This window comes from Nocardia sp. NPDC051832, from assembly GCF_040681285.1.
Classification (GTDB): Bacteria; Actinomycetota; Actinomycetes; order Mycobacteriales; family Mycobacteriaceae; genus Nocardia.
Genome location: NZ_JBFAYL010000004.1, coordinates 798,615 through 855,404, shown reverse-complemented (window position 1 = coordinate 855,404; position 56,790 = coordinate 798,615). Strand labels below are relative to the sequence as shown.

The following is a 56,790-nucleotide window of genomic DNA, read 5'->3' as shown; positions in this document are numbered from 1 at the left end:
CCGCCGCGCGGTCTCGACGCGCTGCATCGGCTGGCGCGCCTCGTCGACCACAACACCCACGTCCCGGGCCTGGTCCAGCTCTTCACCGTGGTCACCGGCGAATCCGTCACCGACGACCACCCCGCCCACGCCTGGGCCACCGCCCGCTATCGGAAGCTGGAAACCGATCTGGCCCAAGCGCTTTCGGACGGAATCACCGACGGGACCATCCGCCCCGATGTCGACACCCGCGCGCTCGCGCGCCAGGTTTTCGCGATGATGGACGGCCTGCAACTGCAATGGCTGCTCGACCCCGAATCCGTCGACATGTCCGGCCTTTTCCGCTCCTACATCGAGAGCCTGATCGCCTCGATCGCCACCGGCGGCCGATGAGTCAGAAGGTGGCGGCGGTGATCGTCACCGGCTGAGCCGGAAGTCCGTCCAGCGGTCCGCGTTCGCTCGGCGTGATACCCGCCGCGACCATGCGATCCAGCGCGTCCATACCGCGCACCACCTGCCCGAGAACGGAATAATTCGCTGGAATATTGGCGAAGGAGTGCACGATGAAGAACTCGCTCCCGTTCGTGCCCGGCCCCTGATTGCCCATCGCGACGGTGCCCCGCCCGTAGGTCTCGCCGCCGTTCACCTCATCCGGGAACTTGTAGCCCGGACCGCCCTTCTCGACCTCGTAGATATCACCGCACTGGAGCACCCCGAGCCGCCCGCTGTCGGTCAGCCGCCAGCATTGGCTGTTGTCGTAGAACCGTTGCAGCACAAGACTTGCCATGTTCTGCACCGCACACGGCGCGGCCCCGCCCCGGTCCAGTCGAACAGTCACCGGTCCGTAGTTGAAATGAAAGGTGACATCCACGGTCCCGAAGGCCGGCGCCACCGGCACCGGCGGCATCACCGGCCGCGCCGCGGGATTATCCGGCGTCGGCGTGAATTCGCACCACACCACCGGCGGCGCGGCCGCCGCCGGCGTCGACCCGCTGATCAACCCGGCCAGCGCGGCAATGGAAACGGCGAGCGCGAAACCCCAACGTGATCCCATATCAAGCAAGCTATCGGAATCCACTCGAATACGGTCCACAAAACCATAATTCATGTGATGACTGAGTCAGCCGCGGCGGGCGATCCAGGTGATGAGGTCGGATTCGACTTCGTAAGCGCTGCCGCTGCTCACTCCGGCCGCCTAGGCGACGCAGAATTCGTTGCCCTCGGGATCGCGCATGACCCACCAGTGCCCGGCGGGCCCCTGATCGAACTCCTCGACGCGGGTCGCGCCCAGTTCTTCGAGCTTGGCGACGAGCTTGTCGCGTCCGTCCGGGCCGCTGTGGATATCGATGTGCAGGCGATTCTTGCCGGACTTGGGTTCGGGTACGTCCTGGAACAGCAGCCGTCGGCCGTGGCCGGTGCCGCTGGTCTCGTCGAACGGGTCCTCGGGGTGCCGGACCGCGGCGAGGCCGCGGAAGTTCTTGCGGCCGTTGTGCTCGATGACGGCCGCTTCGGGCAGTTGACCTGCGGCGAGTAGCTGTTCGATCAGCGCGGTGGGGTCTTCGACCTGGTATTCGAGCGCGGCGGCCCAGAAATCGGCGAGGACGGGTGCGTTCACGCTGTCGATGACGAGCTTCCAACCTAATGCCATGGTCGTAGACGTTAAACAATCGGTCTGACAAGCGGAGCGGATTACCGGCGCGGCGGGCCGGAACATTTTTCCAATACGCGGGTAGGGGCCCTCGGCGACGATGAGTGTATGACTACACGTTCTTCCGCGCTCGAATCCATTGTTCCGCCCTCGCCACGCCGCAGACGTCGCCGCATTGCCGCCCTTCTGATCGTTGTGCTGATCGCCGGGTTGCTGCTGGTGAACGCGGTGGCGGTGAATCGGCAGGAGGCCGCCGCCACCGGCGACTCGATCCTGTCGCTGGACGGGGGCGACATCGCCGTGTATCAGGACGGACCCCGAGATGCCCCGGCGCTGGTCCTGATTCACGGGCTGGCCGCGTCGGCGAACTGGTGGGAATCGGTGGTTCCGGAGCTGTCGCGGTCCTATCGCGTCATTCGGATCGACATGCTCGGGCACGGCCGCTCGGCGAAACCGGCCGACGGTGACTACTCGATTCCGGCGCAGGCGCGCCGGGTCGGCGCGGTGCTGGACGGGTTGGGTGTCGCGCGCGCGGTCGTGGTCGGCCACTCCACCGGTGGATCGGTCGCGACCGCCCTCGCCGAGCAGCGTAGCGAGCTGGTGACCGCGCTGGGGCTGGTCAATACCGGCCCGCGCCTGAGCGCCTTCGTCTCCGAGGGGCCGACTGCCAGGCTGCTGACAATTCCCGTTGTGGGACAACTACTTTGGCGCTTCCGCACCGATGGACTGATTCGAAAGTCCATGGGCCCCGCGTTCACTCGCGACGTCGAGATCCCGCAGCAGCTCGTGGCCGACGTGCGCGGCCTGACCTACCATTCGTTCACCGCGACCGCGGCGGGGTCCAGCGACTACGTGGCGCGGACCGCGGTCCCGGCTCGGCTGACCGCCGTGGGCAAGCCGCTGCTGGTGATCTTCGGCGCGGAGGACCGCAGATGGAACTCCGCGTCAGCCGCCGACTACCGTGTCGTCCCTGGCGCACGCGTGGAGCTGCTGCCCGGTGTCGGGCACTCGCCGATGGTCGAGGATCCGGCGCGGACCGCGGCGATCCTGTTGGAGTTCACCGCGATTCACGCCCGCTGAGCTATGTCCGATCAAGTTCGGGGTTTTCCGGCGGCGAAGTACAGGATCGGCCCCGAACAATCGAACCGCTCGATCGTCAGGCCCGCCTCGGCAATCCAGCGCCGCAGGTCGTCGCGGCTACCGCTGTGCCCGAACATTCCCACCCCTCGCGCCAGCACCTGAAACGCCTCGGAGCGCACCCCCGCGCCGCGCAGCACACAACTCCCGACCAGCCGCCCGCCCGGTCGCAGGCAGCGCGCGATCTCCCGCAGCGCCGCCGCGGGATCCGGCAGGCAATGCAGCCCGTTGTAGCTCACGCACACATCGAACTCGTTGTCCGCGAACGGCATCGCCTCGATATCGGCTGCCACGCATTCCAGTCCTTCGACGCCCTGGCGCTGCGCGCGCACCCGAGTCCGCTCCAGCATCGCGGCCGAGATATCGGCCGCCACATAGCGCAGCCGCTGCCCGCTCCGCAGTCCCCGCAACGCCACCCCGCCCCCGCACGGCACGTCCAGCACGGCGGTCCCGTCTGCCAATTCCCCGAGAAACCCCATGCTCTCGTACAGCAGCCCGACATCGGTGCCCCACAGCGCCCACCCCGCCGGTCGCGCCAGCACCTCCCGCTCGACCACGGCATCATAGGCCCCCGCCCACACCTGCCCGAACGCCTTGGTACTCCACATCTCTCGAACGTCCACCACTACTGGCTCCTCGCGTTCCGGAAGCGACCATCGCAGGGTAACGCGGGCCCGCACGGGTGGTGCAACATTGCGGGGATGATCACCACCGCGTTCCTGCAATACGCCGGATCAGGGCCGATGCGGCACGAGGAGAAACTGCTCGACGAAGGACTGTGGCGGCGCGGTATCCCCGTCCGGTACTACAGCCTCAAGCGGGTCCACCGCAGGCAGCTGCCGCTGGGGCCGGACACCTTCATCGCCGGCGATATGGACGCGATGCACGGTGCGATGCGCCAACTGGGAATTCCCGTCCCGGAACCCGACGACTATCCCGAAAGCCTGCGTGCGTTTCTCCGGCGCAGGGTGTGGACGTCGACACTGGGCGAGGTCGAGCGTGTGCTGGAGACCGGTTCGGCGCCAGCGGTTTTCGTCAAACCGGCCGAGCGGCGTAAGGGTTTCACCGGCGCGGTCTGCTATTCGGAACGCGATATCGCCGCGTTGGGGCGGGTGAGCCGACGGCAGCGCGTGTGGTGCTCGGAGGTGGTGCGGTGGGATGCGGAGTACCGCGTTTACGTCATCGACGGCGGGGTCGTCACCGTCGACTGTTACGCCGGATCGGCGCCATTGGACCTGACCGTGGTGGAATCCGCGGTCGCGGCCTATGGCCGGTCCGGCACGGCGCCGAGCGCGTACGGCATCGACTTCGGGGTGCTGGCCTCCGGAGCGACGGCACTGGTGGAGGCCAACGACGGCTACGCGCTCGGCGCCTACGCCATCGCCGCCGATCAGTACACCGAGTTGGTGCTGCGGCGATGGCGCGAATTGCTCGGAAAGGCCGAGGTCAGCGGCGGGTCGGGTCGGTGACCAGGGCGCTGCTGCCCGCACCGGCGAGGACGGAGTCGACCGCGTCCAGCAGCGGGCTGGCCGCGGCGACGGTGACCGAGCCGACGCAGCCGGGTGCGCGGCCGCCGCTGCCGAGGGCGTTCTCGAAGGCTTCGACACCGTAGGTGCCGGCGCTGTGGCCGGTGAACACCGCGGAGCCCGAGCCGTTCGCTCCGACGGTGATATTGCCCAGGTGGAAGTGCACGCCGGCGGCGTTCGTGCCCTGGATGTAGTAGCCACCGGGCTTGCCGTTGACGGTCACCTTGATACGTTCCCGGCCGCCGACGGACTGGCAGGTGGCAGTGGAGTCGCCCGGGTAGGGGTCGTGCCAGGCGCTGGCGACGCCGACTCCGGAGAGAACGAGAACTGGAGTGACCGTCATCGCGGTGGCGACGGCGCGGAATCTTGTGCTGGCCATGATCTTTCCCTGCTCCCTGTGCGCGCCCGAGGGCGCCACGGTTTCGAGTGTGTTCTGTCAGTCCATCGCGCCGGCGTCGTCGCCGTTAGACATCGCTGGTCGAGCGGGGTCGGCGTGATGCGGAACGGTGTCATTTCGCTACCGCGTGTCGACGCTCGCCGGCCGGCGTGGGTAGGCAAGCTGGTCCGGTACGGATGACCGCCGATCCGGAGGTGACCGAATGAGCAGTCCGGTGCGACTGGCCGTGCTAACCGCGGCCCTCGCGTGTCTGGTCGGCGCGCCCGCCGCCGGGGCGGACCCGCTGGATCCGGACGCGGTGCCACCGCGCACGGCGATTTCGGTGCGCACCAACGTGCCGAACCTGCAATGGGGTACCACCAACGAGCATCAGGAGCGCGGGGCGCTGTCGCTGGCGAAGCTGTACATCGTCGATTACGCCCTTCGTCACGGTGACCGCTCGGCCGAGGACCGGGTCCTTGCCGAACGCATGATCCGTTACTCCGACGACAACGCGGCCAATGTGCTCGAGGCCAAGTACCCCAAGGCGATCGAACTGATCGCGGCCGAATACCACTTGCGCTCAACACATTCCACCGACCACTGGATGACGAGTACAACCAGTACCGCCGACGTCGCGGACTTCCTGAACAAGAAGCGCCACCAGGACCCGGATTCCCCGATCCTCGACTGGATGTCCGCACCAGGCACGGTCGCCGCCGACGGCACCGTCCAGAACTGGGGCACCACCTGGCTCCCGGGCGCGCTCGGCACCAAGTGGGGCTGGTCGGATTTCGAACCCGAAGAGGTCGCCTCGGCGTCCTACGGCATCGGATTCACTGTTGCCGCACACACTTACGGCTCCGGGGCCGAGCAGACCACCGATGTCCTCACCGCCGTCCCGGACGTGCTCAGCCACCTCGTCGCCCGGCGTCTCGCGGATGGCGTGCGGGAGTGGGAAGCGCTGTGGACCGCCGGCCTGCCCGGACCGCGCTAGCTATTTATCACACCTGTGATACATTGGCTTCATGCCAGCTCGGATCGACGCGGAACAACGACGCAGAGATGTCGTCGAAGCGGCCTTCCGGCTGCTGGTAGCCGAAGGGTTCGGCGGTCTGTCCTTGCGCAAGGTCGCTGCCGAGTCCGGTTTGAACATCGGGTCGGTGCGCCACTACTTCGACGACCATCGCGACCTCCTGGTCGCGGCCGCCACCGAGGTCGGCGATCGGATGGGGCAGCGGCTCGTCCGCCATCCCACCGAAGCGTTGCGCGGGCTCACCGGCGCACCGGCGGTCGACGCGCTGCAGGCGCTGGTCGAAGAGTTACTGCCGGTGGACGACGAACGCCGGGTCGAATCGATCGTGCTGCTGGAGTTCATCCTCGCGGCACGGGTGAACCCGATTTTCCGTCCGGTGACCGAGCAAATGGCCGCCGACATGCGGTCGGTGCTCACCGAGGCGTTGCGCGTGCTCGCGGCGCCCGGCCCGGCCGAGCAAGCCGAACGGCTCGTCGCGCTGATCGGTGGCCTGGCCATCGACGCGGTGACGCCACACGGCTCGCTCGGTATCGACCGTCTGCGTAAAACCCTTCGGGCGCACCTCAATTCGGTGCTGATCGCTTAACAACACCACTTTATCCACCTGATGCGTTGCCGCATCGGGGATTTCGTCCTGCGCGAAGGAGATCCGCCGTGCCCGCATGGCTTTTCGCATTGCTCGCTGCCGCATTCGTGTTCTACACCGACGATTACGTGATCGCCGGTGTGCTCCCCGAGATCGCCGGCGATCTCGGCGTCAGCGAAGCTCGAGCCGGTCAGCTGGTGACCGTCTTTTCGCTGACCGTCGCACTCGCGGCGCCGGTCGCCGGTGTCGCCTTGGCGCGGGTATCCCGCCGGCGGCTCTTCACCGTCTCGCTGGTGGTCTTCATCGCCGCGAACCTGCTCGCGTCCCTGACGAATACCTATGGAGTCCTGGTGGCGCTGCGCGTCCTGGCGGCACTCGCCGCCGCGGCCTCGACTCCCGCGCTCTTCGCCTTCGCCGCCGAACGCGCACCCGAAGGCCGCATCGGCAGATACGTCGCCGTCGTCGCACTCGGCGTCACCGGCTCGATCGCCGCCGGCGTGCCGATCGGCACCTGGATCGGCGGCCATTACGGCTGGCAGGCGACCTTTCTCGCGATGGCGCTGGCAGGCGCCGCCGCTCTGGTGTTCCTCCGCGCCGCCCTGCCGCGCGACCGTGACCAGCCCGCCGACGTCCCGGCGCTCGGCGACCAGCTCCGCGCCCTGGCCAGCCCGCCGGTCTCGCTCGGCCTGCTCGCCAACTGCGTCCTGATGACGGGCTCGATGATGATGCTCACCTACCAGGCGCCCTACCTCGCCGCCGTCAGTCATGTCACCGTCGACCAGCGCGCCCTCGCCTTCAGCCTCTCCGGTTTCGCCGGGATCGCCTGCATCTGGCTCGGCGGCATGGCCTCCGACCGCTGGGGCCCGGACCGCACCTTGCGCGCCGGAATCAGCCTCTTCATCGCCACCATGGCAACCCTCTGGGCGCTCGGCCTCGCCCGTCCCATCGCCTTCGCCGTCATTCTCCTGGTGGGAACCATCCAGGGCGGCATCGCATTCTGGAACTCCCCGGCGATCCAAGCTCGTCTCTACACCCTCGCCGGACCGGTAGCCGCGCAAGCTCTGGCGCTGAACACCTCTGGCACCTACCTCGGCGTCGCCTTGGGCGGTGCGCTCGGTGGATTGACCCTGACGACTCTCGGCCCCGAACTTCTTCCAGCCGTCGCCGCCGCCCTCGGCCTCATCGCCTTGACCCTGTTGACCCTTGCCGTCAACGCCGCGAAATCCCCAACCACTGCTCTCACGTAGCTGTTCGGGTTACGGCCCGGCCGGTTAGGCGGTTGTCGTTGCGCGCCAGGGTGTTCGGGTGATGATGTCGAGGATCAGGGCGGCGATGTTCCAGGCGTCGTCCGCGCCGCTGTGGTGACGGCCCTCCAAAGGGAGGCCCGCAATACCCAGTGCGCCGGACATGCCTTGCCTGCGGCGCAGGTTGTAGGCCTCGGAGAAGAGCAGTTTGGCGTTGGTGTGCTGAGAGTTGAAGGGGTACGGGGTGCTGGTGGACTGGCATTGAGTAGTGAACTGCTTGCGGTCGTAATCGCCCCAGCTGGCCCAGGGTCGAAGGGCCGCTTGATGTTCGGTGGCGAGTAGACGGCAGGCTTCCGGGAAAGAGATTCCGGTGTCGACCTCGGCCTGGGTGAGCCCGGTCAGTTCGGTGCAGAACTCGCTGACGGTGGACCGATCGGGCCGGACGAGGATGCGGTGCTTGGCGATTCGGGCACCGGCGTCGAGATCGACGACGGTCAGCCCGATCTCGATGATCTCGCTCACCGCGCCGGGCGGAACCGCGCCTTCCCAGCAGGTCGCCTCCACATCGACGACATTGAGCAGTCCGGTAGTCATCGGCCGAGCGTAGGACGGTAACGGTCCACGTCTCCATCGAATTTCGGTGTGCGCCAGGCGGTTGCGAACTCAGCCGATTCTGGCGGTCGCGGGCACGTCGTCGTAGGACAGGGTGAATACCGCGAGATAGGACTCGGCCGCCACGCAGGTGACCTTCTCGCCGCCGGTCAGCACGGGGCGCAGCCGTTGTTTCGAGATCACGAGGTAGGCACTGTCATTCCGGCAGCCGTCGAGAACGAAACCGAAGGCGCGGGTGCCCTTGGGGCGGTCCAGCACCGCGGCGCGCACTTCGGACGCGGTGCCGAGGGGCAAGCCTGGGAGGAACGTTTCGAGCTGGTCCAGCTGGCTGATCTCCGCGCCGCGCGGCTCGGTCCGAGCGACCTGCTCGAAGGTGAGCAGTTTCGCGGGTCCCGGCGGGTTGGGCGGCATGCCCTGGAGGCGGGCGGTCGATGGCACGTCGGCTTTGGGTACCGCGAAGACAGCGAAGTACGCGTACGGCCGGTAGCACGTCTGGGGCGGATTCTCGATGCCGGTGACACGGACCGAGTAGTTCGCGCCGCCCGAACTGGTCAGCTCGGCCCCATCCCCGGTGGCACAGCCGCTGCCCGCGGAGAAGGTGATCAACGCTTCGGTGTCGAAGTTACGGGCGGACAACAGCTTTTCCAGCTGACCCGGCCCCGTCCCTTCGGTGTCGGAGTCCGCGAACCGGCCCGCGAACTGGGTCACGTCCGCGGTCGACCGCAGGATCGTGGTGATATTCCGCGGCAGCTGCCACCGAGCTTCGTATAACACCAGCTCGGCGTGGTCGACGTCGTGATAATTGCCTTTCCCCTCGGGTTTTTCGTCCTCGGCCCACAGCGTCCGGCCCAGCAGGCCGCCGGCCACCAGCCCGACGACCAGTGCCCCGACGAGCCCCGCCCAATATGCTCCTCGTCTTCGCATATCCCCACCGTTGCACGGATACCCGGCACGGTCACCCGAGTTTCGAGCTCAGCCGCGGGGGACCCAGGTACGGTCACCGGCGTTCGTCGGAGCCTAGGATTGCCGTCGATGAACGCGGATATCGAGATGGCAGCCTTGTCCGGAGGCGAAGCGACGTTGACCGATCGGCGGACCCAGCGCAGCTGGTCGGTCGAGGTAAAGCCTTTCGCGCTGGCCGCGTTCCTGACCACCCAGCAGCAGTACGCCGAGCTGACCAGCGAGCACCCGAGTGCCGCGGTGGGTGAGCGGTTGCCCGTCGAGAGCGTGTCATGGGCCGATGCTGTGCGATTCTGTAATGCGCTGTCCGACCGCGCGGGCTTAAAGCCCGTCTACCTGTTGCTCGATGACGATGTCCAGTGGGATTCCACCGCCGATGGTTACCGCTTGCCGACCGAGGCCGAGTGGGAGTACGCGTGCCGCGCGGGTAGTACCGGCCCACGCTACGGCGAACTCGACGAAATCGGTTGGTACCGAGGAAATTCCAGCGGACATCCGCACGAGGTCGGCGGCAAGCTACCGAACTCCTGGGGCCTGTACGACATGCTCGGCAACGTCTGGGAATGGTGCTGGGACTACTACGACACCGAGGTCTACGGCTCCTATCGCGTGTTGCGTGGCGGCGGCTGGTTCGACGAGCACTGGAGCTGCCGCGCCTCGGTGCGCCGCCGCAGCCACCCGAGCCTGCGCATCGAGGACACGGGTTTCCGGGTCGCCCGATCGCTGTGAGAGTTCGCTGAACGGACCGCGGGTAACGCGGGGAGGTGGGCGGGCGACGGTGTGAACGAGAGTCGTTGGTGCCGCCGATGGGGTCGTGGTCGGCGGCGGTCGGGGAGACGGGTGGCCGGGCACCCAGCCTGCTGGACATGAATGGAGATGCAGAGGGGAATTTCCCATGGGTGAAAGCCTTTTGGCCGAAGTGTCGTATTTTCAGGCCGCGACCGAGGGGGAGGATGCCGGGCACGGCGAGGTGACGCTACCGGTGCGGCGGGCCGAGCCGGTGGTGTGTGATCGTCCGGCGCGGGTCTGTCCGCGCCGGACGACCGTGCTGGTCGCGGACGAAAACGCCTTGGTGCGAGAGGGTTTGCGGTCGGTGCTCGCGACCGCGGGAATCGCGGTCGTCGCGGAGGCCGCTACCGGCGGTGGCGTCGTGCGTGACGCGCTGGAGCATCGTCCCGATGTCCTGGTGCTCGGCGCGGTACCGGAGCAATCCCGGCTGGTGCGCGAATTATCCCGTGCCGCACCGGATATCGGGGTACTGATGGTGAACGCCGCCGAGGACGAGCACGCCGTCCTGGCGGCCCTGCAAGCCGGGGTTCGCGGCTATCTGGAACTGGCCGCGGGCCGCGACGATATCGTGCGTGCGGTGCGCGCGGTCGCGGCCGGATGGGTGATTTTCAGCCCGGAGATCCTCGGTCTGCTGACGAATACCGTCGGATTTGAGACACAACGTCCCTTTCCGGAGCTGACATCGCGCGAGTACCAGGTGCTGGATCTGATTGCCGCGGGCCAATTGAATTCCGCCATCGCACGCCAATTGCGGTTGGCGCCCAAAACAATCAGTAATCATATTTCGAGGATATTCGTGAAACTCGGTGTGCCGGATCGGGCCAAGGCGATCGTCTTGGCTCGCGAAGCGGGCCTCGGCCGGGATAGCCGCTGACAGAGCGCGTCCCCCTGGTGGAATACCTGCTCCACCAGGGGGACGCTGCGTTCGACTAGTTGTGGTTACAGGTGCAGCGCCCGCAAGCGCCGCACCCGGAGCACGCGGTCGAGCAATCGGTGCAGCCGCAGGGGCTGCAGTTGCACGGCGGAATCATGCCGGTCACCGGACGGACGCTGTCCATCTCGAGTTGTTCGGCTGCCAAGTTCAGCAGGTCGGTCGCCAGATCGGTGGAAGTACGCATGTCAGCTCACTTTCGCGACGTCACAGGGACGCTCGCAGTAGGTACACGGGACACAGCAGCCGCTACAGTCGGTGCAGCCACAGGGGCTGCACGAACACGGCGGCCGTTTCTCGGTTCTAGGGTTCGGATCTCCTTCCATGGTCAGAATTTCCGGCGGGAGGCCGAGCAATTCGGTGGCGAGTTCTGCCGGGATGACGGGCATGTCCGCCTCCATTTCTCCTGCTTCGACGCAGGGTCTCAACAATGCGTCCGCGCAGGGCCTGTCGAAACGGTGCGGGCACCGCGATGAAGCGGGAGGGTTTCCCGGTCACCCGGGAATACGCACCCTGTCGAGACGGTCCGGCCGGCGGGGATCGTTGCCGGTACGGAAAGGAGATCGGCATGCGACCACGTATGAATCCGGCGGTACGGTATGTGCCCTGCCCCGACGGCGTTTATCTCTACGGTGACCGGGCCGCCCGCACGCTGCGCGGCGCACGGGCCTATGAATGGCTCAGCCGGCTCGCGCCCTACCTGGACGGTGCGACGGATATGGAGGATTTGACCGCCGGGCTGCCGGAATCACAGCGCGGCACGGTCGAGAATCTGGTGGCGCTGCTGCATCAGCACGGGTTCGTGACCGACGCGCGCACGGATCGGCCGCACCGTCTGTCGACGGCCGAATCCGAGGTCTATGCCCGGGAAATCGCGTTCATCGCCTGTGCGATGGATTCCCCGGAGTATCGGTTCCAGCGGCATCGCGAGGGGCCGGTGACGATCCTGAGTTCGGCCGGTACGACCGCGGTGACGGCCGCGGTCATCGAGGCCGGAATGCGGTCCGGGTGGGTGGATGTGCGGGTTGTCGCCGCGGAGCCGGACGCTTTGGCGGGCACGGGCGGGTGGCGTGACGAGCGCCAGCGGGTGGTCGTCGAACCTGGCCGTGTCACCGAGGTCGACTCCGGGGTGATCTTGCAGATCTCCTGCGTACCTGAGGAATTGATCGCCGGAGTGCGGGAGTACCGGGGCCGTGAGGTCGCGCTCGGGCAGATCCTGGTCGGTCCGGACGAAGCGTGGACGACCGAGGTCGGTCATCCCGACGATACGGCCGCGGCGGGCGCTTGGCGCCGTCTCGCGGGGACCCGCCACGACGCCGTCGAATCGCGGCCGAACCGCTGGCTGACCGGCCCGGTTCCGGCCATGCTCGCCGCGCACCTGGTCCTCGCCTGCTTCCGGCACCGTACCGGGATGGACACGCTGCCGACGCCGGGGCCGCGGGTACCGCGGTTGACGCGGCTGGATCTGCGGACCGTGGAGATGACCCAGCATCCGGTGGACTTCCGCGGTGAACCCGCGGTGACCTCGACGGACCTGGTCGGTGCGGCGACCGAGCTGGTCGATGAATTCACCGGGGCGCTGGTCGAATTCGGCGAGCAGCACCTGCCCCAGTTCCCGCTGGCGTTGAGCCGGGCAGTCGTCTCCGACCCGCACCGCGTGCTGCCGGAGGAGGTTCCGCTGCCCGAGGTGTTCGGCTGGGGACCTGATCCGGACAGCGCGCACACCCGGACGATGCTGCGCGCGCTGGCGCTCTACGGGTGGTTGTCTGCGGTCGGGCAGCAGGCGGGAGAGGACTTGATCACCGGCGAAACCATCGAGCGTGCACCAGTTCCCACTTCCGCGGTGCCCGTCGGACTCGCGGCCGGGCTGACCCGGGCCGGTGCGCTCGAATGGGGCCTACGGCAGCACTGCGAAGCGCTGCTGACCGCACGCCGCCCCGAATGGTCGAACGAGCCGGCGGTGCCGCCGGATTCGGGTAATGAGCCGATAGCCGGGCTCCGGCAACAGCTCGAGGTGCTGGGGCATCCGGTGACCGTCGTGGATCTCACCGAGCTGCTCGGGATCTCGGCTTACGCTGTGCGCGCGGGCGCACTCCCGGAAGTGGTGAGCTGCGCGGCCAGCCGCGAGACCGCCTTGCGGGACGGTTTGGAACGGGCGCTGTTGGCTTGGCAAGGCCACACCTCCGCCCACTGCGCGGCCGACCCGGCCGCCTCGGCGAACGACGCCGAACTCCTGGTGAAGGCCGTGCACGCCGCCGGATTCCGCCCGCTGGCACTGGAACTCGCGGCTCCGGCGATACCCCACCTCGTGCAGGTGGTGCTCGATGCCGAATGACATCGCGGTGCTCGGCACCGGATTGCTCGCGGACGCGGTCCGGATGGCACTGGGGGAGCAGCTGGTTCGGGATTTCGGACGGTGCACGGTACTCGTGGTTGCCGACGACGGCTCCGGCGCAATGGAATCGGCTGCCGGTCGGCACGCCGGATTGCCCTGGTTCCCCGTCCGCGTCGACCACGACCGAGTGCTCATCGGACCGGGCGGTCTGCCGGGCCGACCCGGCTGCCCGACCTGTGCGGACCGTCGCCGCGAACACAATCGCCCGGACGCCGCCCAGCGCGCCGCGGTCCTGGACGAATTCGGTGACGCACTCGCACAACGGCATTCGCCGCTGCTGATCGAGACCACCGCTGCCGCCGCCGCGTCGATCGCGGCGGCGGAGATACCGCGGCTGCTCGACGGCAACCCGAGTACCCGGCAGTGGAGCATCCTGCTGGAGACCGGGCACATCAGCAGTCATCCGGTCATGGCGGACCCGTTCTGCCCGGACTGCGCCGAACTGCCCGACGACACGCCTCAGGCCGCGCGCCTGGTCCTGCGGTCCACGCCGAAACCACACCCGGAGACCTTCCGCAGTCGTGACCTGGCTGCGGATCTCCCTGAGCTGGAACGACTTTACGTAGACGCGGACACCGGCATGGTTCGTGCGCTCCACAGCTGGACCACCACCGGCGGCCCCGCCGCCCGGGCTGCGATCGCGCCCGAGGAAGCCCCGGCCAGCAGCCACGGCTACGGCCGCGGTCCCACCGCGGCGGCGACCCGAGCCGCCGCCGTGGCCGAGGCGCTGGAACGGCTCGGCGGTCAGCGGCCACGCGGTCGCCGCACCGTCGTGCACGCCGGTTTCGCCGAGATCGCCGACAGTGCGGTGGATCCGGTGTCGTTCGGGTTGTACTCCGAGGACCGGTACGCGACGCCCGGCTTCCGGTTCCGGCGCTATCACCCCGACCTGAAACTAGACTGGGTGTGGGCGTATTCGTTCCGGAGCGCGAAGCCGGTGCTGGTACCGGAATGCCTTGCCTACTACGCGAACTGCGGCGCGACGCCGGGGATCGTGTACGACACCTCCAATGGCTGTGCTGTCGGGAGTTCGCTGGTGGAGGCCGCGCTCTACGGTCTGCTGGAAATCGCCGAACGCGATGCCTTTCTGCTCACCTGGTATGCCCGGCTGCCGGTGCCGCGGGTGGACCTGGACTCGGCGGTCGATCGGCGCATCCCGCTGCTGGCCCAGCGCATCCGGACCGAATTCGGTTACCAGCTGGTGGCTTTCGACTGCACGACCGAAGTGGGTATCCCGTCGTACTGGCTCATGGCCATCGACGCGAATCCAACGCCGAGCCGACCGCGCGTCCTCTGCGGCGCGGCCGCGCACCTGCTCCCGGAACGGGCATTGCTGGGCGGCATTCAGGAACTGCTGACCATGTTCACTGGCTTCCTGGCCGGCTACGACCAGGACGCCGCCGCGGAATTGGTGGTCGACGGCGGCAAAGTCCGGGACATGGAGGACCACGGCGCGCTCTACGCCCACCCTGCTGCCTTCGAGCGTTTCGGATTTCTTCCGATCGACAGCGCGCCACGCCCCATTCGAGCCTCGAATTGGCCGCTGTCCGAAGATCTCTCCGACGACCTGAGCACCCTGGTGAAACGCTTCCTGGCCTGCGGGCTGGACGTCCTCGTCGTCGACCAGACCGGCGCGGAACACCGTGCGGGCGGTTTCGCCTGTGCGAAGGTCCTGGTGCCCGGCGCCCTGCCGATGACCTTCGGCCACCTGTATCGGCGAGATTACGGCCTCCCTCGAATCCTGCGCGCGCCCAGGCTGCTCGGCTACGCCGACCGCAATCTCGCCCCCGCCGAGATCAACCCCCACCCGCACCCGTTCCCGTGAGGGAGGAAACCATGAGCACCGCCGCCCTGCGCACCTACTTGACCGCGAGCCGCCTCTCCGCCCGCGGGCCGATCGATTGGGATGCCGCGCCGCCGCGCTTCAAGCTCTATCCGGACGCACCCCGAATTCTGCTGCCGCCGAACACACTCGGCGCTCTACTGCGTGACTTGTGCGGAGTCACCCGCATGATCTGGATGCCGACCATCGACCACCAGGGCCACCGAAACTTCGGGCAACCAAAGGTGCAGTACGGCCGGTCGGCCCCCTCCGGTGGCGCGTTGTACCCCCTGGACACCTACGTAGCGCTCGGCCGCGGCGAACTGGAACCGGCCCTCTACCACTACGACTCGGCCCACCACTGCCTGGAACTACTGCGCCCCGGCGACCATCGCACGGCCCTCCTCGCCCAGATCGAAAACTCACCCCCCGCCCCCGCCGCAGTGCTGGTTTTCGCAACCCGCTTCTGGCGCAACGGATTCAAGTACGGCGAATTCGCCTACCGCCTGCAAACCCAGGAAATCGGCGTACTCGCCGCCCAGGCCGCCACGCTCGCCACCGCACTCGGCACCACCGCCACCTTGCACCTCGACTTCCCCGACAACCGCATCAACGCCCTACTCGGCTTCGCCCCCAACGCCGAAGCCGCCCTGGCGATCTGCACAGTAGGCACAGCGGAAGCCACCGAAGCCGGCCCGACATACAAAGACCTGACAACCCGGCCACTCCCAGCCCCAAATGACCCACCCCCACCGATAACCGACCGACTGCCAGCGACCGCCGCCCTGCACACAGCCACCACCGCCTCGCACCCAGTCACCGCCTCGGCTGCTGATTTGGGCGGGGATGGCGGTGCGTTGGACGCGGGTGCCGTTGATTTGGGCGGGGATACAGCCGCCTCGTACGCAGGTGCCGCTGACTTGGTCGCAGCTGCCGCGGCTTCGGCTGCGGCCTCCGCAGCACCTGGCGGCGCACCGACGCCGATCAGCGATGGGGAGTCGCTGCTGGTTCCCGTGCGGTCGATCTCGTTGCCGCGGAACGTCGTTGCGCTCTCGGCGGGGATTGCCGGGCGGTCCTCACCTGCGGATGGTTTCTATCCCACTCCCGTTGCGGCGAACGCGCTTTCGGCGCTGCTGCAGGCTGCGGCCGACCATGCATCGACCCTGTATTGCCTGATCAACCGTGTCGATGGCATTCCGTCCGGCGGTTACCGCTATCACCGGCCCGCCCACAGCCTCTTTGCACTCGACGGCCCGTTCACTCCGGCTATTTCTTGTCATCCCACCGTTGGCGAGGCCGCCGCTGTTCTCGTTCCGGTCGGCGACCTGTATGGGGGTACCGCGGCCCACGGCCCCCGCTGGTATCGAATCCAGCAGGCCGCCGTGGGCGCGATCCTGCAGCGCGCTGCGCTGGCCGCCACGGTGCTGGGTCTCGCCACTCGCATCCACTCCGGTGAGGATCCGGACTTCGGCGTTCACCTCGGGTGTCGTGGCGATCGAATGCCCTTGTCCGCCTTGTTGATCGGTGTGCCGCGCCGGGTGTCCACGCTGGAACAGCGGATTGGCGCGCCGCTATAGGTTGTGTCGGTTCAGGAAGTCGGTGATGAGCTTCTGCCACTCCTGTGGGCGTTCCGCCATCGGCACGTGCCCCGAGTCGATCTCGGCGTACTCGGCGCCGGGGATGTGCGCGGCCAGGTAGCGGGAGTTGGCGGGGGAGATGAGGGTGTCGCGGGTGGTGGCGATGACCAGAGTGGGCACCGCGATACCGGCCAGGTCGGCGGTGGTGTCGCCGCTGCGCACCGCGCCGGCCTGTTCGAAGGTGCCGGCGGGGACGCCGGCGGCGATGGTGTCGAGCAGTCCGCTGACCTGGTCGCGGGGTACCGAGTTGAAGAAGTCCTCGCCGAAGCCGGTCAGCGCGACGAATCGAGCGAAGGCATGCAGGTCGCCGGCTGCCAGGTGGTGCTGCCAGAGGTCCACCGCGGCCACGGTGCGATTGTCGGCCCGGGCCAGACCGGCGGTCAGGACCAGCCCGCGTACGCGTTCGGGCCAGCGGGCCGCGACCCGCACCGACACCAGGCTGCCGAGCGAATAGCCGAGCAGCGTGAAGGTTTCCAGACCGGCGCGGTCAGCGGCGGCGACGATGCCCTCGGCGAGCAGGTCGGCGGTGAGTTCGGCTGCCCGCGGGGTCTCGCCCGAGCCCGGGTAGTCGGGAGCGACGACGGTGTGCCCGGTAGCGAGAGCCGGAATGATCGGCGCGAAATTTCCTTCGATGCTGCCGCCCGCGCCGTGCGCGAGCAGGATGCCGGGGCCGGAGCCGTGTGTGCTGGTGGCGAGTGCGGGAATTCGTGTCATGGCCGCGAGGTTGCCGTATGACATCAGTGTCAAGGTCAAGTCGTCGAAGGGAACGCCCGACCCATGCGCATCGGAGAACTGTCGCACCGCACCGGAGTCAGCCCCCGGCTGTTGCGGTACTACGAGCAGCAGGGCCTGCTGACCTCCGAGCGTGATTCGAACAGCTACCGCTGGTACCAGCCGGACGCCGTGACCCGCGTCGCCCGCATCCGCGAACTGCTCGACACCGGTCTGCCCACCGAAGCGATCCGCTCCCTGCTCCCGTGCACCGAGCCGGGCCCCGGACTACAGTCCTGCCCGCACTCGGTCGCGGTCCTCGACAATCAGCTCTCCCGAGTCGACGCGCAACTCGACGAACTGAACCGCCGCCGCGCCGCGCTGATCGACGTCAGCGGAAGCCTGCACTAGTCACGCGGGTCCGCCGCCCCGCACCGACCGCCGCCCAGATCGCGTCGACCTTCGTTTCGAAGTCCTCGGCGTCGATGCGGAACAGTCAGTGTTCGGCGCCGGGCAGCAGGATGGCCTGGAAGACCAATTCCCTAGACCGGCAGCGGCACGCAGGTCTTGCCCATGAAGACGGAATTGCGGACGTCCACGGTGCGGGTCAGCCGGGTGCCGTGGTCGTCCTCGGCGACGAGTTCGAACCGACCGGTGACGCGGGGCGTCCACTTCAGGACCCAGCGCGCCGCACCGGGGGCATGATCGGTCTGCGAGAGGGGCGCGCCCTGCGGGCCGTGCACGGTCAGCGTGACGACGCTCGGTCCGTCCACCTGCACGACCACGTCGTAGGTGCAGCCGATGCCGTAGCCCTCGGAAGAACCGGAGGTCGGGACGGTCGACACGGTCAGGTTCGTGACGGCGGCTTGTGCCGGGGTCGCGAAAACCGCGGCCGCGGCGAGCGGCGCCAGGGCAGCAGCGGTGAAACGGACCGGGACAGTGCTGGTGAACATGCGTTGCTAACCCTTTGCTCAAACGTGGGCGGCAAACGTAACATAGCGCCCAAATCGGGCCAAAGACCTCATCTTTCAGGTCGGTTGAGAATGAGGGCGGACGCGCGGGCGCGGACTTCTTCGCGGGTGCGGCCCTGGTGTCCGGCGGCGAGGAACTGGTTGCCGATGGCAAGGCAGAAGGCGAGGAGGCTGCGGGCCTCGACCTCGTCGGGGTCGGAACAGAAGGTGCCGATCATGTCGCGCAGCAGGTCCATGCGCACGTCGTCCACGCGGCGCAGGCGCTCGATGACCGCCGGATCGCGCCGGGCCCAATCGCGAATTGCCAGGTCGATGCCGAGCAGTCGATCGCCGGACAGGGTCAGCCGCCCGGCCAGCACTACCCGTTCACGGGGGTCCTCGATATCCGCGACCCGTTCCAGCACATCGTCGGTGCACTCGCGTTCCCACTGCTCGAGCATCGCCTCCAGCAGAGCGTTGCGGTCGGCGAAGTAGCCGTAGAAGCCACCCTTGGTCACGCCGAGCGCCTTGGCCACCACCTCGACACGCACCGCGTCCACGCCGTTGGTGGCCAATATCCGCAAACCCTGTTCGATCCACGCCTGGCGTGGTGTGCGTGCGACGCCCAAAGGTGGCTCCTCTCCGGGGCTGGCCTCGTTGTCGTCGGTAACCGTATCGTGGCCGGGTGATCGTCATCGGACCGCTGGAGCCGGCCGACCGCCCCGGATGGGAGCGGCTGTTCGAGGGCTACAACGCCTTCTACGGTCGCGAGACCATGCCGGACGGGTTCTATGACCGTGCCTGGGCGGAGTTCCGATCCGGTGCTCGAATGCACGCGCTGGGCGCGAAACTCGGCGGCGAACTTGTCGGCATCGTGCATTTCTTCGCCCACCCGAGCACCACCTCTTCCGATCTCTGCTACCTGCAAGACCTGTTCACCGCCACGGAGGTCCGCGGCAAAGGCGTTGCCCGGCAACTGATCTCCGCTGTCAAGGCATGGGCCGGCGAGCACGGGTGCGGCCGGGTGTATTGGCACACGAAGGACGACAATCACGCTGCCCGCCTGCTCTACGACAAGGTCGCCGAGAACCGTGGTTTCATCGTGTACACGATGCCGATCTGAGCATTCAGGACGTGGGGCAGACCGCGGCGGCCAGCGCGCGTTCGCCGGCGGATGCCCGTTCCTCATCGGTGAAGTCCTGGTTCACGTTGATGGCTACCGCGCGGCCGGTGGCCGGGGCCAGGCCGGCGTAGGTCACCGACCCGGTGATCCCGCCGTTGTGGCCCCAGAACTCTTGTCCGCAAGGCATTGTCATGCGCATCAGGCCGAGGCCGTAGGCCAAGGTGCCGCCTTCGCCGACGATCCGGACGGTGCGCATTTCCGCGAGCTGCGCGGGCGGGATGAGTTCGCCGCCCAGCAGCGCGGTGAAGAAGCGGTTGAGATCGCCGCCGCTGGCGACCATCGCACCAGCGGCTCCGGCCGACGACACGTTTTGATCGGTGTAGTCGACGCGCTGACCACGCACTTCGCTGTAGCCGGTGGGATGCGGGCCGCGCATCGCCGTCTCGTCCCGTTCCGGGAAATAGGTGCCGCGCAGGCCCAGCGGCTCGATGATGCGCCGCGAGATCTCCGCCCCGACCGGAGCGCCGGTGACCTTCTCGATCACCATCCCGGCGAAGGCGTAGTTGGTGTTGCGGTACTGCCATTTCGCGCCCGGCTCGAATTCGGCGGGAGCGGTCAGCGCGGTGCGCAGGACCGCGGCCAGGTCTGTGGTCTGCCACCGCACTTGCTCGGACAGGAAATCGATCTGCCAGGGCTCGGGCGTGGCCCCGAACTCCGCCACATACTCGGGCAGTCCACTGGTGTGCTGCAGCAGATTTCGGATGGTGATCCGATTGCCGTCGATGCCGGGCCCCTGCACCACTCCGGGCAGATACCGCTGCACCGGCGCATCCAGCTCGACCTTGCCCTCAGCGACCAGCTGCAGCATGACCGTCGCCACGAATGTCTTTGTCACACTGCCGATCCGGAACTGGCCATCCTCCGGGAACGGCGTACCGGAGGCGATGTCGCCGACACCGGCGGTGACCGACCAGCTGTGGCCCTTGTCGTCGATCACCGCCAGCGCACCCGGGTGCCCCAGTCGCACCGCCTCGTTCAGGGCCGCGGTCACCTGCGCGCGTCCCGCCTCTTGCACCTCGCCCGCATCGTCCACGCCGCAGGACATCACTGTCAGAATCGCCGCCGCCAGCACCGCAAGTTTCACCTTCACAGAACTCAACCTACGGAAGCCGGCGCCCAGCGATCAGCCTGCTGACGCCCGAATATCCGGTGGTGCTGGCACTACTGCTCGGCGGTCACCAGGTTGAACACCGTGCGGGTCGGCAGTCCGCCGAAGAGCTGGGCGATGATGATCGCGGCGCTCGCCTCCAGGTAATGCGCGTGCCGCAGGTCGCCGGTGCGGAGCGGAATACCGCCGGTCTCGGCGATGAGTTGTTCGGCAACGCGCAAGGCGTCCGGATCATCACCGCAATACGGAACAGTGAGGGTTCGGCCGTCGAATGTCAGCGCCGGCATCCGCCAGACGTCGCTGTGGCAGAGGTTGAACGCCTTGACGACGTGCCCGCCGGTAGCCTTCGCGATCTGCTGTGCCATTGCTTCGCCGGGCGGAGTGACGAGGGTGAATCCCTCGATTTCGACCGGATTGTTGCAGTCGATGATGGGTTTGCCCTGCAAGCCGTCCCCGATCTGTTCGAGCGTGTACGCCATCCCTTGGTACCGCACGCCGATCAGCGCGACCTCGGCGTGCTCCGCCGCCTCGGCGAAGGACCCGGCACGCGCGCCCAAACGATCGGCCAAAGCGGCGGCCTTGGCCGGCGTCCGCCCGGCGACCATCAGGTCATGGCCGTGCGCAGCCCATTTGGCGCCCAGCGCGCTGGACATATGGCCGGCTCCGAAAAGTGCGATTCTCATGCACCGAAAGCTAAGCGGCCGTGGGGAACCCGGAGGTTCCCCACGACGCTCAAAGCTCTTGCCCGGCCACCAGTTCCTCGGCGTGCTCCTCGGCCCAGCGCGCCAGCAGTGACACCGGTTCCAGCAGGCTCTGCCCGAGCGGTGTGAGCGAGTACTCGGCACCGGGTGGCGCGGCGGCGAGCGCGCGCCGCTCGACCAGCCGCGACGCCTCCAGCTTTCGCAGGGTCTGGGTCAGCATCTTCTTGCTGATCCCGCCGATCCGATCGCGCAGTTCGCTGTAGCGCAGCGGCCCGGTGCCCAGCCCGTAGATCACCACCACGGACCAGGTGTCGGCGACCAGGGCCAGGGTGGTGCGCGCCGGGCAGTCGGCGAGGAAGACATCGGAATCGCTCATCAGTCGGCGACCAATCTGGTTCGGAAACCTTCGAATTCGCGCTGGCGGCGCACCAGATACGCGCCGGGGGAGCAGCCGGAGGCGCCGTGCTCGGGATGCATGAGGTAGGCGACCGCCGTGGTCTGGAAGATACCGATCGCCAAGCGGTCGGAGTCGTGGAACTGGGTGGTCCAGCGGCAGGTTCCCGGTTCGGCGACGAGCACGTGCGGGTTGCCGCCGGCCGCGCCGCGCAGGAGTTCGATCTCGGTGATGAAGGTCCATTCGCGATCGGGTCGCCAGGTGATCGCCGCGGCGACGAAATCCAGCGGAACGACGATCAGGTCGCCTTGGGCCTGCACGCCGTCGATCACCGGAATGTGCAGGGCGCGGGTGGTGGATTCGTAAGTGACAGTCATGATTTCACCTCAGGTACGTCGTTGGAGCAGGGCATATTGCGCGCCGGTCAGGCCGTAGGTCCAGCCGGCCGCGGCGACGGGATCGGTGAATCCGCCCGGCACGGTGAGTCCGTAACGGCGGCGGGTGCCGTCGCGTTCGAGCGAGCCGTTCACGGCGACGAGCACGTTGAACGACCGCCGCATGTCGTAGAGGCGTAGCTCGAAGCCGGGGTTTCCGGGATCCGGCGCGGTCGCGATCAGCCGCATGCCCGCCTCCTCGATGTACGCGGGCCACCCGAATCGTTCTATGGCACAACGTCTTACCTCGACATTGACCTCGGCGTCGATACGCGCCACGGTGGGATCGGCGAGTACCCACTCCGGCACCCGCGTACCGTGCCAGGCGTGCACGGTCCAGCCGTCGCGGTAGCGCAGGGCTGGTCCGTCCGGGCAGTGCAACCGCAGTTCGCCCCGCTCGTCGGAGACCTCGGTTCTCGCGAGGACCGGACGCTCCGAGATGACACACACCTCCGGCTGCGGCCACCACCACCCACATGATCGAGCGACCTGCTCCCACAAGGTAATTCGCTCATCGACGGCGAAATTCCCGATCCGGCGCACCGCCTCCGCGTGTGCGAGCCAGACCACGGACAGGGTTCGCTGCCAGTTGAAATCGCGGCTGAAGACCTCCGCGTTCGCCTCGGCGGTGATCAGCGAACTCATCCGGGTGACGGTTTGGCTCAGCGACTGGAGCAAGTGCTCGCTGATCGCCTGGTTGGCCGCGGCCCCGAGTCGGCCGTGCTGCCCGTCGATGTCGACTTGCAACCCGGCGCGAAGAGCCGAGAGTTGTTGGGTGACAGTGAATTCGGGCTTGCGTCCGGGTTGACCCGGCGGGCCCGTATGCAATGCGGCGAAGGGCGAGGAAACCCACCGGAACCGCGGTGGCCGCAGCCCGATGAGCCGATACAGCTCGGAGATGGCCGCCTCGGCGGCAGGACGATCGGCGGGCATCGTGGACAGCGCCACACCCAGCCATTCTTCACGGATTGTTGCAGCGTGCCGCTGCGCGAGAACGCTCACCCGACGACGGTGACGTTGTCCTTTCCAATGATCATGGACGAAAGGATAACGCCGAACCGGCCGCCTGTCGATTTCCTTAGACCAGAATGCAATTCGTGACCATTAACGAGCACCCGATGTCGTTGCCCGAAGCCGAAAACCACCTGCTCGAGCGGGTCGCCGAACTCGCCGCCGGCTTCGCCGCGGTAGCGGCGGAATACGACGACCGCGCCGAGATCGCGGTCGATCATCTGACGGCGCTGCACAAGGCCGGCGCCGACGCGGCGGTCCTGCCCGCCGGGGTCGGCGGAACCGGAATGAGCTATCGGGCATTCGGCCGGCTACTACGCATTCTGGCCAAAGCCGATCCCTCCACCGCGACGATCTGGCTGATGCACGCGGGCGCGGGCGTCGGCCTCGCCGAATTCACCAGGGACACTCTCGGCCCGTTCTTCGCCGAGGAATTCCTCGCCGGAAAGCGCTTCGCGAACGCGCTGTCCGAACCGGCCAGCGGCAACCGCTTCCTGAACCCGCAGCAAGACGCGCTCCCGGCCACGGGCGGCTGGACCCTGACCGGCGCCAAGCGCTTCGTGTCCGGCGCCGAGATCGCCGACTACCTGATCGTCAACGCCCGGGTCGACGACGTGCCGACCTTCTTCGGCGTCCCGCTGCCCGACCCGTCGGTCTCGGTCATCCCGATCTGGGACACCCTGGGCCTGCGCGCCACGCGCAGCCAACTCCTGGCATTCGACAACACCGTGCTGCGTTCGGAGTACCGCGGCCGCGCACCCGGATTCACCGATTTCCAGACGATTCCGGCCGGGCTGCCCGCCATCTCCCTCGGCGTCGCCGACGCGGCCCTGAGCGCGCTGGTCGAACACGCGCGCGGGCGGGAGATCCTGGGCAAGCCGCTCTCGCATCAGCAGTGGGTGCAATTCGAGGTGGCCGACGTCGAATCCCGTCTGGCCGCGGCGCACGCGCTCTACGAGCACGGGCTTGTCGAGGCGGATAACGGAATTCCGAGCTTCTTCCCGACCTTGATGCGCGCCAAATACTTGGCGAACAAGATCGCCGTCGAGGTGGCGCAATTGGGTGTCCGGGTGGGCGGCGCTTCGGGCTACCTGAAACAATCTCCGATCCAACGCCACCTGCGCGATGCCGAAGCCGGCCAGCTGATGGCCTACTCGACCGAGGTGATGGCCGGCGAAATCGGCCGTGAAGTGCTGCAGGTGACCGACGAGTAACTCGCAGATCATGCAGTGAACGTGCTTACCTAGGGGCAATCTAAGCCAATGGACGGAAGGAGCCGGCGAGTGTTCAACCGCATCGCCATCGTCAACAGGGGTGAGGCCGCCATGCGCCTCATCCATGCCGTGCGGGATCTCGCCGCGGAGACTGGGCGGTCGATCGAAACCATCGCCCTCTACACCGATGTCGATCGGACCGCGACATTCGTGCGCGAGGCCGACCACGCCTACGACCTCGGCCCCGCCTCGGCGCGCCCGTATCTCGACCTGAAAGCGCTGGAAAAAGCGCTGGTCGCGACCGGTGCCGAGGCCGCGTGGGTCGGTTGGGGTTTCGTCGCCGAAGATCCGGCCTTCGCGGAACTGTGCGACCAGATCGGCGTCACCTTCATCGGCCCCAGCGCGGAGGCGATGCGCAAACTCGGTGACAAGATCGGCGCGAAGCTGATCGCCGAGGAGGTCGGCGTGCCGGTCGCGCCGTGGAGCCGCGGCGGTGTGGACACCGTCGCGGACGCGGTCGCCGCGGCAGCCGAGATCGGCTATCCGCTGATGCTGAAGGCCACCGCGGGCGGTGGTGGCCGCGGCATCCGCAAGGTCACCGACGAAGCCGAACTGGTCGACGCCTACGAACGCACCCGGCAGGAAGCCGTGCGCGCGTTCGGCAGCGGCGTGGTGTTCCTGGAGCGCCTGGTCACCGGCGCCCGCCATGTCGAGGTGCAGGTCATCGCCGACGGTCAGGGCACCGCCTGGGCGCTCGGCGTGCGCGACTGCTCGGTGCAGCGCCGCAACCAGAAGGTCATCGAGGAATCGGCCTCCCCGGTCCTGACCCCCGAGGGCGTGGCCGAGCTGAAGGCCTCGGCCGAGCGGCTGGCGATCGCGGTCGGCTATCGCGGTGCGGCGACCGTCGAGTTCCTGTACCACCCGGGCGACAAGATGTTCGCCTTCCTCGAGGTCAACACCCGTTTGCAGGTCGAACATCCGATCACCGAGGTCACCACCGACTTCGATCTGGTGCGCGCGCAGCTGCACGTGGCCGCCGGCGGCCGCCTCGAAGGCGAGCCGCCCGCCGAGCGCGGGCATGCCATCGAGGCGCGCCTCAACGCCGAAGATCCCGACCGCGACTTCGCCCCCGCGCCCGGCCGCATCCAGCGGCTTGATCTGCCCGCCGGCCCCGGCGTCCGCGTCGACACCGGCGTCAGCGAAGGCGACACCATTCCCGCCGATTTCGACTCGATGATCGCCAAGATCATTGCCTACGGCCGGGATCGGGACCAGGCGCTGGGCCGCTTGCGCCGGGCGATGGCGGAGACCCGGGTCATCATCGAGGGCGGCGCCACCAACAAGAGCTTCGTGCTCGACCTGCTGAACCAGCCCGAGGTGATCGACGGCAGCGCCGACACCGGCTGGATCGATCGGGTCCGCGGCGAGGGCCGGTTGGTCTCGCACCGGCATTCGGCCGTCGCGCTGGCCGCCGCCGCCATCGAGGCCTACGAGGAAGACGAACAGCTCGAGCAGCAGCGCCTGCTGTCCACCGCGTCCGGCGGCCGCCCGCAGGTGCAGCACGACAGCGGCCGCCCGCTCGACCTGAAGCTGCGCGGCGCCACCTACCGGGTGCGCGTCGCCCGCATCGGCGCGCACCGCTTCCGCATCGGTATCGAGGCGGGCGCCGAAATCCGCACGGCCGACGTCGATCTGGAGCGCGTCGACAAGTACACCGGCCAGATCGTGGTCAACGGCGTCCGGTACCGGCTGGTCACCGGCACGCACGGCACCATCCACCTGGTCGACGTCGACGGCGTGACGCACCGTGTCAGCCGTGACGAGGGCGGCGTCGTCCGTTCGCCCGCGCCCGCGCTGGTCGTCGCCACCCCGCTGGAAGTCGGCGCCGAGGTCGAGGCGGGCGCGCCGATTCTGGTGCTGGAGAGCATGAAGATGGAGACGGTGCTGCGCGCGCCGTTCAAGGCGCGCCTGAAGGAGTGCGCCGTCTCCGTCGGCACCCAGGTCGAGACCGGCGCGCCGCTGCTGCGGCTGGAGCCGATCGCCGACGACGACGAGGCCCAGGACGAAACCGCCGTCGCCACCGTCGAATTGGACCTGCCGGAGGGGCCCGCGCATCTCGAGCACGAGCGCACCATCCGCGGCCAGGAGAACCTGCGCAGCCTGCTGCTGGGCTTCGACGTCGACCCGCACGACGAAAGCCGCGTGCTCGGCGACTACCTCGCCGCGCGCCGCACCGCCATCCAGGAGGGCCGCCGGCCGCTGGCCGAGGAACTCGAACTCGTCGACGTGTTCGCCGATCTCGCCGATCTGAGCCACAGCCGGGTGCTGGGCGAGGACAGCCAGGGCCACGTGCACAGCGCCCGCGAGTTCTTCCACACCTACTTGCAGAGCCTGGACGTGGAGCGGGCCGGGGTACCGGAGTCGTTCCAGGAGAAGCTCGCCAAGGCGCTGGGCCACTACGGCATCACCGAACTGGATCGTTCGCCGGAGCTGGAAGCCGCGGTGTTCCGGGTCTTCCTGGCCCAGCAGCGCCTCGCCGAGACGGTTCCGGTCATCACCACGCTGCTGCGTGAGTGGCTGCAGGAGCCGGTGCCGGACGGCGTGCTGCGCGACCCGGTCGGCCTGGCGCTGGAGCGCCTGATGGCCGCGACCCAGGTGCGTTTCCCGGTGATCGCCGACCTCGCCCGCGGCGTGGTCTACGCCTGGTACGGCCGGCCGCTGCTGCGGCGCAACCGCGCTCGCGTCTACACCAACGTCCGCAAGAACCTGACCCATCTGGACGCGCACCCGGATTCGGCCGACCGCGCCGACCGGATCGCCGACATGGTCCGCAGCACCGAACCGCTGGTGCGACTGCTCGGCCAGCGCCTGGAGCGCGGCAGCCAGGACAACACGGTCATGCTGGAGGTGCTGACCCGCCGCTACTACGGCAACAAGGGCCTCACCGGCCTGCGCACCCAGCAGGCCGACGGCTGCACCTTCGTCATCGCCGAACGGGACGGCCTGAGCCTGGTCTCGGCCGCGGTGCGCTACGACGCGCTGGCCGCCACCCTGCGCGGCCTCTCCGGATTGGCGAGCACCGCGGCGTCGGTCGACGTCGACATCTACCTGAGCTGGGAAGATCAGCCGGACGATTTCGATGCGATGGCCGCGGCCCTGCAAGAAGCCATCGGCGCGCATCCGCTGCCGAAGCAGGTGCACCGGATCACCGCCACCGTCGCGGGCAGCGGCGGCGCGGTGATGCACCACCACGTCACCTTCCGCCCGTCCGCCACCGGTATGGCCGAGGAACGACTGATCCGCGGCCTGCACCCCTACATCGCGCAGCGGATGCAGATGGAGCGGTTGCGCAAGTTCGACCTCACCCGCCTGCCGTCCTCGGACGACGAAGAGGTGTACCTGTATCGCTGTGTGGCGAAGGAGAATCCGGGCGACGACCGCCTGATCGCCTTCGCCCAGGTCCGCGACCTGGCCACGCTGCGCGATCAGGACGGCAACCTGCGCGCCCTGCCGACCGCCGAGATCACCATCGCGACCTGCCTGGATTCCCTGCGCCGGGCGCAGTCGCGGCGGCCCTCGGCCAAGCGGTTCAACACCAACCGGATCGTCATGTACATCTGGCCGCCGGTCGATGTCACGCGCGCCGAGTTGCAGTCCATCATCGGCGGGCACGTGCTGCCGACCACCGCGGGCGCGGGGCTGGAGGAGATCCTGCTGATCGCCCGCGAGCGCGATCAGGAGACCGGCGAGCTGACCAAGGTCGCGCTGCGCATCTCCTTCGACTCGCACGGCGGCACCGAGGTGACCGTCGGCGAACCGACCGACGACGTGGTCGAGCCGATCGACGAGTACCGGCAGAAGGTGCTGCGCGCCAGCAGCCGCAACACCGTGTACCCGTACGAATTGACCGGTCTGCTGGGCGATTTCGCCGAGTACGACCTCGACGACACGCACACCCTGGTGCCGGTCGACCGGCCCCGGGGCCGCAATACCGCGGCGATCGTCACCGGTGTGGTCTCGACCGAGACCGAGCGCTACCCCGAGGGCATCACCCGCGTGGCGCTGCTCGGCGATCCGACGAAATCGCTGGGTGCGCTGTCGGAACCGGAGTGCCGCCGGGTGATCGCGGCCCTGGATCTGGCCGAGCGGATGCAGGTGCCGGTGGAGTGGTACGCGCTGTCCTCCGGCGCCCGGATCTCCATGGAGTCCGGCACCGAGAACATGGACTGGGTGGCGGCCGCGCTCAAGCGGATCGTCGAGTTCACCCAGGACGGCGGCGAGATCAACATCGTGGTCGCGGGCATCAATGTCGGCGCGCAGCCGTACTGGAACGCCGAGGCCACGATGCTCATGCACACCAAGGGCATCCTGGTGATGACCCCGGATTCGGCGATGGTGCTCACCGGCAAGCAGGCGCTGGACTTCTCCGGCGGCGTCTCGGCCGAGGACAACTTCGGTATCGGCGGCTACGACCGCGTGATGGGCCCGAACGGCGAGGCGCAGTACTGGGCGCCGAACCTGCCGGCCGCGCGCGATGTGCTGATGGCGCACTACGACCACACCTATGTCGCGCCCGGCGAGGCCGGACCGCGGCGGTCGCGGACCAGCGACCCGTCCGATCGTGATGTCTCCAGCTTCCCGCACGACCTCGCGGGCAGCGACTTCACCACCGTCGGCGAGATCTTCTCCGCCGCCGCGAACCCGGATCGCAAGAAGGCCTTCGACATTCGCACCGTGATGCGCGCGGTGTCCGACCAGGACCACCCGGTGCTGGAGCGCTGGGCGGGCATGGCCGACGCCGAGACGTCCGTGGTGCTGGACGCGCATCTCGGCGGCATCCCGGTCTGCCTGGTGGGCATCGAGTCCCGCGGTATTCCGCGCCGCGGCTTCCCGTCCACCGACGGCCCGGACACCTACACCGCCGGCACCCTGTTCCCGCGGTCGTCGAAGAAGACGGCGCGCGCCATCAACGCGGCCAGCGGCAATCGCCCGCTCGTCGTGCTGGCGAACCTGTCCGGCTTCGACGGCTCCCCGGAGTCGCTGCGCAAGCTGCAGCTGGAGTACGGCGCCGAGATCGGCCGCGCGGTCGTGAACTTCCAGGGCCCCATCGTGTTCTGCGTGATCTCGCGCTACCACGGCGGCGCGTTCGTGGTGTTCTCGAACAAGCTGAACCCGAACATGACGGTGCTCGCCGTCGACGGCTCGTTCGCCTCGGTCCTCGGCGGCGCTCCGGCCGCCGCGGTGGTGTTCGCCGGTGAGGTCAACACCCGGACCGCGGCCGACGCCCGGGTCCGGGAACTGGAGACCCGCACCGCCAGCGCTTCGGGCACCGACCGCGCGGCGCTGACCGCCGAGCTCGGTGAGCTGCGTTCCTCGGTGCGCGCGGAGAAGATCGCCAATGTGGCGGCCGAGTTCGACAAGGTGCACGACATCCGCCGTGCCGTCGAGGTCGGTTCGGTCGACGCGGTCATCCGCGCCGAGGAACTGCGCCCGCGCATCATCGAGGCGATCGAAGCGGGCCTGTCCCGCTAGCTCGCCTGCCTGACCCACCGATCCGCGCCCCTTCGGGGGCGCGGATCGGCGTTTGCGCAACAAATAGGTGGCGGCTGTTGCAGAGTGCCGCCGGTTTGCTACTGTCGGCCAGGTGCCCGCCGCGTCGAAACCACCTGTGACCCCGAAGGATGCCGACGACAGCATCGAGTCGCGAATCCTGGACGCGGCGCTGGTCCAGTTCGAAATGGTGGGCTTCAAGAAGACGACCATCGAGGATGTCGCGCGCCGCGCCGGAGTCGACCGGGTGACCGTCTATCGCCGGGTCGGTTCCCGCGACGATCTGGTGCAGGCCGTGGTCAGCCGCGAAGTCGGCGCGGTGCTCGCGGAACTGGCGAAACTCCCCAGCCGGCACGACAACGCCGCCGATCTGGTGGCCGACATGTTCGTCACCGTGCTGTCGCGCTGGCGGCAGCACGCGCTGGCGCAGCGCATGATGACGCTGGAGCCGGAGCGGGTGATCGCCAGCCTCACCACCGAGGGCGCGACCGCGTTCACCGTGTCGGTCGCGGCCGCGGCGGCCGCCATGCAGCAGGCCGTCGAACTCGGGCTACTGCCCGAGCTTCCGGATGTCATGACGCGCATGGAGGTCGCCTGCCGCGTGGTGCACTCCTTCATCCTGCTCCCGGACATCACCGTGCGATTCGAATCCGATTCGGCAATGGCCGATTTCGCGCGGACCTACCTGCTGCCGATCGTCACCGGTTCGTAGTGGCCACGAGCCGCCGAGCTCATTGCAGCCGGCGTACCGCCTCGACGATCGCGCGGCGACGGTCGTCGGCGCTGTCGCCGCCGGCGGGAGCGAGGTTGCTCGGGCTCCACGCCAGCGCGAGGCTCAGCACCAGGGTCAGCAGCGTGGCCGGCGAGAACGCGGAGCCGAGGCCGGTGTCCCGCTGCACCGCGGCGAGCGCGGCGAGCTTCGCCTCGGACGCGGTCACTGCCGCCGGATCCGGGTCGCCGCGTTCCAGGCGGCGCCAGGCGGCCAACCGGATGACCTCGGGGTGCCGCAGGGTGTAATCGAAGAGCCGCCCCGCATACCCGGGCAGATCGCCGGGCGTGAAGGCGACCGCGTTGAGGCCGGCGGTGACGTGGGTGTCGAAGACGGCGTCGAAAAGTTGCTCCTTGCTACAGAAGTAGATGTAGATGAGGTTCTTGTTGGCCGTGGCGGCCTTGGCGATTCGGTCCACCCGGGCGCCGGCGATGCCGTAGGCGGCGAATTCGCCGGTGGCGGCCTGCAAGATGCGGGCCTTGGTGGCGTCGGCTCGAGACATGTCCGGTTCCCTCTCATCCGCCGCTGAAGATCGCGATGGCCGCGTCCGACACGACGAGCAGCACGACACACCACAGGGTAATTCCGGCCATCAGCCAGCCGATCAACCGCCAGCGGGGGATGCCGAGCGCGCCGCCGAGCAGGGCCGAGCCCCAAGTGCCGAGCAGTGCGGGTCCGACTATGCCGAAACCTGCCGCGCCGAATCGGTCGAATACGCGCCGTGCGCCCCGCTTCGCGGCGCCGCCGAACTGGGCATCGGCGTGCACGCCGACCGAATCCGCCTGGGCGAGAACCGGTTTGCGGCGGGCACGCCAGGATTGCCAGTACCGCACCGCGTGTTCCATGGCGAACACCGCGAAAACCACACAACCGGCGGCGCCCAGTAGCACCGCTGCCAATGTGGCCGGGACGGGCAAGGAGAGTGACAGGCCGAGCGGGATGGCGGGAGTGCCGACGGCAAACCCTGCGAGCAGGGTCCAAACGAATCGTCCCAATGCGGATTCCCTTCAGCGACACGCAACTAACTAACTGGTTAGTATTCTTGCATGACGCACAGCGAACCCGCGCCGGCCGCACTCGCGGCCGGGAAGTACCTGCTCCTCACCACCTTTCGACGAGACGGCAGGGCGGTTTCCACGCCGGTCTGGGTGATGCCCGACGGTCAGACCTTGGCGGTGTGGAGTGCGGCGGACACCGGGAAGGTGAAGCGAATTCGCAACAGCGGCCACGTCACCGTCGCTCGCTGCGACTGGCGCGGCAAGCCCCTCGGCGCGCCGGTACCCGGCTTCGCGGAGTTGCTGACGTCGGAGGCCAGCGCGCATTTCACCGGTCTGATGAAACGCAAGTACGGGCTGGTCGCCCGGATCGGGTTGCTGGGCAGCGCGTTTCGTGGCGGATCCGAGCGCATGGTGGGCATCCGGATCCGCCTCCAGGAACACGATTGACCGGTCAGTTCTCCAAGACGCGGATGAGCCGGGCGACCCGGGGGTCGCGGGTCAGCCGATGATCCAGGGCGATATTGACGATGCCCCGCAGCAGGGCGTAGGGCTCCCATCCGGCGGGCGCGATGGTGCGGGCGGCGCGGCGGCCGATGCCGTCGGCGATGACCCGGGCGGCTTCGGCCGCGGTGATGCGCACGCTCAACGGCCAGGGCAGCAGGCCGTCGATGGCGCGGCCGAGGTCGTCGCGATCGAGGGTGGCATGGGTCATCTCGGTGTCGACGATGCCGAAATAGGAGATGCCCGCGGTGGCGCGGTGCGGTGCGAGTTCCACGCGCAGGGCCCGGCCGAGTTGTTCGACCCCGGCCTTGCTGATCATGTAGGGCGAGCCGCCCATGCCCGGCGCGAAGGCGGCGCAGGAGGAGACCACGACGACATGTCCACGGGCGCTGACGATGTGGTCCAGCGCGGGATGAACCGTGTTGAACACGCCGGTGAGGTTCACGCCCAGCACCTGATCGAAGCTCTTCGCGTCCATGGTGCGCAGGGTGGCCGGTTTCGGTACCACACCGGCGTTGGCGACCACGACGTCGAGGCGGCCGAAGTGCTCGGCCGTGCGGGCTGTCGCCGCGGCCATCGCCGCGCGATCGGTCACGTCGGCCGCGATCGCCAGCGCGCGGTCGCCGAGATCGGAAGCGACTGCGCGGGCGCGGCTTTCGTCGATGTCGACCAGCGCGAGCGCGGCGCCGCGCCGGTAGAGGACTGACGCGAGTTCGCTGCCGATACCCTGACCCGCCCCGGTGATCAGCACCGTCTTGCCCTGAATGTCATAGCGGGGAACGGCAATTCGGCGTAACGGCCCGATGTCGATCATGCGGTCACCTCGTAGGAATCGATATCGAATCGGCTCGTGCGCTGCCGATACTGGAAGCTCCAGTTGGGGTAGAGCCCGGCATTGCGGCCGTCGGGGGTCTGGTAGTAGCCGGTGCAGCCGCCTGTCACCCAGACCGTGGACGCGCTGCGCTGGTCCATCTCTCGCAGAAACTCTTGCTGGACCCGCGGTCGCACCTCGACGCGGCGCACGCCGCGGGACCGCACGGTGGACAGTGCGTCCACGATGTAGGCGATCTGCGATTCGATCATGAAGATCGCCGACTGATTGCCCGCGGCGCCGAACGGGCCGAGCGTGCAGAAGAAGTTGGGGAATCCGGCGAGGGCGGCGCCGAGGTAGCTCTGCGGCTGTTCGCGGTAGAGCTCAGCCATCGATCGGCCGTCGCGGCCGAAGAAGCGCTCGAACGCGCTGGGGGTGGAGGTGAATCCGGTGCCGAAGATGATGGCGTCGATCGCGCGTTCGGTACCGTCGCGCAGCACGATCGAGTGCGGTCGCACCGCACTGATGCCGTCGGTCACCACCTCGACATTGGGCTGGTCGAGCGCGGGGAGGTAGGAGTCGGAGAAGATCGCGCGCTTGCAGCCGATCATGTAGTCGGGGGTGAGGATCCGGCGCAGTCGCGGGTCCCGGACCTGGCGCAGCAGCTGTAATCGACCGAGCAGTTCATAGGGATGCCGGAAGCGCTTGTCCACGAACCCGACCAGGCCGAAGCCCTCGATGGCGGTGAACCAACTGCCGCGAATCACCTTGCCCACCGCGGGGATCTGCCGCAGCAGCAGACGTTCCAGGCCGGAGGTGCGGCGATCCAGGCGCGGCACGATCCACGGCGCGGACCGCTGGAACAACACGAGTTCGGCTACTTCGGGCTGGATTTCGGGGACGAACTGCACCGCGGACGCGCCGGTCCCGATGACCGCGACCCGCTTGCCGGTCAGGTCGTAGTCGTGCTCCCAGTGCAGCGAGTGGAAGGTCTTCCCCTCGAAGGTTTCCAGCCCGGGCACCGACGGGTATTTCGCCTCCGCGAACAGGCCGGTCGCCGAGATCAGGAAATCCGCGCTGAGCTCGCCCTGGGAGGTGTCGATCCGCCACCGCGCCGCGGCATCGTCCCACCGTGCCGCCAGCAATTCGGTGTCGAACTGGATATGTTGCAGCACATCGTATTTCGTCGCGACCGCGCGAATGTACTCGAGGATCTCGGCCTGCCTGCCGTACTTGCGCGACCAGTCCGGGTTCGGCGCGAAGGAGTAGCTGTAGAGCTGGGACGGCACATCGCAGGCGCAGCCGGGATAGGTATTGGCCTGCCAGGTCCCGCCGAGGTCACCGGCTCGCTCCAGGATGACGAGATCGTCGAATCCGGCCTGCCGCAGCTTGATCGCCAGGCCGATACCGCCGAAGCCGGCGCCGACGATCACGACGCGCGGCGGCGGGGCCGAGCTGTTGGTGGAGGTAAAGCGTTGCACCATGGACGTTTTCGTCTCTTTCGATGGGCTACAGGTCCAGGACCAGCGCGTCGTCCGCCGCACGGGAGACGCAGGTGAGCATGTGGTCGTCGCGTTCGGCCGCGGGCAGGGTCCGGTCGCGGTGGTCGACGGCGCCGCCGAGTACGCGGGTTTTGCAGGTGCCGCAGAAGCCCTGACGGCAGGAGTACACGACGTCGGGGATCGCGCGCTGGATGGCCGTCAGCGCGGTTTCCCCGGCGCCGACCCGCACGGTCTGACCGGTGCGCGCCAGCCGGATCCGGAACTCCCGGCCGTCGGTCACCGGCGGCGCGGAGAAGCGTTCGGTGTGCAGCGATCCGGTGGGGTTGCCCGCGAACATGGTCCGCTCCGCGGCGGCGGCAACGGGCGGGGGACCGCAAACATACACGGCCGCACCGGGTTCGGCGCGGGCGATCAAATCCGCTATATCCGGGATCCCGGTTTCGTCGTCCGCGCGAATCTCCGCCCCGGGCAGTTCGTTCAGGAACGGCATTGTCGCGCGTGATCGGCCGAGGTAGATCAGGTGACCGCGCGGGCCGGCCGCCTTGACCATCGGCAGGATCGGGGTGATGCCGATACCGCCCGCGAGGAACAGATAGGAGGGCGCGTCGACGAAAGTGAAGGCATTGCGTGGACCACGCACCCGCAGTGCGTCACCGGCGCGCAGACGATGCATCTCGACCGACCCGCCCTGACCGTTCGCGATGCGCCGCACCGCGATCCGGTAGCCGGACACGTCGTTCGGGTCGCCGCACAATGAGTACTGGCGCTGCGTCCCCGAGGGCAGGAACACATCCAGATGCGCCCCCGGACGCCATGCGGGCAGCGCTGCGCCGTCGGCGGCGCGCAGCGTGAACGACAGCACGTCGACCGCTTCGGCGGTGATCCGGTCCACCACCAGGTTCAGATCGAAACCCTTGCGGCGCAGTGGGTCCGGCTGGGAAAGCAGCGGGGCGGCCGAACCCGCGACGAAGATCTGTTTGTAGGCGTCCATCACCGTGCCCAGCGCGCGCAGGCTGCGCGAGGGCACGAATGGTTCTGCTGCCGTTCCGGTTTCCATCAGTGACCGGCCGCCCGGGCAGCGGGGGAGTGCGCCAGGTAACGCAGCGCCTTGTCCATCGGGCCCAGCTGCGAGGGGTGGAAGCCGCGCCGCAGATAGCGGGGCATCTCGGTGAAGAACGTGGTCCAACTGGGGATCACGCCGCGCCGGGTGGCGCTGACGAATTGCAGCGCCCAGTAGCGCCCCTTGTCCGGTGTGGGATCGCTGCGGTAGAGGTACGCCGTCGAGACGATGAACAGCGGCAGCAGCGTCGCCGTCGCCAGGACGGCGGTGCGTGCCCGGCGCGCGTAGCCGCCGTCCACGTGCATGTACGCGTCGAACACCACGCTGCGATGCTCGACCTCCTCCGCGCCGTGCCAGCGCACCAGATCCAGCATCGCCGGATGCATGCCGCGCTCTTCCAGAATGTCGGCGTTGAGCAGCCATTCGCCGATCACCGCCGTGAAATGCTCCATCCCGGCGAACAATCCGAGCCGTTCCTGCAACCACGCCTGGCGGGCCCGGCCGGTGAGTCCGTGGTCGCCGAGAATCCGGTCGACCAGCCAGGCGATCGTCGAGACATACGAATCGACGTTCAGCCCGATCGAGGCCAGGTGCCGCCGGGCGCCCTCATGGCTGGTGGCGTGCATGGATTCCTGGCCGATGAACCCCTGGACCTCTTCGCGCAGCCGCTCGTCGTCGATGAGCGGTAAGGCCTCGGCGAGGCACTGGGCCATGGCGCGTTCGCCCTCGGGCAGGACCAGGTGCATCACATTGACGATGTGCGTCGCGAGCACCTCGCCCGGGATGTAGTGCATAGGCACCGATTCGAAGTCGAAGTGGACGTCGCGAGCATGAATCGCGTGCGCCTCGTCGCTGTAGGGGCGCCTCGTCGCGCCGGTGGTCGCAGCCATAACCCGAATGTACAGAGCAACAAACTGTATGGCAATGTTGCAGTGCGATCGATGCCGAATCCGGCAATCCGGTCCTGCCGCGGAGCGGCGTCCCCGCGGCGAGCGCCTCGCGCACATAGGATGACCAGCGCTTATTCCAGTTCCCATGAGTGCGGCTTTGTCAGGGCTTCGACCGGTTCGAGACAGGGAGTGCGAGCGATGGACGGCATGAATGGCGGGGTCTTTTCCCGGCGCGGGGTAATCGGGGCCGGGGCGGCGGCACTGCTGGCGACCGGAGTGGCGACGACGGCGAGCGGCTGCGATTCGACCTCGGACGCGCAGAACTCGACGAAAGATCCGGTCGACCCCAGCGGTCACATCGTCGATCAGCAACAGCAGCTGGCCAAGACGTTGCCCTTCGACGACACCCGGGATTTCGCCGACACCGACCGCGGTTTCGTCGCGGCGCTGGAACCCGACGTCATCAAGGACGCCAACGGAAAAGTGGTGTGGGACTCCGACTCCTACTCCTTCATCCAGGGCACCTGTCCCAACTCGGTGAACCCGAGCTTGTGGCGGCAGTCCCAACTGATTGTCAAACAGGGTCTGTACGAGGTGGTTCCGGGGATCTATCAAATCCGCGGCATGGACCTGTCGAACATGACGATCATCGAGAGCGACACCGGCATCCTCGTGATCGATCCGATGATCTCGCAGGAGACAGCCGCGGCCGGTCTGAAACTGTATCGGGACAATCGCGGTGACCGGCCGGTGCGCGGCATGATCTACACCCACTCCCACGTCGATCACTTCGGCGGCTCGTACGGCGTGACCACACCGGAAGATGTTGCGGCGGGCAAGGTTCCGGTGCTCGCGCCGACCGGGTTTATGGACCACGCGGTGTCGGAGAACGTCTACGCCGGCACCGCCATGGCCCGGCGTTCGGCCTACATGTACGGAGCCGCCCTGCCGCGCGGAGTCAAAGGGCAGGTCGGCGCGGGCCTCGGGCAGACCACCTCGACCGGCGTCACCACCCTGATCCCGCCCACCCGGGACATCGCCACCACCGGCCAGGAAGAGGTGCTCGACGGGGTGCGGATCGTCTTCCAGATGACCCCTGGCACCGAGGCGCCGGCCGAGATGAACTTCTACTTTCCGGACCACCGGGCGATGTGCGTCGCCGAGAACGCCACCCACACTTTGCACAATGTGCTCACGCTGCGCGGTGCGCTGGTCCGTGACCCGCATGTGTGGGCGAAGTACCTCACCGAGACGATCACCATGTTCGCCGGGAAGTCCGACGTCGCGTTCGCCTCGCATCACTGGCCGACCTGGGACACCGCGAACATCGTGAATTTCCTGTCGACACAGCGGGACATGTACGGCTACATCAACGACCAAACGCTGCGACTGTTGAACCAGGGCTATGTCGGCTCGGAGATCGCCGAGATGTTCCAGATGCCACCGGCATTGGAGAAGCAATGGAACACGCACGGCTACTACGGCACCGTCAGTCACAACGTCAAAGCGGTCTATCAGCGCTACATGGGCTGGTTCGACGGCAACCCCGCGCACCTGTGGGAGCATCCACCCGTCGAGTCCGCGAAACGCCATGTGGCGGCCATGGGTGGGGCCCGGGACGCGCTCCGCAAAGCGCAGCGCGCCTACGACGACGGCGACTACCGCTGGGCCACTACGATTTTGAACTACGTGATCTTCGCCGACGCGAACAATGACCGGGCGAAGATGTTGCAGGCCAGTACCTTCGAGCAACTCGGTTACGGCGCGGAGTCCGGCCCGTGGCGCAACTTCTATCTCAGCGGCGCCTACGAACTGCGCAACGGGCAGTTCGGCACGCCGACCAGCCCGCCGTCACCCAGCATGCTCGACGGTTTGTCGGTCGAGCAGGTCTTCGATGCGCTGGCCCTGCAGATCAACGGCCCCAAAGCCTGGGACCTGCACCTGACCACCGACTGGATCTTCACCGACGAGAACATCACCCACCGCGCCGAACTCCGCAACGGCGTGCTGGTGCACTGGAACCGCACGCCCGACGACGGCGCCCCGGCTCCGGATGCCACCTTCACCCTGACGCGCCCGGAACTCATCGGCCTGCTCATGGGCGGCCAAGACCCCACTGCCGCGGTGAAATCCGGTGCATTGCAAGTCAGCGGAAACCCCGGCGTACTGACCCAGCTCAAAGCGGTGATCGACAAGCCCGACCCCAACTTCGCCATCGTCACCCCGTGACGTCGGCAGCCGGCCGCACCCCGTAGCCGCCACGCGGAGTTCATGATCGTCCGGAATTGGTGGCGGCATCGCCCGAGTGGACCCCGCCACCAGTTCCGGATGGTCTTCGGATCGCGGCGACGGAGCTGACAGCTACTGGGATTTGCGCCAGCGCAGGGGCGTGGTGCCTGACCAGCGCTGGAAGGCGCGGGTGAAGCTGGCGCCTTCGGTGTAGCCGAGGCGGTCCGCGATGGCCGCGGTCGGCAGGTCGGTGCCGGTGAGGAGTTCGCGGGCCAGGGTGAAGCGCACTTCGTCGAGCAGGGTGCGATAGGAGTGGCCCTCGGCGGTGAGCTGCCTGCGCAGCGTCCGGCCCGAAAGATGCAGGGCGGCGGCGACTTCGGCTTCGCTCATCGGCCCACGCGGTTGGCCGAACAGCAGGTCGCGGACCCGGCCCGCGGTGCCGGTGAGGGCGCGGCGCTGGGCGGCGAGTTCGCGGCACTGCTGGGTGGCCAGTTCGGCGGTGTAGGGATCGGCCTGGGGGAGCGGGTCGTCGACGGTGCTCTTGTCGAAGACGGTCGCATAGTGTGCGCAGTCGTAGTGCGGTGCGAACGAGAGTGCTTCGTCGATGCGGCGCGCGGCTTCGGGGGCGGGTTTGGCGTAGGGGAGCCGGACCGCGCTCAGCCGTCGTGCGGGCCCGGCGATATCGCGGAGCAGCGTCGCGATGACGTTGATATCGCGTTCGGCGACGAATCGGGCTACCGCGGGATCGGTCGCAGGGGGTTCGATCACCAGCGCGATCTCGTCGCTGGTCTCCTCGGCGGTGATGTCGCAGAAGGAGTACGACAGTTCCAGGAAGCGCAGCCCGATGTCGATCGCGTCCCGGATGGATTGGCTGGCGATGAGCGCGTAACCCCACATGCCGTGCACGGTGGCGTGGTAGCGCAGTCCGGCCGCCAAGCCGAGACCCGGGCTGTCGGGCAGGGCGCGCAGCACGTTGGTGATGATCGCGATCTCCTGCGCGCCGGTCACCAAAGCGCCGGGCTTGCGCAGATCCGCGCCCTGGAGGCCGGTGCCCGCCAGGCAGGCCGCCTCGGTCAGGCCGTGCTCGGCGGCCAGCCGCGTGACCAGCAGCGCGCTGGTCGGCGCGCGCATGCCGATCAGCACGTTCGTGCGCCCCTTCGCACCGGCGTCCCCTGCGATTCCCACTGGCCAAAAATATCAAAAAAGCGGCCCTGGCGGATCTAGGAATCCCCAGTTGATCGGCCTTAGCCTTCGGGAGAGCATTTCGTGATCCCGGTCACGTGCACGCACTGACCTTTGCGGGCGAACTGCGCGCAGTCGCCACGGCCAGATACGAGGAGAGTTTTGAGCGAGCAGAACCGCTTCGACTACGTGATCGTCGGGGCCGGCAGCGCGGGCGCGGTGGTCGCGGCGCGACTGTCGGAGAATCCCTCGGTATCGGTGCTGCTGCTGGAGGCGGGCGGCGAGGACGATGCCGACGAGATCCACATCCCGGCCGCGTTCCCGAACCTGTTCAAGACCAAGTGGGACTGGAACTACGAGACCACCGAACAGAAGCACATGGCGGACCGCCGCGCCTTCTGGCCGCGGATGAAGGGCCTCGGCGGGTGTTCGTCGATGAACGCCATGATCTACATCCGCGGCAACCGGGCCGACTACGACAGCTGGCGTGACGATTTCGGCGCTGAAGGCTGGGGTTACGCCGACGTGCTGCCGTATTTCGTTCGCGCCGAGGGCAATACCCGGCTCGGCGATTCGTTCCACGGCAGCAACGGGCCGCAGCACGTGGAGGATCGCCGGTTCACCCATGAGACGACCGACGCCTGGATCGAAGCGGCGGTCGCACACGGCCTGAAGCGCAACGACGATTTCAACGGCGCCGAACAGGAAGGCGCGGGCCGCTACCAGGTCACCTGCAAGGACGGCCGGCGCTGGTCGACCGCCGATGGCTACCTGCGCCCGGCTATGCGGCGGCCCAACCTGACCGTCCGCACGAACGCGTTCGCCACCCGCGTGGTGCTAGAGGGCACCCGGGCCGTGGGCGTCGCCTACCGCCGGCGCGGCGAGGAGCACATCGCCTACGCCGAGAACGAGGTGGTGCTGTCCGGCGGCGCCATCAATTCGCCTCAGCTGCTGCTGCTTTCGGGCATCGGACCGGCAGCGCACCTGCGTGAGCACGGCATCGAGCCGGTCGTCGATCTGCCCGGAGTCGGGGAGAACCTGCACGATCACCCGGTCACACCGTTCCTCTGGTACAGCAAGGACACCACCGACCTCGCCGACTTCTCGAACCCGGCCCGGCTCATGCAGTGGAAACTCGCGGGCCGCGGCCCGCTGTCCTCGAACGTGGGCGAGGGCGGTGCGTTCTTCGCCTCCCGCGACGGGCTGGCCGGTCCGGATATCCAGATCATCACCGCGCCCTCGGGCTTCTACGACAACGGCTTCCAGGAGCCCAAGGCCCAGATGGTCACCGCGGGTGTGACATTGGTGAACGTGGCCAGCCGCGGCCGGCTGCGACTGCGGTCGGCGGACCCGGCGTGGAAGCCGGAGCTGGACCCCGCCTACTTCAGCGACCCGGTCGATCTGGCCGCGTCGGTCGCCGGTGCGCGCCGGTTGCTCGAGATCGTGCGGGAGCAGCCGTTCGCCCGTTTCCTCGCTCGGCCGTTCCTGCCGGATCGGGTCTCGGGGGTCACCGACGACGACCTGGCCGACCACATCCGGGCCTGGACCCAGACGCTGTATCACCCGGTGGGCACCTGTTCGATGGGCGTCGGCGAAACCGCCGTGGTGGATCCGCAATTGCGGGTGCGCGGCATCGAGGGCTTGCGCGTCGCCGATGCCTCGGTGATGCCGATGGTCCCGCGCGGCAATACCAATGCCCCCGCGATCATGGTGGGCGAGAAGGCATCCGATCTGATTCGCGGCGTGCGGGCATGACGCGGACCGACGACATCCAGGAAGTGACCGTGACTGCGACAGCTGTGGCAACCTTCGATTCGCTCGACCCCGCGACCGGCGATGTGGTCGGCACGCATCCGATTCTCGACGCCGGTCAGGTGAACGAAACCGTCGCTCGCGCAAGGGAAGCCGCCCAGTGGTGGGCGGGCCTGAGCTTCGACGAGCGGGCGGAGCGGCTGAAGAAGTGGCGCGGGGTCATCGCCCGCCGGATGGCGCAGCTGGCGGAGTTGTCGCACGCGGAGACCGGCAAGCCCACCGGCGACGCCCAGCTCGAGATCATCATGATGCTCGACCACCTGGCCTGGGCCGCGGGCAACGCGCGAAAGGTCCTGGGCCGCAAGAACATCACCCCCGGAATCATGGCCAAGGATCTCGGCGCCTCGGTGGAGTACCTGCCGTTGGGCGTGATCGGCGTGATCGGGCCGTGGAACTTCCCCGTCTTCACTCCGATGGGATCGATCGCCTACGCGCTGGCCGCCGGCAACGCGGTGGTGTTCAAGCCGAGCGAGTACACCCCGGGCGTCGGCAAGTGGCTGGTGGACGCGTTCGCTCAGGTGGTGCCCGAGCATCCGGTGCTGCAACTGGTGACCGGGCTCGGCGAAACCGGTGCGGCCCTGTGCCGTTCGGGCGTGGACAAGGTCGCGTTCACCGGTTCGACCGAGACCGGCAAGAAGGTGATGCGCACCTGCGCCGACACCCTGACCCCGGTGCTGATCGAGGCGGGCGGCAAGGACGTGCTGCTGGTGGACGCCGACGCCGACCTGGACGCGGCGGCCGAGGCGGCGGTGTGGGGCGGATTGTCCAACGCGGGCCAGGCCTGCATCGGCACCGAGCGGGTCTACGTGCACGAGCGGGTGTACGAGCCGTTCCTCGCCAAGCTCACCGCGCTCACGAAAACCCTGCGGGCGGGCGCTGATCCGGACGCGCAGCTCGGGCCGATGACCATGCCGTCGCAGCCGGGCGTGGTGGCGAGCCACATCCAGGACGCGCTGGACAAGGGCGCGCGCGCCGTGGTCGGCGGCCCCGGCGCGGTGGGCGAGCGACTGGTGCAGCCCACGGTGCTGGTGGACGTGCCGGAGGACTCGCTGGCGATGACCGAGGAGACGTTCGGCCCGACGCTGGCGGTCAACAAGGTGCGCGATATGGACGAGGCGATCGCGCGCGCCAACAACTCCCGCTACGGCCTGGGCTCGGCGGTGTTCTCCAAGCGGCGCGGCGAGGAGCTGGCTCGCCGCATTCGCTCCGGCATGACCGGGGTGAACCTGGTCTACCTGTTCGCCGCGCTGCCGGAACTGCCCTTCGGTGGCGTCGGCGAATCCGGTTTCGGACGCATCCACGGCCCGGACGGGCTCAAGGAATTCACCTACGCGAAATCGGTTGCCCGCCGCCGCCTTCCGGCGCCGATGGCCTTGGCCTCCTTCGCCCGCACCGCGAAGGTCGACAAGCTGCTCGCCACGCTGACCGTGCTCCGGCACGGCTGATTTTATCGATAGTTCTGAGAGGAATTCTTCCGATGTTGAGCACCATGCAGGACGAGCAGCTGTCGCTGGCGACCCTGTTGAACTACGCGTCCACCTTCCAGGGCGACAGCACGGTATCCACCTGGACCGGCGACGGTCTGCGCACCCTGACCTACCGCGAATTAGGCGCGGAGGCAGCGCGTTTGGCGAACGCCCTGCGCGGGCTCGGCATCGGCGTCGGCGACCGGGTCGGCACCTTCATGTGGAACAACAACGAGCACATGGTGGCCTACGTCGCGGTGCCGGCCATGGGTGCGGTGCTGCACGCGCTCAATATCCGGTTCTTCCCGGAGCAGCTGGTCTATGTGGCCAACCACGCCGAGGATCAGGTGGTGATCGTCGACGGTACGTTGCTGCCGCTGTTCGCTCAGTACTTGCCGAACCTGAAGACGGTGCGCCACGTCATCGTCGCCAACGGTGACGCGGCCGCGCTGACCGCGCCGGCGGGCGTGCAGGTGCACTCCTACACCGAACTGCTCGCCGCGCAGCCGGACAGCTTCGACTACCCGATCATCGACGAGCGCTCGGCCGCCGGCATGTGCTACACCTCGGGCACCACCGGCGACCCCAAGGGCGTCGTCTACTCGCATCGCTCCAACTGGCTGCACGCCAGCCAGGTGTGCGCGCCCAACGGCATGGGTTTCTCCGCCGCCGACATGGTGCTCGCCATCGTGCCGCTGTTCCACGCCAACGCGTGGGGCCTGCCGTACGCGGCGCTCATGTCGGGCGCGAACATCCTGATGCCGGACCGGTTCCTCCAGCCGCAACCGCTGCTGGAGATGATGGCCGTCGTCAAGCCGACCTTCGCCGCCGCGGTCCCGACCATCTGGGGCGGCGTGCTGGCGGGGTTGCAGGCCGCGCCGCAGGACATTTCGCACCTGCGTACCTGCCTGGTCGGCGGCTCCGCGCTGCCGCCGGCGATGATGCACGTGTTCGAGGAGAAGTTCGGCGTCAAGCTCCTCCACGCCTGGGGCATGACCGAAACCTCCCCGCTCGGCTCGGTGGCGCACGCGCCGGCCGGCGTCGACGGCGAGGAGCAGTGGGCCTACCGCTACACCCAGGGCCGTTTCCCGGCCGGAGTACGGGCCCGGCTGGTCGACGACGCGGGCAATGTCGTGCCCAACGACGGCAACTCGCTGGGCGAGGTACAGGTGCGCGGCGCCTGGATCACCGGTTCCTACTACTCACCGGACGGCGCGGAGATCGAGCCCGACAAGTTCGACGACGGCTGGCTGCGTACCGGCGACGTCGGCAAGATCAGCCCGAACGGGTTCCTGACCTTGGTCGACCGCTCCAAGGACGTCATCAAGTCCGGCGGCGAATGGATCTCCTCGGTCGATCTGGAGAACGCGATGATCGGTCACCCGGCCGTCGCGGAGGCCGCGGTGATCGGCATTCCGGATCCCAAATGGGCCGAACGGCCGCTGGTGGCAGTCGTTCTCGCCGAGGGGCAGAAGGCCGAACCCGAGGAACTGCGCGAGTTCCTGGCGAACAAGTTCGCGAAATGGCAACTGCCCGAGTACTGGACCTTCGTCACCGAGGTGCCCAAGACCAGCGTCGGCAAGTACGACAAGAAGCGCCTGCGCGCCCAGCACGCCGACGGCGAACTGACCGTCACCGAGCTCGGCTAGACCACGTCCGCGGCGGGCTTGCCGTTGTCGCGCAGCACAATCGGCAGCCCGAGCGCGACCGGAGCGTGCGCCGGAACCACCGGGTTTTCCGGTGCGACCGGCGCCACCGGTCGATAGGGTGCGCCCATGTCGGGCCGCGGATCGGCGCTGCCCTTGTTCGGCCACAACGCCGCGGCGCGTTCGGCCTGCGCGGTGATGGTCAGCGACGGGTTCACTCCGAGATTGGCCGAAATCGCCGAGCCGTCGACGACACTCAACGAGGGATAGCCGTGCACACGGTGATACGGATCGATGACGCCCTGCGCCGGATCATCCGCGATAACACAGCCGCCGATGAAGTGGGCGGTCATTGGGACATTGAACAAATCGGGCCAGGTGCTGCCCGCGGTCGCGCCCATCTTGTCCGCGACCCGGCGCGTGGCTTCGTGGCCGGTGGGGATCCAAGTCGGATTCGGTTGCCCGTAGCCCTGTTTGCTGGTGAAGCGCCGCCCGAACAGGCCGCGGCGGGTGTAGGTGGTGATCGAGTTGTCCAGGCTCTGCATGACCAGCAGGATCAGCGTGCGCTCACTCCACTGCTTGGTGCGCAGCAACCGGACGGTGCGGATCGGATGCGCCAGCGCCATCGGAAAGACGCGGAGCCACTGCGGAATTCGGTGCCCGCCGTCGATCAGGTAGGTCTGCAGCAGGCCCATGGCGTTGGAGCCCTTGCCGTAACGGACCGGTTCGACGTGCGTGTCCGGCGTGGGATGGAACGACGAGGTGATGGCGACGCCCTTGGTGATGTCGAAGGCCGGATCGACCGCGGTGCGGCCCGCGCCGAGGATGGCCTCGGAGTTGGTGCGGGTCAGGACGCCGAGCCGGGGCGAGAGCGCGGGCAGGATGCCCCGGTCGCGCATGTCGAACAGCAGGTGCTGCGTGCCCCAGGTGCCCGCCGCCAGCACCACCTGACGGGCTCGGAACGTGGTGCGCCGCCACCGGATCCGGGCGTCGGTGCGCCGGGTCTCGACGGTCCAGCTGCCATCCGGGCGGGGGTGGATCGCGGTCACCGTGGTCATCGCCCGCACCTGCGCCCCGCCCGCCTGCGCCAGCCCGAGATAGTTCTTCACCAGCGTGTTCTTGGCGCCGTGCCGGCAGCCGGTCATGCACTCGCCGCACTCGATACAGCCGGTGCGGGTCGGGCCGACACCGCCGAAATACGGGTCCGGCACGGTCTTTCCGGGCTCGCCGAAGTACACCCCGACCGGGGTCGGCACGAACGTGTCGCCGACGCCCATGTCCTCGGCGACCGCGGCGATGATCTCGTCGGCGGGGGTCGGATGCGGATTCCGCACGACGCCCAGCATCTTTCGCGCCTGCTCGTAGTACGGGCTGAGCTCGGCGTCCCAGTCGGTGATGCCGGCCCACTGCGGGTCGCCGAAGAACGCCGGACCCGGCTTGTACAGCGTGTTCGCGTAGTTCAGCGAACCGCCGCCGACGCCCGCGCCGGCCAGGATGAAGCAGTCGCGCAGCCGGTGAATACGCTGAATTCCGTAGCAGCCCAGCCGCGGCGCCCACAGGTAACGGCGCAGATCCCAGTTGGTCTTCGCGAAGTCGTCGTCGGCGAAGTGGCGACCGGCCTCGAAAATGCCGACGCGATACCCCTTCTCGGTGAGCCGCAGCGCGGTTACGCTACCTCCGAACCCGGATCCCACCACGATCACATCGAAATCGAACTCCTCGGACATTGCCACCTCCAGACGCTAACAGTGGGCCGGAACTGTTCAGCGGATTTTGCCTCTCCTCACATGCGCGCCGCCAGGCCATTGTGAACTGTCCCGTAGTCCCGGAAATGCGCCCGGTCCGAGGTTTGCTGAGGGTTATCCTGGCAGTCGGGTCCACTGTGGGCGCCGGTCGTCAGAGAAGATGAACGAAGCTTGATTACCGATGTTGTCGAAGTGGTCGCGGAGGTCCCGATCTCCCGGCGTGCGCTCTATGAGTTGTTGGTAGATCCGCAGAACTATCCGCGGATGCTGGTGGGGGTAGGTGCCTGTGAACCGCTGGAGCCGGTAGACGGAAAGCCCTTGGTGCGCTTCCGGATCGGCTCGGTACAGGCCGGAATCCGGACCATCGATGTACGTCCCAGCGTGGTGCGCTGGTACGAGCGCCTGGAATTGCACTGCGCGGCCGAGGGCAGTTTCGCCGCGATCCGCCTGCGCGGTGAGGGTGAGCAGACCCGGGTGATCATCACCTTCTTCGCCGTGGGGCGCGTGCATCCGGCGCTCGGCGAAGTCACGAAAGCGATACTGGCGCAGTGGGTTCAGGGCGGTCTCGCCCGGGCCGTGGACATCGTCCGGGGTAAGCCGACCTCGGTCGTGGTCAACGGCGAGGACACCCCGGTGCGGCGGCGGGCGGGGGTGGCCCGGCAGATGGTGGCCACCGGCGTGCTGACCAGCCGCCCCGATGTGGGCGTCAAACAGATGCGGTGCCTGGTGCGCTGGGGCTTCAACCTCGCGGGCGGTTACGCGGCGGGCGCGGCGCATTCACCCGACCGCCTCGCCGTCATCGATGGGCGGGGCAGCCGGACCTTCGGCGAGATCGACGAGCGGACCACCGCGCTGGCGGCCGCCATGGCCGGGCTCGGGCTGGGCACCGGTGACGCGATCGGCCTGCTGGCCCGCAATCACCGCGGCATGGTCGAAACCATGGTCGCCGCGGGCAAACTCGGCGTCGACGTGGTGCTGATGAACGCGGGGCTGTCCGGGCGCACGCTCGAGGAGATCGTGCAGCGCGACCGGTTGATGGCGCTGTTCGTCGACAGCGAGCTCGAGGAACTCGTCAAATATCTGCGCGTGGAGATTCCCCGGATCAACACCGACGAGGCCGCCCCGGGCGCCGATCGCCGCACCGTGGACGACCTGATCGCCCAGGGGGAGACCAAGTTCCGGATGCCGACGCAGCCGGGCCGGCTGGTCGTGCTGACCTCCGGAACCACCGGCACCCCCAAGGGCGCCCGGCGGCCGCATCCGCGCGGCTTCGCCACCATCGCCGCGCTGCTGTCCCGAATCCCGTTGCGCATGCACGAGACCATGCTGATCCCGGCCCCGCTGTTCCACACCTGGGGCCTGGCCGGACTCCAGATCAGCACGGCGCTGCGGGCGACCACGGTGCTGCCGGAACAGTTCGACGCCGAGGACACCCTGCGGCTGATCGCCGAACATCAGGTCACCAGCCTGCTGGTGGTGCCGACGATGGTCGAACGCATCCTCGATCTCCCGATCGCGGTGCGCGCCCGCTACGACCTGTCCAGCTTGCGCGTGGTGGCGAGTTGCGGTGCGCCGTTGGCGGCCGCGACGGTGCTGCGCTTCTTCGACGGCTTCGGCGACATCCTGTACAACGTGTACGGCTCCACCGAGGTGTCCTGGGCGACCATCGCCACTCCGGAGGATCTGCGCCTGTCGCCGATGACGGCCGGCCGCCCGCCCCTCGGCACGAAAGTGGCGGTGCTGGGCGAGGATCGGCGTCCGGTGCCGAAGGGCGCGGTCGGCCGCATCTTCGTCGGCAACCACATGCTCTTCGACGGCTATGTCAGCGCCGCGCCGCCGGAGGAGGTCGAGGGCCTGCTCGACACCGGCGATGTCGGCTACCTCGACGCCGCCGGCCGGCTCTACATCGCGGGCCGCGACGACGAGATGATCATCTCCGGTGGCGAGAACGTCTTCCCGCGCCCGGTCGAAGAAGCGTTGGCACTGCTGCCACAGGTCAGCGAGGTCGCCGTGGTGGGCGTCCCGGACCGCGACTTCGGGCAGCGCCTCGCTGCCTTCGTGGTCAAACGCGACGGCGTCGGCCTGGACCCGGAGATGGTGCGCAACTACATCCGCAACCGGCTCGGCCGCGTCTCGGTCCCGCGCGACGTGGCATTCCTCAGCCACCTGCCGCGCGGCGAAACCGGCAAGGTGCTCAAGCGGTTCCTGGTGGGATTCGACGGCGCGCACGGCTGAAACCGGTGACGGCGGTGGTGATCCGGCTCAGCGCGTCCGGCCGGAGCTCGTCGCGGCCGACGCTGTGGTCGCCGTAGCTGAACATGCCGTCCTGGACGAGGGCGGGGAGCCGCGGCTCGTCCAATCGCTCGGCCGCGAACGCGTAGAGCTCGGGCAGCCTGGGCAGGATCAGCCCGTAGTCGATGACTCGCGCCGCCCGCCCCTCCTCGGTGAGGATCTGCTCGATCGTCAAGTCGTGCAGGGGATACTGCTCCGGAAAGACGTTCCGCATATCGAGGAACACCCGCACCGCGTGCCCGCGCGGATCGCCGATCCGTCGTCCGAGCGGACCGAGCCGTCCCAGTGCCAGCGCGGGCCGCTCGATGAGCGCCTGCGTGAACAGCACTCGCGACAGCGTCACGTTCATCATGAATCGCTCGGCGGGCAACTCGGATTCGGCTAGCGCGACACTGTCCAGGTAACCGCTGACGACACTCCGATTGTGCGCCCGATACCAGGCTGCGGGTGAGGGATCGGCCAGGAACTCCAGCCACCGCCGAACCCCCGCTGCCTCCGCGTCCACGACTCCGGCATCCCACAACGACCGAGCAACCAGCTTGTCGTGCAACAGCCGGTCATTGATCGCCCGCCACCACCGACTGCCGGATCCCGGATCCAGCACTCCGCGCCCCAGCGTCCATCGCAGAAAGTACAACTCGGCCCGCCGGTAGTCCCGCATACGCGCCGGATAGAACTCCGCCGCCACCGCCAGCCTGCGCTGCGGCTGGTCCTGAACAGTGCTGATCTGCGCGGCCGCCCGCGCAGCGGCATGGTCCGGTTGCATCGCCGCTCACTGTACCGGCGCACCGCCCCTGATCGCGTCTGACAGGATTGGCGGTCGTGGGGTCTACCTGGCAGATCGTCATCACAACCGTCGGCGGGCTACTGACCGCTTTCATCGCCGGGGCTTTCAGCGTCCGGCTCGCTCGTAAGACGCCGTTCGAGGTGCTGCAGTCACTATTGACGATCACCGACGACGGCAACCGTCTGGACGATACCGACCGGGCCACGCTCAAAGTGGCCGCGCAACGCGAGGTGCGGCGGATCGGTCAACTGAACGACGCGCGCCGAGAAGGCTTCTGGGCCTATCAGCGCGAGCGGATCAGGATCGCCCTCCAACTCGATACCCGCCACCGGGAGAAACGATCGTCCCTGACGCTGGTCGGCCTGCTGTTCGTGGTGAGCTGGATCTTCCTCATCTTCCAGTGGTACAACACCACATTCGGCTACTTCGCCGCCAAAGGGCAGATAGGCCAACTGGTTTCGATCGGCCCGGTCTTCGTGGCGATCCTGCTGGCCAGCATCGGGGTGGCGGCATGGTCGGCCGCGCGGCTGGGCCTGGCGGCGACCAGATGGCTGCTTCGCTCCATCCACGTCCTGCCCGTCTACCTGCTGCTGACCGCCCTCGCGATCATGCTGGGCGCGCTGGTCATCTACACCCGCCCGGTGCTGGATCAGCACGCGATACTGGGATTCGCCGTGATTCCGGTGCTCGTCGCGGCGATCATTTTCGCCTGGCTCCGAATCGAACTCCGACTGCTCCGCCGATACCGCGCACACCCGTCCGCGCGCCGGCGACTCCGCGCCCGGCTGGTCCGCCGGCGTACCCCGGCGAGCGCCACCATGGCGGCCTGGACGCTGGCCGCCCTCGTCTTGATCGTCTTCTCCGTCGCGATCTCGATACCCGCGAAGCTGAATTCCCCCACGCCCGCCCCCACCGCGGTCATGCAGTGGGGCGGATACTCCGCAGTGGTGGACGGCGGCTACGCGCAAATCGAACAGGCGGCGGTAGATCCGGCGCACCGCGACCGCGTCCAAGCCCCGGTAACCCTCGTGTACGCGATCTCCTACGAGAAGATCGTCGGCGGGCGAACGATGACCGCGGACGAGGTCGGATTCATGACGACCACCGAGAAAGTCGAGCACACCCACCTCGGCCCGGCTCGCATGCAATCCGCGCGCACATTCGTCGAGCACGACATCAAGGGCTTCATGATCTGCGAGCGCCCGGACTCGTTCGCCCGCTGCTCGGAATGGAAGTGGACCGAGCGTTGATCAGTTGTCCTTCTGGAAAGCCAGGAGCAACTCGGCGGCGACGCTCACCGCGATGGTGGCGGGTTCCTTGCCGGTGATGTCGGGCAGGCCGATCGGGGTCTTGATGCGGTTGATGGTGGCTTCGTCGTGGCCGCCCTCGGTGGCGAGGCGCTGTTTGAAGCGGGTCCATTTGGCGGAGGAGCCGATCAGGCCGATCGAGCCGAGACCCTCGGTGCGCAAAGCGGTGTCGCACAGGGCGGCGTCCTCGGCGTGATCGTGGGTCATGATCAGGACGTGGGTGCCGGGCGGGAGTTCGGCGAGCACCTCTTCCGGGAGCAGCAACGTGCGGTGCACGGTGATCTGGGCTTCCGCGTCGGCGAGCACCGCGAGGCGGTCGTCGGTGAGTTGCTCGGGGCGGGTGTCGATCAGGTGCAGGTCGAGGTTGTGGCGGGACAGGATCCGGGCCAGTTCCAAGCCGACGTGGCCGACGCCGAACAGCGCCACCGCCGGGAACACCGGCAGCGGCTCGAGCAGCACGGTGACCACGCCGCCGCAGCACTGCACGCCGTGCCGGTTGGTGACCTTGTCGTTGAGCGCGAACTCCATCAGTTCCGGCTCCGCGGCGGGGGTGGCGATCATTTCGCGGGCCCGGTCGATCGCGACGGCCTCGATATTGCCGCCGCCGACCGAACCCCACGCTTCGGACTGTCCCACAACGAGTTTCGCTCCGGGCTTGCGCGGTGCGTGGCCGCGCACGGTCGCCACGGTCACCAGCACGCCGGGCTCCCGGCGTGCTCGCAACCGCGCGACCGCGGCGACCCAGCTCATCATGTCAGGCACTGCTCAAAGCGTCGGCCGGGATCTCGGCGTTCTTGCCGTGACCGTTGCCGTTGGCGTGCCCGTTGGTCAGCGCGAGGCTGTGCGCGACCTGGTTGCGCGCCGCCTCGACCGCCCAGTACACCGCTTCCGGCGTGGCGGGCGAGCCCAGATCCACACTGGTTCCGGCGGGACCGAACGCCGCGGCCGCCTGCCGCAGCGCCTCACGCACGGAGAAGGCCAGCATCAGCGGCGGCTCGCCGACCGCCTTGGACCCGTAGACCGCGCCCTCCTCGGTGGCGTCCTCCAGCAGCGTCACATTGAACTCCTCGGGCATTTCCGAGAAGCTCGGCAGCTTGTAGGTGCTCGCGGCCTGGGTGAGGAACCGGCCCCGGTTGGGTCCGTCGCTGGTGTCCCAGCGCAGATCCTCCAGCGTCAGCCAGCCCGCACCCTGCACGAACCCGCCCTCGACCTGACCGATATCGATCAGCGGCGACAGGCTGTCGCCGACGTCGTGCACGATGTCCACGCGCCGGATCCGGTACGCGCCGGTGAAGCCGTCCACCTCGACCTCGGTCGCCGCGGCGCCGTAGGCGAAGTACTTGAACGGCGAACCCCGGAAGATCTTCGCGTCCCAGTGCAGACCCTCGGTCCGGTAGAAACCGGAGGCCGACAGCTGAACTCGCTGCATGTAGGCGGTCCGGACCAGGGTGTCCCAGTCCAGCTCCTTGTCGCTGCCCAGCGCCCGGGCGACACCCTCGACGATGCGGACATCCGAGGCGTTCGTGCCCAGCTGCGACCCGGCGACCTGCAGCAGCCGATCACGCAGCTGCTCGCAGGCGTTCTTGATCGCACCGCCGTTGAGGTCCGCGCCGGCACTGGCCGCGGTGGCGGAAGTGTTGGGCACCTTGTCGGTTCGCGTCGGCGCCAGTCGCACCTTGTGCAGCGGGATGCCCAAAGTGGTTGCGGCGACCTGCATCATCTTGGTGTGCAGGCCCTGGCCCATCTCGGTGCCGCCGTGGTTGATCAGGACCGAACCGTCCTTGTAGATCAGCACCAGCGACCCGCCCTGGTTGAAGGCGGTGAGGTTGAACGAGATACCGAACTTGATGCCCGTGATCGCCAAGGCGCGCTTGGTGTTCGGGTGCGCGGCGTTGAAAGCCGCGATCTCGCGCTGGCGTTCGGTCCAGTCGCCGCTGTTCTGCACCTCGTGCCAGATCTTGCCGATCCGATCGGTCTGGCCGACCGGCTGACCGTACGGCGTGGTCTGACCCGGGCTGTAGAAGTTGCGCTCCCGCAGCTCGGCCGGATCCAGGCCCAGCAGCGGTGCGCACCGGCCGAGGATGTCCTCGATGACCAGCATGCCCTGCGGGCCGCCGAAGCCACGGAACGCGGTGTTGGACACCGTATTCGACTGCGCGATGCGACCGGCGACGTGCGCGTTGGGAATCCAGTAGGTGTTGTCGATGTGGCACAGCGCGCGCGCCAGCACCGGCTCCGAAAGGTCCAGGCTCCAGCCGCCGTCGGCGGTCAGCGTCGCGTCCAGCGCTTGGATGCGGCCCTCGGCGTCGAAGCCGATCTTCCACTCCGCGTGGAAACCGTGCCGCTTGCCGGACATGGTCAGATCCTGAGTCCGGTTGAGCCGCAACCGAACCGGGCGACCGGTCAGCTTGGCGCCGAGCGCCGCGACGGCCGCGAACCCGTGCGGCTGCATTTCCTTGCCGCCGAAGCCGCCGCCCATGCGCAGGCACTGCACGGTCACCTCGTGGCTGTGCAGACCGAGCACGTGCGCGACGATTTCCTGGGTCTCGGACGGATGCTGGGTGCTGGACTGGATGAACATCTGCCCGGACTCGTCGACCAGCGCGAGCGCGCAGTGCGTCTCCAGGTAGAAGTGCTCCTGGCCCTTGAACTCGAACTCGCCGCTGAAGACGTGCGCCGAGTTGGCGAAGCCCTCGGCGACATCGCCGCGGATCATGGTGGGCCGCGCGCCGTGGAAGCTTTCCTGCTCGATCGCTTCCCGCACCGAGACGATGGAGGGCAGCTCGTCGAGGTCCACCTCGACCGCCGCCGCGCCTTCCCGGGCCGCCTCCAAGGTCTCACCCAGCACCCAGGCCACCGCGTGGCCGTGGAACATGACCTCTTCGGGGAACAGCGGCTCGTCGTGCTTCATGCCCGCGTCGTTGACGCCGGGCACGTCGGCGATGGTCAGCACGCGTACCACGCCGGGCACCGCGAGCGCGGCCTCGGTGCGCAGCGCGGTGATCCGGCCGTGCGCCTTCATGACCTGCACCGGGTAGGCGTGCAGCACGTCCTTGGTGCGATAGACCAGGTCGTCGGTGTAGAGCGCGGTACCCGTGACGTGCAGCGACGCGCTCTCGTGCGGCATCGGAACGCCGACTACCGGTCGTTCCGGCCGTTCGGACAGATTGCTCATGACAGCACCGCCTCGGTGGTTTCGGCGAACAACTTCTCGAGACTGCGGCCCAGCATCGCGGACCGGTATGCGGAACTGGCGCGGTGATCGCTCATCGGCGTGCCCTCGGACTCCAGCACCCGGGCAGCGGCCGCGACGACCTCCGCCGACCACGGCTGACCCACCAGGGCGGCCTCGGTGTCGCGAGCGCGGATCGGGGTGGCGGCGACGCCGCCCAGGCCGATGCGGGCCGAGCGGACGATGCCGTCCTCGATGTCGAGCGCGAAAGCGACCGCGACGCTGGAGATGTCGTCGAAGCGGCGCTTGGCGATCTTGTGGAACGCGGTCACCGGCGCCAGCGGCAGCGGGATGCGGACCGAGCGGATCAGTTCGTCCGGGCGGCGCACGCTCTGCCGGTAACCGGTGAAGTAGTCGGCGAGGTCGATCTCGCGCTCACCGTCCGCCGAGGCGAGCACCAGCGACGCACCGAGCGCGAGCAGCGCCGGCGGGCTGTCGCCGATGGGCGAGCCGGTGCCCAGGTTGCCGCCGAAGGTGGCGTTGTTGCGGATCAGCCGGGAAGCGAACTGCGGGAACAACTGCGCGAGCAGCGGCACGCTGCCGTCGAGGCGGCGTTCGATCTCGGTGAGCGGCACCGCGGCGCCGATCTCGAGGTGATCCGGCGCCACGATCAGCTCCCGCAATTCGGGGAGCCGGTCGATGCCGATCACGTAATCGGCGCGGCGGGCACGGATGTTCACCTCGACGCCCCAGTCGGTGGAGCCCGCGACGAGTACCGCGTCCGGGCGCTCACGCAGCAACCGGACCGCTTCGGCCAGGGTTTCCGGGCGGCGGAACGTGCGGTCGTCCTGGGTGTATTCGGTGGCGACCGGCGCGGGCGCGGGCTGCTCCCGGCGCTGGGCCAGCGGGTCTTCGGCGTCGGGCTGACCGAGCGCGTAGGCCGCGTCGCGGATCGGGCGGTAGCCGGTGCAGCGGCACAGGTTTCCGCTCAGCGAGTGCAGATCGAAGCCGTTCGGGCCGTGCTCGTGGTCGTGCGCTTCGGCCTCGGGCTCGGCCACCTGCTTGGACGGGCAGCGTCCGGGACGGTAATACTCCGACGCCATGCTGCACACGAAACCCGGTGTGCAGTAACCACACTGGGAACCACCGCGGACCGCCATCTCCTGCTGCACCGGGTGCAGTTCGGTGGGCGTGCCGTTGGCGTCCATGGTGCCGAGGCCTTCGGCGGTGACGATCTCCTGACCGTCCAGCGCGGCGACCGGAACCAGGCAGGCGTTCACCGCGACCCAGTCGGTGGGCTGCTCGACGCCGGGGCGGGCCACCATGATCGAACAGGCGCCGCATTCGCCCTCGGCGCAGCCTTCCTTGCTTCCGGTGAAGCCACGGTCCCGCAGGAAATCCAAGACCGTGGTGTGGGGAGCCGCCGGAGAAATCGGTTCGGCCTTCCCATTGACCGTGATGCGCGCCGCTACCATGGCACAACCTCATTTCGGTGCGCGGTGGATACGATAATCCTAGTCGCCATTTCAGAGCTTTCTGTTTCGGACGCGCAACCCGAGAATCCGGAGCGCAAATCGGCATGAAGACGTGCCGCGGGGCGGTGACGGAGATCGAAATGCGCCGGCGGCCGCGAACGGGCCCGCCGGACAGCGGGCCGCTCAGCAGCCGTGCGCTACGCGACCCGGGACCCAAACGGTCCGGTGAGCAAGGCGACGCAGGTCAGAGATGGTGGGCATCGGACCGGTCTCCTTTCGGCAGCTCACGAGTCGGTCAGCTCGAAAGTACGGGTGACGTAGGCCATAGGTCAAGCTGACGTGCGCCGTCCCGGAAGGTTTGTAGGAAAGTCCGACGCGGAGATCATCGGTCTCCGAATGGCTCGGTTTTTCATACAAATGGATATGACGGGAATGTTTCTCGAAGGATACGCGGATAGGCTCTTGTCAAAGCCTACGAAAAGGCGGTGTCAGCCTGTAGACGTCTTCATGTCTTCCACCCCTAGCTGACTTCCGGCGCTGGGCTGTGTACTCCTTCACACCAGTTGCAACAAGCAAGGGATGCGGGCGGAAGCGTTGGACGCGACGGCCCCACCGATCCGAATGGAGTGACCGTGACCGCGACGCAAGAAGTGAACATCCAGGAGCTGGAACGCGCCTGGCTGGATGAAGCGATCAAGTTGGCCACCAACAGTGTGGCGAACGGCGGCGGTCCGTTCGGTGCCCTCGTCGCCAAGGGCACGGAGGTGGTCGCGATCGGCCACAACCAGGTCACCTCGACCTTGGATCCGACCGCGCACGGCGAGGTCAGCGCGATGCGCGCCGCCTGCAAGGAGCTGAACACCTTCTCCCTCGAGGGCTGTGTCCTGATCACCTCGTGCGAGCCCTGCCCGATGTGCCTGTCCTCGGCCCTGTGGGCCCGCGTCGACCGCATCGTCTACGCCGCCGACCGGCACGACGCCGCCGTCGCCGGTTTCGACGACCTCAAGTTCTACGACCTGTTCGAGCTCAAGCCCAAGCAGAACTGGCCCACCCGGGTCGAGCAGCTGGACCTGCCCAACCGCAACGCTCCCTTCGACGCCTGGCTCGCCAAGACCGACCGCATCGACTACTGATATCTCCCGCGTCGGGGGGGGGGGGCGGGGGGGGCCCCCCCGCGGGGGTTTTAAGACGGGCCACCCACACCCAAACAGG

The 56,790-nt window shown here is 68.1% G+C and carries 50 protein-coding genes (1 of these 50 cut by a window edge); 24 read left to right on the top strand and 26 right to left on the bottom strand.

The window, feature by feature from the left end; translation table 11 throughout:
* Positions 1-372 carry the 3' portion of a TetR/AcrR family transcriptional regulator gene (locus AB0M14_RS29415; RefSeq protein ID WP_365000414.1) on the top strand. 237 nt of this gene lie to the left of the window's left edge, so the window shows 372 of its 609 coding nt (coding positions 238-609); the start codon falls outside the window, past its left edge; it ends in the stop codon at positions 370-372.
* Between the two features lies 1 nt (position 373).
* On the opposite strand, the gene AB0M14_RS29410 is transcribed toward AB0M14_RS29415, so the two are convergent.
* Both AB0M14_RS29410 and AB0M14_RS29405 read right to left on the bottom strand, forming a co-directional pair.
* The gene (locus AB0M14_RS29410) at positions 374-1,033 is read right to left on the bottom strand and encodes a peptidylprolyl isomerase (RefSeq protein WP_365000412.1); all 660 of its coding nucleotides are present in this window, start codon (positions 1,031-1,033) and stop codon (positions 374-376) included.
* A 141-nt stretch (positions 1,034-1,174) separates the two neighbouring features.
* Complete coding sequence (locus AB0M14_RS29405) at positions 1,175-1,627, bottom strand: VOC family protein (protein ID WP_365000409.1); 453 nt, start codon at positions 1,625-1,627, stop codon at positions 1,175-1,177.
* 108 nt (positions 1,628-1,735) lie between these two features.
* Between AB0M14_RS29405 and AB0M14_RS29400 the strand changes: the two genes are divergently transcribed.
* Entirely contained in the window at positions 1,736-2,707 is a 972-nt protein-coding gene (locus tag AB0M14_RS29400; protein WP_365000407.1) for an alpha/beta fold hydrolase, read from the top strand.
* Between the two features lie 11 nt (positions 2,708-2,718).
* Here AB0M14_RS29400 and AB0M14_RS29395 read toward each other — a convergent pair whose 3' ends face one another.
* A complete protein-coding gene (locus AB0M14_RS29395; RefSeq protein ID WP_365000405.1) occupies positions 2,719-3,390 on the bottom strand; it encodes a methyltransferase domain-containing protein in 672 nt (223 codons plus the stop codon).
* Between the two features lie 75 nt (positions 3,391-3,465).
* On the opposite strand from AB0M14_RS29395, the gene AB0M14_RS29390 reads away from it, so the two are divergent.
* Positions 3,466-4,233 (top strand): ATP-grasp domain-containing protein, encoded by a 768-nt coding sequence (locus AB0M14_RS29390; protein ID WP_365000403.1) that lies wholly within the window; start codon positions 3,466-3,468, stop codon positions 4,231-4,233.
* Here the strand turns inward: AB0M14_RS29390 and AB0M14_RS29385 are convergent.
* On the bottom strand, positions 4,211-4,669 hold the full coding sequence (locus AB0M14_RS29385; RefSeq protein ID WP_365000401.1) for a hypothetical protein: 459 nt from the start codon (positions 4,667-4,669) through the stop codon (positions 4,211-4,213). The genes AB0M14_RS29390 and AB0M14_RS29385 overlap by 23 nt on opposite strands.
* 220 nt (positions 4,670-4,889) lie before the next feature.
* Here AB0M14_RS29385 and AB0M14_RS29380 point away from each other — a divergent pair, with 220 nt between their 5' ends.
* The 3 genes from AB0M14_RS29380 to AB0M14_RS29370 all read left to right on the top strand — a co-directional run bounded on the left by AB0M14_RS29380 (position 4,890) and on the right by AB0M14_RS29370 (position 7,535).
* Positions 4,890-5,663 carry a hypothetical protein gene (locus AB0M14_RS29380; RefSeq protein ID WP_365000400.1) on the top strand — a complete coding sequence of 258 codons (774 nt, stop codon included), beginning with the start codon at positions 4,890-4,892 and terminating at the stop codon, positions 5,661-5,663.
* 31 nt (positions 5,664-5,694) lie between these two features.
* Positions 5,695-6,288 carry a TetR family transcriptional regulator C-terminal domain-containing protein gene (locus AB0M14_RS29375; RefSeq protein ID WP_365000398.1) on the top strand — a complete coding sequence of 198 codons (594 nt, stop codon included), beginning with the start codon at positions 5,695-5,697 and terminating at the stop codon, positions 6,286-6,288.
* Positions 6,289-6,356: 68 nt separating this feature from the next.
* Positions 6,357-7,535: an MFS transporter gene (locus AB0M14_RS29370; RefSeq protein WP_365000396.1), complete on the top strand. Its 1,179-nt coding sequence runs from the start codon at positions 6,357-6,359 to the stop codon at positions 7,533-7,535.
* Positions 7,536-7,559: 24 nt separating this feature from the next.
* On the opposite strand, the gene AB0M14_RS29365 is transcribed toward AB0M14_RS29370, so the two are convergent.
* Together AB0M14_RS29365 and AB0M14_RS29360 are read right to left on the bottom strand one after the other, a co-directional pair.
* Positions 7,560-8,126: a 3'-5' exonuclease gene (locus AB0M14_RS29365; protein ID WP_365000394.1), complete on the bottom strand. Its 567-nt coding sequence runs from the start codon at positions 8,124-8,126 to the stop codon at positions 7,560-7,562.
* 69 nt (positions 8,127-8,195) lie between these two features.
* Complete coding sequence (locus tag AB0M14_RS29360) at positions 8,196-9,068, bottom strand: hypothetical protein (RefSeq protein ID WP_365000392.1); 873 nt, start codon at positions 9,066-9,068, stop codon at positions 8,196-8,198.
* Positions 9,069-9,176: 108 nt separating this feature from the next.
* On the opposite strand from AB0M14_RS29360, the gene AB0M14_RS29355 reads away from it, so the two are divergent.
* The 5 genes from AB0M14_RS29355 to AB0M14_RS29335 all read left to right on the top strand — a co-directional run bounded on the left by AB0M14_RS29355 (position 9,177) and on the right by AB0M14_RS29335 (position 16,618).
* Positions 9,177-9,833 carry a formylglycine-generating enzyme family protein gene (locus tag AB0M14_RS29355; protein ID WP_365000390.1) on the top strand — a complete coding sequence of 219 codons (657 nt, stop codon included), beginning with the start codon at positions 9,177-9,179 and terminating at the stop codon, positions 9,831-9,833.
* A 166-nt stretch (positions 9,834-9,999) separates the two neighbouring features.
* A complete protein-coding gene (locus AB0M14_RS29350) occupies positions 10,000-10,767 on the top strand; it encodes a response regulator transcription factor (RefSeq protein WP_365000388.1) in 768 nt (255 codons plus the stop codon).
* Between the two features lie 625 nt (positions 10,768-11,392).
* Positions 11,393-13,159 carry a hypothetical protein gene (locus AB0M14_RS29345; RefSeq protein ID WP_365000387.1) on the top strand — a complete coding sequence of 589 codons (1,767 nt, stop codon included), beginning with the start codon at positions 11,393-11,395 and terminating at the stop codon, positions 13,157-13,159.
* Complete coding sequence (locus AB0M14_RS29340) at positions 13,149-15,044, top strand: TOMM precursor leader peptide-binding protein (RefSeq protein WP_365000386.1); 1,896 nt, start codon at positions 13,149-13,151, stop codon at positions 15,042-15,044. The genes AB0M14_RS29345 and AB0M14_RS29340 overlap by 11 nt, the downstream gene beginning before the upstream one ends.
* Before the next feature lie 11 nt (positions 15,045-15,055).
* Positions 15,056-16,618 (top strand): SagB family peptide dehydrogenase, encoded by a 1,563-nt coding sequence (locus AB0M14_RS29335; protein WP_365000384.1) that lies wholly within the window; start codon positions 15,056-15,058, stop codon positions 16,616-16,618.
* Here AB0M14_RS29335 and AB0M14_RS29330 read toward each other — a convergent pair.
* Positions 16,613-17,392 (bottom strand): alpha/beta hydrolase, encoded by a 780-nt coding sequence (locus tag AB0M14_RS29330; protein ID WP_365000382.1) that lies wholly within the window; start codon positions 17,390-17,392, stop codon positions 16,613-16,615. The two genes, AB0M14_RS29335 and AB0M14_RS29330, sit on opposite strands and share 6 nt — an antisense overlap.
* 63 nt (positions 17,393-17,455) lie before the next feature.
* Here AB0M14_RS29330 and AB0M14_RS29325 point away from each other — a divergent pair, with 63 nt between their 5' ends.
* Positions 17,456-17,800: a MerR family transcriptional regulator gene (locus AB0M14_RS29325; RefSeq protein ID WP_365000381.1), complete on the top strand. Its 345-nt coding sequence runs from the start codon at positions 17,456-17,458 to the stop codon at positions 17,798-17,800.
* A gap of 131 nt (positions 17,801-17,931) precedes the next feature.
* Here AB0M14_RS29325 and AB0M14_RS29320 read toward each other — a convergent pair whose 3' ends face one another.
* Both AB0M14_RS29320 and AB0M14_RS29315 read right to left on the bottom strand, forming a co-directional pair.
* Positions 17,932-18,342, bottom strand: a complete 411-nt coding sequence (locus AB0M14_RS29320; protein WP_365000379.1) for a hypothetical protein — start codon at positions 18,340-18,342, stop codon at positions 17,932-17,934.
* A 68-nt stretch (positions 18,343-18,410) separates the two neighbouring features.
* Entirely contained in the window at positions 18,411-18,968 is a 558-nt protein-coding gene (locus AB0M14_RS29315; protein ID WP_365000378.1) for a TetR/AcrR family transcriptional regulator, read from the bottom strand.
* Between the two features lie 56 nt (positions 18,969-19,024).
* Here AB0M14_RS29315 and AB0M14_RS29310 point away from each other — a divergent pair, with 56 nt between their 5' ends.
* A complete protein-coding gene (locus AB0M14_RS29310) occupies positions 19,025-19,462 on the top strand; it encodes a GNAT family N-acetyltransferase (protein ID WP_365000377.1) in 438 nt (145 codons plus the stop codon).
* Positions 19,463-19,466: 4 nt separating this feature from the next.
* Here AB0M14_RS29310 and AB0M14_RS29305 read toward each other — a convergent pair whose 3' ends face one another.
* From AB0M14_RS29305 to AB0M14_RS29285, 5 genes are all read right to left on the bottom strand, one after another.
* Complete coding sequence (locus tag AB0M14_RS29305) at positions 19,467-20,612, bottom strand: serine hydrolase domain-containing protein (protein ID WP_365000376.1); 1,146 nt, start codon at positions 20,610-20,612, stop codon at positions 19,467-19,469.
* Between the two features lie 71 nt (positions 20,613-20,683).
* A complete protein-coding gene (locus AB0M14_RS29300; protein WP_365000375.1) occupies positions 20,684-21,313 on the bottom strand; it encodes an NAD(P)-binding domain-containing protein in 630 nt (209 codons plus the stop codon).
* Between the two features lie 49 nt (positions 21,314-21,362).
* Positions 21,363-21,707 carry a helix-turn-helix domain-containing protein gene (locus tag AB0M14_RS29295; RefSeq protein ID WP_365000373.1) on the bottom strand — a complete coding sequence of 115 codons (345 nt, stop codon included), beginning with the start codon at positions 21,705-21,707 and terminating at the stop codon, positions 21,363-21,365.
* Entirely contained in the window at positions 21,707-22,102 is a 396-nt protein-coding gene (locus tag AB0M14_RS29290) for a hypothetical protein (RefSeq protein WP_365000372.1), read from the bottom strand. Before AB0M14_RS29290 ends, AB0M14_RS29295 begins: the two co-directional genes overlap by 1 nt.
* 9 nt (positions 22,103-22,111) lie before the next feature.
* Positions 22,112-23,161, bottom strand: coding sequence for a DUF6745 domain-containing protein (locus AB0M14_RS29285; protein WP_365000370.1), 1,050 nt, complete (start codon positions 23,159-23,161; stop codon positions 22,112-22,114).
* Positions 23,162-23,256: 95 nt separating this feature from the next.
* Here AB0M14_RS29285 and AB0M14_RS29280 point away from each other — a divergent pair, with 95 nt between their 5' ends.
* The 3 genes from AB0M14_RS29280 to AB0M14_RS29270 all read left to right on the top strand — a co-directional run bounded on the left by AB0M14_RS29280 (position 23,257) and on the right by AB0M14_RS29270 (position 30,646).
* A complete protein-coding gene (locus AB0M14_RS29280; protein ID WP_365000367.1) occupies positions 23,257-24,384 on the top strand; it encodes an acyl-CoA dehydrogenase family protein in 1,128 nt (375 codons plus the stop codon).
* A 69-nt stretch (positions 24,385-24,453) separates the two neighbouring features.
* Positions 24,454-29,916 (top strand): carboxyl transferase domain-containing protein, encoded by a 5,463-nt coding sequence (locus AB0M14_RS29275; RefSeq protein ID WP_365000365.1) that lies wholly within the window; start codon positions 24,454-24,456, stop codon positions 29,914-29,916.
* 112 nt (positions 29,917-30,028) lie between these two features.
* Positions 30,029-30,646, top strand: a complete 618-nt coding sequence (locus AB0M14_RS29270) for a helix-turn-helix domain-containing protein (RefSeq protein ID WP_365000363.1) — start codon at positions 30,029-30,031, stop codon at positions 30,644-30,646.
* Positions 30,647-30,665: 19 nt separating this feature from the next.
* Here AB0M14_RS29270 and AB0M14_RS29265 read toward each other — a convergent pair whose 3' ends face one another.
* Positions 30,666-31,205, bottom strand: a complete 540-nt coding sequence (locus AB0M14_RS29265) for a TetR family transcriptional regulator (protein WP_365000361.1) — start codon at positions 31,203-31,205, stop codon at positions 30,666-30,668.
* Between the two features lie 13 nt (positions 31,206-31,218).
* Positions 31,219-31,698, bottom strand: coding sequence for a hypothetical protein (locus AB0M14_RS29260; protein ID WP_365000359.1), 480 nt, complete (start codon positions 31,696-31,698; stop codon positions 31,219-31,221).
* A gap of 51 nt (positions 31,699-31,749) precedes the next feature.
* Here AB0M14_RS29260 and AB0M14_RS29255 point away from each other — a divergent pair, with 51 nt between their 5' ends.
* Positions 31,750-32,148, top strand: a complete 399-nt coding sequence (locus AB0M14_RS29255; RefSeq protein ID WP_365000358.1) for a PPOX class F420-dependent oxidoreductase — start codon at positions 31,750-31,752, stop codon at positions 32,146-32,148.
* Positions 32,149-32,152: 4 nt separating this feature from the next.
* Here the strand turns inward: AB0M14_RS29255 and AB0M14_RS29250 are convergent, their stop codons facing one another.
* The 4 genes from AB0M14_RS29250 to AB0M14_RS29235 all read right to left on the bottom strand — a co-directional run bounded on the left by AB0M14_RS29250 (position 32,153) and on the right by AB0M14_RS29235 (position 36,465).
* On the bottom strand, positions 32,153-33,016 hold the full coding sequence (locus tag AB0M14_RS29250) for a short-chain dehydrogenase/reductase (RefSeq protein WP_365000356.1): 864 nt from the start codon (positions 33,014-33,016) through the stop codon (positions 32,153-32,155).
* The gene (locus tag AB0M14_RS29245; RefSeq protein ID WP_365000354.1) at positions 33,013-34,497 is read right to left on the bottom strand and encodes an NAD(P)/FAD-dependent oxidoreductase; all 1,485 of its coding nucleotides are present in this window, start codon (positions 34,495-34,497) and stop codon (positions 33,013-33,015) included. Before AB0M14_RS29245 ends, AB0M14_RS29250 begins: the two co-directional genes overlap by 4 nt.
* Positions 34,498-34,522: 25 nt before the next feature.
* Entirely contained in the window at positions 34,523-35,506 is a 984-nt protein-coding gene (locus AB0M14_RS29240) for a PDR/VanB family oxidoreductase (protein ID WP_365000516.1), read from the bottom strand.
* Positions 35,507-35,571: 65 nt separating this feature from the next.
* Positions 35,572-36,465, bottom strand: coding sequence for a metal-dependent hydrolase (locus AB0M14_RS29235; RefSeq protein ID WP_365000352.1), 894 nt, complete (start codon positions 36,463-36,465; stop codon positions 35,572-35,574).
* Positions 36,466-36,663: 198 nt separating this feature from the next.
* Here AB0M14_RS29235 and AB0M14_RS29230 point away from each other — a divergent pair, with 198 nt between their 5' ends.
* Complete coding sequence (locus AB0M14_RS29230) at positions 36,664-38,694, top strand: alkyl sulfatase dimerization domain-containing protein (protein ID WP_365000351.1); 2,031 nt, start codon at positions 36,664-36,666, stop codon at positions 38,692-38,694.
* 132 nt (positions 38,695-38,826) lie between these two features.
* On the opposite strand, the gene AB0M14_RS29225 is transcribed toward AB0M14_RS29230, so the two are convergent.
* Positions 38,827-39,879, bottom strand: coding sequence for an AraC family transcriptional regulator (locus AB0M14_RS29225; RefSeq protein WP_365000350.1), 1,053 nt, complete (start codon positions 39,877-39,879; stop codon positions 38,827-38,829).
* Between the two features lie 159 nt (positions 39,880-40,038).
* On the opposite strand from AB0M14_RS29225, the gene AB0M14_RS29220 reads away from it, so the two are divergent.
* Genes AB0M14_RS29220 through AB0M14_RS29210 form a run of 3 tightly spaced genes read left to right on the top strand, consistent with a single transcriptional unit; the run spans position 40,039 to position 44,803 of the window.
* A complete protein-coding gene (locus AB0M14_RS29220) occupies positions 40,039-41,631 on the top strand; it encodes a GMC family oxidoreductase N-terminal domain-containing protein (RefSeq protein WP_365000348.1) in 1,593 nt (530 codons plus the stop codon).
* Positions 41,628-43,133 carry an aldehyde dehydrogenase family protein gene (locus tag AB0M14_RS29215; protein ID WP_365000346.1) on the top strand — a complete coding sequence of 502 codons (1,506 nt, stop codon included), beginning with the start codon at positions 41,628-41,630 and terminating at the stop codon, positions 43,131-43,133. Before AB0M14_RS29220 ends, AB0M14_RS29215 begins: the two co-directional genes overlap by 4 nt.
* Before the next feature lie 32 nt (positions 43,134-43,165).
* Positions 43,166-44,803 carry a long-chain fatty acid--CoA ligase gene (locus AB0M14_RS29210; protein WP_365000344.1) on the top strand — a complete coding sequence of 546 codons (1,638 nt, stop codon included), beginning with the start codon at positions 43,166-43,168 and terminating at the stop codon, positions 44,801-44,803.
* Here the strand turns inward: AB0M14_RS29210 and AB0M14_RS29205 are convergent.
* The gene (locus tag AB0M14_RS29205) at positions 44,800-46,527 is read right to left on the bottom strand and encodes a GMC family oxidoreductase (protein WP_365000343.1); all 1,728 of its coding nucleotides are present in this window, start codon (positions 46,525-46,527) and stop codon (positions 44,800-44,802) included. The two genes, AB0M14_RS29210 and AB0M14_RS29205, sit on opposite strands and share 4 nt — an antisense overlap.
* A gap of 282 nt (positions 46,528-46,809) precedes the next feature.
* On the opposite strand from AB0M14_RS29205, the gene AB0M14_RS29200 reads away from it, so the two are divergent.
* Complete coding sequence (locus AB0M14_RS29200) at positions 46,810-48,780, top strand: AMP-binding protein (protein WP_365000515.1); 1,971 nt, start codon at positions 46,810-46,812, stop codon at positions 48,778-48,780.
* Here the strand turns inward: AB0M14_RS29200 and AB0M14_RS29195 are convergent.
* Positions 48,740-49,603, bottom strand: coding sequence for a hypothetical protein (locus tag AB0M14_RS29195; protein ID WP_365000341.1), 864 nt, complete (start codon positions 49,601-49,603; stop codon positions 48,740-48,742). The genes AB0M14_RS29200 and AB0M14_RS29195 overlap by 41 nt on opposite strands.
* 56 nt (positions 49,604-49,659) lie before the next feature.
* Between AB0M14_RS29195 and AB0M14_RS29190 the strand changes: the two genes are divergently transcribed.
* The gene (locus AB0M14_RS29190; RefSeq protein WP_365000340.1) at positions 49,660-50,874 is read left to right on the top strand and encodes a hypothetical protein; all 1,215 of its coding nucleotides are present in this window, start codon (positions 49,660-49,662) and stop codon (positions 50,872-50,874) included.
* Here the strand turns inward: AB0M14_RS29190 and xdhC are convergent, their stop codons facing one another.
* Genes xdhC through AB0M14_RS29175 form a run of 3 tightly spaced genes read right to left on the bottom strand, consistent with a single transcriptional unit; the run spans position 50,875 to position 55,578 of the window.
* Positions 50,875-51,684 carry a xanthine dehydrogenase accessory protein XdhC gene (gene xdhC, locus AB0M14_RS29185; RefSeq protein WP_365000514.1) on the bottom strand — a complete coding sequence of 270 codons (810 nt, stop codon included), beginning with the start codon at positions 51,682-51,684 and terminating at the stop codon, positions 50,875-50,877.
* A 1-nt stretch (position 51,685) separates the two neighbouring features.
* On the bottom strand, positions 51,686-54,106 hold the full coding sequence (gene xdhB / locus AB0M14_RS29180) for a xanthine dehydrogenase molybdopterin binding subunit (RefSeq protein WP_365000338.1): 2,421 nt from the start codon (positions 54,104-54,106) through the stop codon (positions 51,686-51,688).
* A complete protein-coding gene (locus AB0M14_RS29175; RefSeq protein WP_365000336.1) occupies positions 54,103-55,578 on the bottom strand; it encodes an FAD binding domain-containing protein in 1,476 nt (491 codons plus the stop codon). The genes xdhB and AB0M14_RS29175 overlap by 4 nt, the downstream gene beginning before the upstream one ends.
* A 632-nt stretch (positions 55,579-56,210) precedes the next feature.
* Between AB0M14_RS29175 and AB0M14_RS29170 the strand changes: the two genes are divergently transcribed.
* Positions 56,211-56,711 (top strand): nucleoside deaminase, encoded by a 501-nt coding sequence (locus AB0M14_RS29170; protein ID WP_365000334.1) that lies wholly within the window; start codon positions 56,211-56,213, stop codon positions 56,709-56,711.
* The last annotated feature ends 79 nt before the right edge of the window (positions 56,712-56,790 follow it).

What these genes read in the sequence shown, in the direction of transcription:
- AB0M14_RS29215 (WP_365000346.1), top strand. Translation starts at nt 41,628, where the DNA reads ATGACGCGGACCGACGACATCCAGGAAGTGACCGTGACTGCGACAGCT.
- AB0M14_RS29400 (WP_365000407.1), top strand. Translation starts at nt 1,736, where the DNA reads ATGACTACACGTTCTTCCGCGCTCGAATCCATTGTTCCGCCCTCGCCA.
- AB0M14_RS29350 (WP_365000388.1), top strand. Translation starts at nt 10,000, where the DNA reads ATGGGTGAAAGCCTTTTGGCCGAAGTGTCGTATTTTCAGGCCGCGACC.
- AB0M14_RS29355 (WP_365000390.1), top strand. Translation starts at nt 9,177, where the DNA reads ATGAACGCGGATATCGAGATGGCAGCCTTGTCCGGAGGCGAAGCGACG.
- AB0M14_RS29255 (WP_365000358.1), top strand. Translation starts at nt 31,750, where the DNA reads ATGACGCACAGCGAACCCGCGCCGGCCGCACTCGCGGCCGGGAAGTAC.
- AB0M14_RS29265 (WP_365000361.1), bottom strand. Translation starts at nt 31,205, where the DNA reads ATGTCTCGAGCCGACGCCACCAAGGCCCGCATCTTGCAGGCCGCCACC.
- AB0M14_RS29330 (WP_365000382.1), bottom strand. Translation starts at nt 17,392, where the DNA reads ATGACACGAATTCCCGCACTCGCCACCAGCACACACGGCTCCGGCCCC.
- AB0M14_RS29290 (WP_365000372.1), bottom strand. Translation starts at nt 22,102, where the DNA reads ATGACTGTCACTTACGAATCCACCACCCGCGCCCTGCACATTCCGGTG.
- AB0M14_RS29250 (WP_365000356.1), bottom strand. Translation starts at nt 33,016, where the DNA reads ATGATCGACATCGGGCCGTTACGCCGAATTGCCGTTCCCCGCTATGAC.
- AB0M14_RS29245 (WP_365000354.1), bottom strand. Translation starts at nt 34,497, where the DNA reads ATGGTGCAACGCTTTACCTCCACCAACAGCTCGGCCCCGCCGCCGCGC.
- AB0M14_RS29300 (WP_365000375.1), bottom strand. Translation starts at nt 21,313, where the DNA reads ATGAGAATCGCACTTTTCGGAGCCGGCCATATGTCCAGCGCGCTGGGC.
- AB0M14_RS29295 (WP_365000373.1), bottom strand. Translation starts at nt 21,707, where the DNA reads ATGAGCGATTCCGATGTCTTCCTCGCCGACTGCCCGGCGCGCACCACC.
- AB0M14_RS29365 (WP_365000394.1), bottom strand. Translation starts at nt 8,126, where the DNA reads ATGACTACCGGACTGCTCAATGTCGTCGATGTGGAGGCGACCTGCTGG.
- AB0M14_RS29240 (WP_365000516.1), bottom strand. Translation starts at nt 35,506, where the DNA reads ATGGACGCCTACAAACAGATCTTCGTCGCGGGTTCGGCCGCCCCGCTG.
- AB0M14_RS29405 (WP_365000409.1), bottom strand. Translation starts at nt 1,627, where the DNA reads ATGGCATTAGGTTGGAAGCTCGTCATCGACAGCGTGAACGCACCCGTC.
- AB0M14_RS29380 (WP_365000400.1), top strand. Translation starts at nt 4,890, where the DNA reads ATGAGCAGTCCGGTGCGACTGGCCGTGCTAACCGCGGCCCTCGCGTGT.
- AB0M14_RS29345 (WP_365000387.1), top strand. Translation starts at nt 11,393, where the DNA reads ATGCGACCACGTATGAATCCGGCGGTACGGTATGTGCCCTGCCCCGAC.
- AB0M14_RS29410 (WP_365000412.1), bottom strand. Translation starts at nt 1,033, where the DNA reads ATGGGATCACGTTGGGGTTTCGCGCTCGCCGTTTCCATTGCCGCGCTG.
- AB0M14_RS29335 (WP_365000384.1), top strand. Translation starts at nt 15,056, where the DNA reads ATGAGCACCGCCGCCCTGCGCACCTACTTGACCGCGAGCCGCCTCTCC.
- AB0M14_RS29385 (WP_365000401.1), bottom strand. Translation starts at nt 4,669, where the DNA reads ATGGCCAGCACAAGATTCCGCGCCGTCGCCACCGCGATGACGGTCACT.
- AB0M14_RS29175 (WP_365000336.1), bottom strand. Translation starts at nt 55,578, where the DNA reads ATGGTAGCGGCGCGCATCACGGTCAATGGGAAGGCCGAACCGATTTCT.
- AB0M14_RS29235 (WP_365000352.1), bottom strand. Translation starts at nt 36,465, where the DNA reads ATGGCTGCGACCACCGGCGCGACGAGGCGCCCCTACAGCGACGAGGCG.
- xdhC (WP_365000514.1), bottom strand. Translation starts at nt 51,684, where the DNA reads ATGATGAGCTGGGTCGCCGCGGTCGCGCGGTTGCGAGCACGCCGGGAG.
- AB0M14_RS29375 (WP_365000398.1), top strand. Translation starts at nt 5,695, where the DNA reads ATGCCAGCTCGGATCGACGCGGAACAACGACGCAGAGATGTCGTCGAA.
- AB0M14_RS29205 (WP_365000343.1), bottom strand. Translation starts at nt 46,527, where the DNA reads ATGTCCGAGGAGTTCGATTTCGATGTGATCGTGGTGGGATCCGGGTTC.
- AB0M14_RS29320 (WP_365000379.1), bottom strand. Translation starts at nt 18,342, where the DNA reads ATGTTCACCAGCACTGTCCCGGTCCGTTTCACCGCTGCTGCCCTGGCG.
- AB0M14_RS29325 (WP_365000381.1), top strand. Translation starts at nt 17,456, where the DNA reads ATGCGCATCGGAGAACTGTCGCACCGCACCGGAGTCAGCCCCCGGCTG.
- xdhB (WP_365000338.1), bottom strand. Translation starts at nt 54,106, where the DNA reads ATGAGCAATCTGTCCGAACGGCCGGAACGACCGGTAGTCGGCGTTCCG.
- AB0M14_RS29390 (WP_365000403.1), top strand. Translation starts at nt 3,466, where the DNA reads ATGATCACCACCGCGTTCCTGCAATACGCCGGATCAGGGCCGATGCGG.
- AB0M14_RS29195 (WP_365000341.1), bottom strand. Translation starts at nt 49,603, where the DNA reads ATGCAACCGGACCATGCCGCTGCGCGGGCGGCCGCGCAGATCAGCACT.
- AB0M14_RS29360 (WP_365000392.1), bottom strand. Translation starts at nt 9,068, where the DNA reads ATGCGAAGACGAGGAGCATATTGGGCGGGGCTCGTCGGGGCACTGGTC.
- AB0M14_RS29230 (WP_365000351.1), top strand. Translation starts at nt 36,664, where the DNA reads ATGGACGGCATGAATGGCGGGGTCTTTTCCCGGCGCGGGGTAATCGGG.
- AB0M14_RS29210 (WP_365000344.1), top strand. Translation starts at nt 43,166, where the DNA reads ATGTTGAGCACCATGCAGGACGAGCAGCTGTCGCTGGCGACCCTGTTG.
- AB0M14_RS29200 (WP_365000515.1), top strand. Translation starts at nt 46,810, where the DNA reads ATGCTGGTGGGGGTAGGTGCCTGTGAACCGCTGGAGCCGGTAGACGGA.
- AB0M14_RS29340 (WP_365000386.1), top strand. Translation starts at nt 13,149, where the DNA reads ATGCCGAATGACATCGCGGTGCTCGGCACCGGATTGCTCGCGGACGCG.